General features: G+C 46.7%; 58 protein-coding genes and 1 pseudogene (2 of these 59 cut by a window edge). 52 read left to right on the forward strand and 7 right to left on the reverse strand.

Annotation, left to right across the window (positions count from 1 at the left end):
- The 4 genes and pseudogenes from DXA57_RS17105 to DXA57_RS03050 form a co-directional block, all read right to left on the reverse strand.
- On the reverse strand, positions 1–125 hold the 5' portion of the coding sequence (locus DXA57_RS17105; RefSeq protein WP_147345649.1) for a hypothetical protein. The gene continues 76 nt to the left of window position 1, outside the view; only the first 125 of its 201 coding nucleotides appear in the window; its start codon is at positions 123–125; its stop codon lies beyond the left edge, outside the window.
- Between the two features lie 43 nt (positions 126–168).
- Positions 169–1,109: pseudogene (gene mobV, locus DXA57_RS03035) on the reverse strand (MobV family relaxase).
- 185 nt (positions 1,110–1,294) lie between these two features.
- Complete coding sequence (locus tag DXA57_RS03045; RefSeq protein ID WP_117548275.1) at positions 1,295–1,690, reverse strand: replication initiator protein A; 396 nt, start codon at positions 1,688–1,690, stop codon at positions 1,295–1,297.
- Between the two features lie 111 nt (positions 1,691–1,801).
- Entirely contained in the window at positions 1,802–2,215 is a 414-nt protein-coding gene (locus tag DXA57_RS03050; protein ID WP_117764493.1) for a cysteine-rich VLP domain-containing protein, read from the reverse strand.
- 295 nt (positions 2,216–2,510) lie between these two features.
- Here DXA57_RS03050 and DXA57_RS03055 point away from each other — a divergent pair, with 295 nt between their 5' ends.
- The 11 genes from DXA57_RS03055 to DXA57_RS03100 all read left to right on the forward strand — a co-directional run bounded on the left by DXA57_RS03055 (position 2,511) and on the right by DXA57_RS03100 (position 15,279).
- Complete coding sequence (locus DXA57_RS03055) at positions 2,511–3,326, forward strand: helix-turn-helix domain-containing protein (protein ID WP_117764495.1); 816 nt, start codon at positions 2,511–2,513, stop codon at positions 3,324–3,326.
- A gap of 1 nt (position 3,327) precedes the next feature.
- Complete coding sequence (locus tag DXA57_RS03060) at positions 3,328–6,354, forward strand: metallophosphoesterase (protein WP_117764497.1); 3,027 nt, start codon at positions 3,328–3,330, stop codon at positions 6,352–6,354.
- Positions 6,355–6,853: 499 nt separating this feature from the next.
- Entirely contained in the window at positions 6,854–7,210 is a 357-nt protein-coding gene (locus DXA57_RS03065) for a helix-turn-helix domain-containing protein (protein ID WP_117548279.1), read from the forward strand.
- The gene (locus tag DXA57_RS03070; protein WP_330423182.1) at positions 7,207–8,283 is read left to right on the forward strand and encodes a recombinase family protein; all 1,077 of its coding nucleotides are present in this window, start codon (positions 7,207–7,209) and stop codon (positions 8,281–8,283) included. Before DXA57_RS03065 ends, DXA57_RS03070 begins: the two co-directional genes overlap by 4 nt.
- The gene (locus DXA57_RS17690) at positions 8,280–8,765 is read left to right on the forward strand and encodes a hypothetical protein (RefSeq protein ID WP_330423183.1); all 486 of its coding nucleotides are present in this window, start codon (positions 8,280–8,282) and stop codon (positions 8,763–8,765) included. Before DXA57_RS03070 ends, DXA57_RS17690 begins: the two co-directional genes overlap by 4 nt.
- Positions 8,766–8,859: 94 nt before the next feature.
- Complete coding sequence (locus tag DXA57_RS03075; protein WP_117764499.1) at positions 8,860–9,378, forward strand: anti-sigma factor family protein; 519 nt, start codon at positions 8,860–8,862, stop codon at positions 9,376–9,378.
- Between the two features lie 28 nt (positions 9,379–9,406).
- Positions 9,407–12,055, forward strand: a complete 2,649-nt coding sequence (polA, locus tag DXA57_RS03080) for a DNA polymerase I (protein WP_117764501.1) — start codon at positions 9,407–9,409, stop codon at positions 12,053–12,055.
- A gap of 12 nt (positions 12,056–12,067) precedes the next feature.
- Positions 12,068–12,673 carry a dephospho-CoA kinase gene (gene coaE, locus DXA57_RS03085; RefSeq protein WP_117764503.1) on the forward strand — a complete coding sequence of 202 codons (606 nt, stop codon included), beginning with the start codon at positions 12,068–12,070 and terminating at the stop codon, positions 12,671–12,673.
- Positions 12,660–13,457, forward strand: coding sequence for an MBL fold metallo-hydrolase (locus DXA57_RS03090; protein ID WP_117764505.1), 798 nt, complete (start codon positions 12,660–12,662; stop codon positions 13,455–13,457). The genes coaE and DXA57_RS03090 overlap by 14 nt, the downstream gene beginning before the upstream one ends.
- 158 nt (positions 13,458–13,615) lie before the next feature.
- Complete coding sequence (locus DXA57_RS03095) at positions 13,616–13,888, forward strand: ACT domain-containing protein (protein WP_117764507.1); 273 nt, start codon at positions 13,616–13,618, stop codon at positions 13,886–13,888.
- 26 nt (positions 13,889–13,914) lie between these two features.
- Positions 13,915–15,279, forward strand: a complete 1,365-nt coding sequence (locus tag DXA57_RS03100) for a PFL family protein (protein WP_117764509.1) — start codon at positions 13,915–13,917, stop codon at positions 15,277–15,279.
- Here DXA57_RS03100 and DXA57_RS03105 read toward each other — a convergent pair.
- Complete coding sequence (locus DXA57_RS03105; protein WP_117764511.1) at positions 15,276–16,514, reverse strand: nucleotidyltransferase; 1,239 nt, start codon at positions 16,512–16,514, stop codon at positions 15,276–15,278. The two genes, DXA57_RS03100 and DXA57_RS03105, sit on opposite strands and share 4 nt — an antisense overlap.
- 218 nt (positions 16,515–16,732) lie before the next feature.
- Here DXA57_RS03105 and pta point away from each other — a divergent pair, with 218 nt between their 5' ends.
- From pta to DXA57_RS03165, 12 genes are all read left to right on the forward strand, one after another.
- On the forward strand, positions 16,733–17,728 hold the full coding sequence (gene pta, locus DXA57_RS03110; protein ID WP_117764513.1) for a phosphate acetyltransferase: 996 nt from the start codon (positions 16,733–16,735) through the stop codon (positions 17,726–17,728).
- Positions 17,729–17,845: 117 nt separating this feature from the next.
- Complete coding sequence (locus tag DXA57_RS03115; protein WP_117764515.1) at positions 17,846–19,039, forward strand: acetate/propionate family kinase; 1,194 nt, start codon at positions 17,846–17,848, stop codon at positions 19,037–19,039.
- An 85-nt stretch (positions 19,040–19,124) separates the two neighbouring features.
- Entirely contained in the window at positions 19,125–19,652 is a 528-nt protein-coding gene (locus tag DXA57_RS03120) for a YceD family protein (protein WP_117764517.1), read from the forward strand.
- A gap of 3 nt (positions 19,653–19,655) precedes the next feature.
- Positions 19,656–19,838, forward strand: coding sequence for a 50S ribosomal protein L32 (gene rpmF / locus DXA57_RS03125; protein ID WP_117764519.1), 183 nt, complete (start codon positions 19,656–19,658; stop codon positions 19,836–19,838).
- Positions 19,839–20,007: 169 nt separating this feature from the next.
- Complete coding sequence (locus tag DXA57_RS03130; protein WP_243005702.1) at positions 20,008–20,910, forward strand: D-alanyl-D-alanine carboxypeptidase family protein; 903 nt, start codon at positions 20,008–20,010, stop codon at positions 20,908–20,910.
- Between the two features lie 21 nt (positions 20,911–20,931).
- Positions 20,932–21,543: a glycerol-3-phosphate acyltransferase gene (locus DXA57_RS03135; protein WP_117764521.1), complete on the forward strand. Its 612-nt coding sequence runs from the start codon at positions 20,932–20,934 to the stop codon at positions 21,541–21,543.
- Between the two features lie 5 nt (positions 21,544–21,548).
- Positions 21,549–22,670, forward strand: coding sequence for an MGDG synthase family glycosyltransferase (locus DXA57_RS03140; protein WP_117764523.1), 1,122 nt, complete (start codon positions 21,549–21,551; stop codon positions 22,668–22,670).
- A gap of 10 nt (positions 22,671–22,680) precedes the next feature.
- The gene (locus DXA57_RS03145) at positions 22,681–24,345 is read left to right on the forward strand and encodes an SEL1-like repeat protein (RefSeq protein WP_117764525.1); all 1,665 of its coding nucleotides are present in this window, start codon (positions 22,681–22,683) and stop codon (positions 24,343–24,345) included.
- A complete protein-coding gene (locus tag DXA57_RS03150) occupies positions 24,314–25,411 on the forward strand; it encodes a M24 family metallopeptidase (RefSeq protein WP_117764527.1) in 1,098 nt (365 codons plus the stop codon). The genes DXA57_RS03145 and DXA57_RS03150 overlap by 32 nt, the downstream gene beginning before the upstream one ends.
- A gap of 102 nt (positions 25,412–25,513) precedes the next feature.
- On the forward strand, positions 25,514–27,187 hold the full coding sequence (locus DXA57_RS03155; protein ID WP_117764529.1) for a M3 family oligoendopeptidase: 1,674 nt from the start codon (positions 25,514–25,516) through the stop codon (positions 27,185–27,187).
- A gap of 39 nt (positions 27,188–27,226) precedes the next feature.
- Positions 27,227–29,236 (forward strand): M28 family peptidase, encoded by a 2,010-nt coding sequence (locus DXA57_RS03160; protein WP_117764531.1) that lies wholly within the window; start codon positions 27,227–27,229, stop codon positions 29,234–29,236.
- Positions 29,237–29,244: 8 nt separating this feature from the next.
- On the forward strand, positions 29,245–29,877 hold the full coding sequence (locus DXA57_RS03165; RefSeq protein WP_117764533.1) for a GNAT family N-acetyltransferase: 633 nt from the start codon (positions 29,245–29,247) through the stop codon (positions 29,875–29,877).
- A 142-nt stretch (positions 29,878–30,019) separates the two neighbouring features.
- On the opposite strand, the gene DXA57_RS03170 is transcribed toward DXA57_RS03165, so the two are convergent.
- Positions 30,020–30,259, reverse strand: coding sequence for a hypothetical protein (locus DXA57_RS03170; RefSeq protein ID WP_117764535.1), 240 nt, complete (start codon positions 30,257–30,259; stop codon positions 30,020–30,022).
- 154 nt (positions 30,260–30,413) lie between these two features.
- Here DXA57_RS03170 and plsX point away from each other — a divergent pair, with 154 nt between their 5' ends.
- The 25 genes from plsX (at position 30,414) to pgeF (ending at position 52,175) form a co-directional block, all read left to right on the forward strand.
- Positions 30,414–31,439, forward strand: a complete 1,026-nt coding sequence (plsX, locus tag DXA57_RS03175; protein ID WP_117764537.1) for a phosphate acyltransferase PlsX — start codon at positions 30,414–30,416, stop codon at positions 31,437–31,439.
- Between the two features lie 5 nt (positions 31,440–31,444).
- Complete coding sequence (gene acpP, locus DXA57_RS03180; protein ID WP_117764539.1) at positions 31,445–31,675, forward strand: acyl carrier protein; 231 nt, start codon at positions 31,445–31,447, stop codon at positions 31,673–31,675.
- 136 nt (positions 31,676–31,811) lie between these two features.
- Entirely contained in the window at positions 31,812–32,510 is a 699-nt protein-coding gene (rnc, locus tag DXA57_RS03185) for a ribonuclease III (RefSeq protein WP_117764541.1), read from the forward strand.
- Between the two features lie 4 nt (positions 32,511–32,514).
- Positions 32,515–36,075, forward strand: a complete 3,561-nt coding sequence (gene smc, locus DXA57_RS03190; protein ID WP_117764543.1) for a chromosome segregation protein SMC — start codon at positions 32,515–32,517, stop codon at positions 36,073–36,075.
- Positions 36,076–36,090: 15 nt separating this feature from the next.
- The gene (gene ftsY / locus DXA57_RS03195; protein ID WP_117764952.1) at positions 36,091–37,029 is read left to right on the forward strand and encodes a signal recognition particle-docking protein FtsY; all 939 of its coding nucleotides are present in this window, start codon (positions 36,091–36,093) and stop codon (positions 37,027–37,029) included.
- 77 nt (positions 37,030–37,106) lie between these two features.
- Positions 37,107–38,324, forward strand: a complete 1,218-nt coding sequence (ilvA, locus tag DXA57_RS03200) for a threonine ammonia-lyase (RefSeq protein ID WP_117764545.1) — start codon at positions 37,107–37,109, stop codon at positions 38,322–38,324.
- A complete protein-coding gene (locus tag DXA57_RS03205; protein WP_199612672.1) occupies positions 38,311–38,997 on the forward strand; it encodes a phosphatase PAP2 family protein in 687 nt (228 codons plus the stop codon). Before ilvA ends, DXA57_RS03205 begins: the two co-directional genes overlap by 14 nt.
- A 42-nt stretch (positions 38,998–39,039) precedes the next feature.
- Positions 39,040–40,101, forward strand: coding sequence for a lysylphosphatidylglycerol synthase transmembrane domain-containing protein (locus tag DXA57_RS03210; protein ID WP_330423184.1), 1,062 nt, complete (start codon positions 39,040–39,042; stop codon positions 40,099–40,101).
- A 19-nt stretch (positions 40,102–40,120) separates the two neighbouring features.
- Positions 40,121–40,744 carry a CDP-alcohol phosphatidyltransferase family protein gene (locus DXA57_RS03215; RefSeq protein ID WP_117764549.1) on the forward strand — a complete coding sequence of 208 codons (624 nt, stop codon included), beginning with the start codon at positions 40,121–40,123 and terminating at the stop codon, positions 40,742–40,744.
- Positions 40,745–40,754: 10 nt separating this feature from the next.
- Positions 40,755–41,681: a phosphatidylserine decarboxylase gene (locus DXA57_RS03220; protein ID WP_243005703.1), complete on the forward strand. Its 927-nt coding sequence runs from the start codon at positions 40,755–40,757 to the stop codon at positions 41,679–41,681.
- 74 nt (positions 41,682–41,755) lie between these two features.
- On the forward strand, positions 41,756–42,073 hold the full coding sequence (gene ylxM, locus DXA57_RS03225; RefSeq protein ID WP_117764551.1) for a YlxM family DNA-binding protein: 318 nt from the start codon (positions 41,756–41,758) through the stop codon (positions 42,071–42,073).
- Entirely contained in the window at positions 42,073–43,422 is a 1,350-nt protein-coding gene (gene ffh, locus DXA57_RS03230; protein ID WP_117764553.1) for a signal recognition particle protein, read from the forward strand. Before ylxM ends, ffh begins: the two co-directional genes overlap by 1 nt.
- Positions 43,423–43,457: 35 nt before the next feature.
- Entirely contained in the window at positions 43,458–43,703 is a 246-nt protein-coding gene (gene rpsP, locus DXA57_RS03235; protein ID WP_117764555.1) for a 30S ribosomal protein S16, read from the forward strand.
- 23 nt (positions 43,704–43,726) lie between these two features.
- Positions 43,727–43,957, forward strand: a complete 231-nt coding sequence (locus DXA57_RS03240) for a KH domain-containing protein (RefSeq protein WP_117764958.1) — start codon at positions 43,727–43,729, stop codon at positions 43,955–43,957.
- A gap of 113 nt (positions 43,958–44,070) precedes the next feature.
- Entirely contained in the window at positions 44,071–44,883 is an 813-nt protein-coding gene (locus DXA57_RS03245) for a C40 family peptidase (RefSeq protein ID WP_117764556.1), read from the forward strand.
- Positions 44,884–44,898: 15 nt separating this feature from the next.
- Positions 44,899–45,411 carry a ribosome maturation factor RimM gene (gene rimM / locus DXA57_RS03250; protein WP_117764558.1) on the forward strand — a complete coding sequence of 171 codons (513 nt, stop codon included), beginning with the start codon at positions 44,899–44,901 and terminating at the stop codon, positions 45,409–45,411.
- Positions 45,408–46,142 (forward strand): tRNA (guanosine(37)-N1)-methyltransferase TrmD, encoded by a 735-nt coding sequence (gene trmD, locus DXA57_RS03255; protein WP_117764560.1) that lies wholly within the window; start codon positions 45,408–45,410, stop codon positions 46,140–46,142. The genes rimM and trmD overlap by 4 nt, the downstream gene beginning before the upstream one ends.
- Positions 46,143–46,145: 3 nt before the next feature.
- Positions 46,146–47,606 carry a hypothetical protein gene (locus tag DXA57_RS03260; protein ID WP_117764562.1) on the forward strand — a complete coding sequence of 487 codons (1,461 nt, stop codon included), beginning with the start codon at positions 46,146–46,148 and terminating at the stop codon, positions 47,604–47,606.
- Positions 47,607–47,748: 142 nt separating this feature from the next.
- Positions 47,749–48,096, forward strand: a complete 348-nt coding sequence (rplS, locus tag DXA57_RS03265) for a 50S ribosomal protein L19 (protein ID WP_117764564.1) — start codon at positions 47,749–47,751, stop codon at positions 48,094–48,096.
- Between the two features lie 60 nt (positions 48,097–48,156).
- Positions 48,157–48,702, forward strand: coding sequence for a signal peptidase I (gene lepB / locus DXA57_RS03270; RefSeq protein ID WP_117764566.1), 546 nt, complete (start codon positions 48,157–48,159; stop codon positions 48,700–48,702).
- Positions 48,703–48,725: 23 nt separating this feature from the next.
- Positions 48,726–49,565 carry a ribosome biogenesis GTPase YlqF gene (ylqF, locus tag DXA57_RS03275; RefSeq protein WP_117764568.1) on the forward strand — a complete coding sequence of 280 codons (840 nt, stop codon included), beginning with the start codon at positions 48,726–48,728 and terminating at the stop codon, positions 49,563–49,565.
- A 39-nt stretch (positions 49,566–49,604) separates the two neighbouring features.
- Positions 49,605–50,147 (forward strand): signal peptidase I, encoded by a 543-nt coding sequence (lepB, locus tag DXA57_RS03280; protein WP_117764570.1) that lies wholly within the window; start codon positions 49,605–49,607, stop codon positions 50,145–50,147.
- An 11-nt stretch (positions 50,148–50,158) separates the two neighbouring features.
- Entirely contained in the window at positions 50,159–50,920 is a 762-nt protein-coding gene (locus DXA57_RS03285; RefSeq protein WP_117764572.1) for a ribonuclease HII, read from the forward strand.
- Between the two features lie 37 nt (positions 50,921–50,957).
- Complete coding sequence (locus tag DXA57_RS03290; RefSeq protein WP_117764960.1) at positions 50,958–51,311, forward strand: YraN family protein; 354 nt, start codon at positions 50,958–50,960, stop codon at positions 51,309–51,311.
- 12 nt (positions 51,312–51,323) lie between these two features.
- Positions 51,324–52,175 (forward strand): peptidoglycan editing factor PgeF, encoded by an 852-nt coding sequence (pgeF, locus tag DXA57_RS03295; RefSeq protein ID WP_117764574.1) that lies wholly within the window; start codon positions 51,324–51,326, stop codon positions 52,173–52,175.
- Between the two features lie 74 nt (positions 52,176–52,249).
- On the opposite strand, the gene DXA57_RS03300 is transcribed toward pgeF, so the two are convergent.
- Complete coding sequence (locus DXA57_RS03300) at positions 52,250–53,425, reverse strand: ribose-phosphate pyrophosphokinase (protein ID WP_117764576.1); 1,176 nt, start codon at positions 53,423–53,425, stop codon at positions 52,250–52,252.
- 152 nt (positions 53,426–53,577) lie between these two features.
- Here DXA57_RS03300 and DXA57_RS03305 point away from each other — a divergent pair, with 152 nt between their 5' ends.
- The 4 genes in view from DXA57_RS03305 to DXA57_RS03320 are tightly spaced (at most 30 nt apart) and all read left to right on the forward strand, a layout consistent with a single transcriptional unit that may run on beyond the window.
- Positions 53,578–54,948 carry a DUF512 domain-containing protein gene (locus tag DXA57_RS03305; protein ID WP_117764578.1) on the forward strand — a complete coding sequence of 457 codons (1,371 nt, stop codon included), beginning with the start codon at positions 53,578–53,580 and terminating at the stop codon, positions 54,946–54,948.
- Positions 54,941–56,269 carry a ribosome biogenesis GTPase Der gene (gene der, locus DXA57_RS03310; protein ID WP_117764580.1) on the forward strand — a complete coding sequence of 443 codons (1,329 nt, stop codon included), beginning with the start codon at positions 54,941–54,943 and terminating at the stop codon, positions 56,267–56,269. Before DXA57_RS03305 ends, der begins: the two co-directional genes overlap by 8 nt.
- A 2-nt stretch (positions 56,270–56,271) precedes the next feature.
- Entirely contained in the window at positions 56,272–56,925 is a 654-nt protein-coding gene (gene plsY / locus DXA57_RS03315; protein WP_117764582.1) for a glycerol-3-phosphate 1-O-acyltransferase PlsY, read from the forward strand.
- A 30-nt stretch (positions 56,926–56,955) separates the two neighbouring features.
- Positions 56,956–57,230: the start of an NAD(P)H-dependent glycerol-3-phosphate dehydrogenase gene (locus tag DXA57_RS03320; RefSeq protein WP_117764584.1), read on the forward strand. The gene runs 739 nt beyond the window's last position; 275 of the gene's 1,014 nt are visible here — the first part of the coding sequence; it begins with the start codon at positions 56,956–56,958; the stop codon falls past the right edge of the window.

Raw genomic sequence — 57,230 nt, forward strand, 5'->3', positions numbered from 1 at the left:
CTTTCAAAAAAATTTTGGATTTCGGGAAGTAAGCACCGGGCAAGGGCTTCTATCTCATGCTGGGGGATATTTGTGTCCGGTTGCTTTTTTGCCATATATCGCCTTTCTCTGTATTTAGTTTTCAAGGTACACTGCCGCTGTGCGGCGTGAAATGTTTTCTGTCATCAATCACCGTTCCCTTGTGTGCCGCTGCTGCCGTTTCAGTTCCGCCAGTATATCCGGCGGGATACGGTCAACCAGCCGCTGTAAATCGTCCAGTTCACTTTTCAGCTTTGCCTGTTCCATCGTATCTTTCATCTTGCCTTTTTCGCTGGCCTTTGCCCTTGCTTCCAGCTTTTCATTTGCCGCCAACAGGTCATTGATTGTGACCTTGTACTTTTTCAGTTGCCGGAGAAATTCTCCATCTGCGGAAACCACTTTTTCAGCATGGAGAGGGCTTCCTCTTTCTTCTTTCCGGCATTGAACGGGGTAATACCGTCCAGCGTGGCTTCAATGGCTCTTGCCTGTTTTGAGAGATTGACCGCCTGCTTGAACAGACGTGTGGGGATATGCTTCCTGCCTGTCTTGCTGGGACTTTCCCCACGCTCCAAGTTGGGATATTTCTCCACCATATAGGCGTGAAAATCGTCCTGCCATTTTGTGAGGTTGGCTCTGTTCCCAATAATATCCTTTGCACACAAGCGGTTGTCCTCTGTCAGAGGGACAAAGACCAAATGCAGGTGGGGCGTTTTCTCGTCCATGTGTACCACCGCCGACACGATATTTTCTGTCCCTACCCGCCCGATTAAGAAATCAGCCGCCCTCTGGAAAAATTCCTGTATCTCCTTTGGGGACTTCTTCTTGAAAAACTCCGGGCTGGCGGTAATCAGCGTATCTACAAACCGGGTGCTGGCCCTGCGAGTGCGACAGTCAGCCTGTTCAATACGGTTCTGTATAAAGTGGTAGTACCTGCCCTCCGGCTTAACAATGTGGAAATTGTACTTGCTTCGGCTGGTGTCAATGTCGGGATTGCTGGCGTACTGTTCCTTTTGCCGTTCGTGATGGGCTTCCAGCGGTCTTGCCGGATTTCCCTTGTGCTTTTCAAATCGCAAAATTGCGTGTTGTGCCATGAAACTCCTTTCCCCATTCCGTTCCTTTCCGGGACTTTTCCACAGGAAAATCCCGCAGAAAATATCTCGGATAGGATAGGAATGGATAAGATATAAATAAAATCGTTTTAATCTTTGTATTTCTATATACCGTCCGGTTTTCGTACTTCAAGAGGATTGATTATCGTACTCTATGAGTGCGGTTTTCAGTCCTCCGGCGTTCCATAATTGGATTTCTTGAAGTCGGTGTTTGGAACCGCTTCGTAGGATTTTGGATAAATACGGTTGGGTTTTCCACAGCCCTGTTTCTGGATTTCTACCAGTCCGGCATATTGCAACTCCCGCAGGGTGTTGACCGCTTTCTGCCGCCCGCAGTGGAGCAGCTCCACTACCTCGTTAATGGGATAGTAGAGGTAAATCCGCCCGTATTCGTCCGCCCACCCGTTTTTTCGGGATAGGTCTGTCCGGCGCAGGATAAAGGCGTACAGTACCTTTGCTTCGTTGGACAGCGGCGTGAATGTGGGGGCTTCAAAAAGGAAATTGGGAAGCCGGGTAAAGCTGACTGCCTTTTCCGGCTGATGGATATAAATGGTGTTTGTCATATCGTGTTTTGTGGATGGTTAGAAGCCCGTTTTCGTGGACAGACGGTAGTTTCTATTGCCTGCCCCTGTTCTGTGCTTGCAAAGTCTTGTAAATCAAGGACTTTTCAGCTCCTAACTGTCCACACAAGACCTCCTTTTCCGTTCACTTTCTGTTTTCTGCCGCCTGTGAACTCTGGCGGCACAGTTGGGACAGTATTTCGCCCGGTTGGACTTTGGGGCGAACACTCTGCCGCAGACCGCACAGCGTTTTAGCTCCTTATCCCGGAAAATCTCTGCTTCCAGCGTTCCGATTTGCGGCAAGACCGACCAGCGGAACCACTTACAGCAGACCGAGAAAGAAATGGTCTGGGGGCAGATGTGGGTGTCCCCATCGTCGAGGAGCATACAGTTCCCGTTCTCATAACAGCAGCACTCCCGTCGTATCAGGGCGTTTGCCTGTTTCCTCTGTGCCGGTGTTATGCGGTTAAGGGAACCGTCCGGCTTGCACTCTATGGGCGGTAGTTGTTTATATGGGTTCTTTCTCATGTGTTCCCTCCATTTTTACTTCGCCGTTCTCTCCGAAAAGGCTTCCTGCCCCATTCCTGCGGCGTGTTTCTCCTTTGGTACGCAAATGCGCTACTTCTCCGGGAGAGGTATTCCTTTTCGGACGGTCATTCTGTTTTCAAGGTGCAGCTAATCAATGAACTACCCTAAGTCTACACGAAAAAAATGCAATTCCCGGAATCTTGCGAGAATTGCATTTTAGGAAAATATTCAATCTCAAAATTGCATTTCTGCAATTCTCCTGTATAATGGAAGTATGTAGAGGAGGTGCGTATCTATGGCTTTACCCGGAACACCCGGACAGCGGATTTCCGATTTATGCAACGGAAACCACATTACACAAAAGCAGCTTGCAAAGAAGATAGGCGTATCTGCTTCCCAGTTAAGCCGCATTGTCAGTGGAGAAACAAAGACGGTCAGCAGAGATATCCTCATAGGCGTGGCAAAGGAATTTAAGGTGTCCACCGACCACATACTGGGGTTATCCAATATCAGCGTCCGCAAAAGCTATGATATATCTGAATTGGGCTTGTCTGAGGGGGCAATCAAAGGGCTTGTGACGGGTACTGTGGATGTGCAAATCCTCAACCGGCTGTTGGAACACAAGAATTTCCAGAAACTGATGGACTTGATACGGATTTACTTTCAAGACACCGTAGCAAAGGGTATCATGGCACGAAACCGACTAATCGAGTTGGCAACGGTTTCCCTGTCTGATCTGATGAAAGAACACCCGGAGCATCGAGCAGAAGCAAAACAGGATTTACAATTTTTGAACGCCCAGAAGATGGGAGAACATGAAGCGGAGATTGAGAAAATCAAGAATGTATTCCTTGCTATCCTGCGGGATATTAAGAAAGATATGGACAATGGAGAACAGCCAGGAGAAGCTGTGACCGCCGCTATGTTCCAAACTATGCAGGACGCATTAGTTGAGCAGAAGCAAACGCCGCTTACCATAGACAATGTAACAAAAATGGTTGCTGGACAGACTGGACAGCTTGTCCCGATGGACGAGGAAACAAGCAACCAATTCCGGCAGTTGATGAAGAAAATCATGGAGCAGACAGATAAAGAGATTGAGGTAAAATAATATGGCACAGTCGGAAGTCAAGAAAATAATCAGGCAATTAAAGAAATATGAAATTAGAGTTCTTGATGTTCCAGAAGAATACGAGAACGATATTCAGATTGTAACCTTTGAACGAAAAGCCGGGTTGCGTATAACTGGTAAAAGAGGATTCGATATTATCTCAAATTCCTTTTTTGTTAAAGAAGATTTAATTCATATAGATGTAGATGGTGAGGAACGAAAAAAAAGTGTTTTCTTATCATTTGATAAATTTGATTCATATTTTGATTTTCTAAATGGTGACATTTATGATAATGCGTGTTATGCATTTTGCCCTTTTTCGAGAATATCTATTTCTAAAAAAATTGACCCAAAAAATTTAATGGCAAGAAAAGCGTTTGTCGAAGATACAATAGATGATTATTCATTGTCATTATCAAATGAAGAAAAAGAGAATTATGAGGAAGGAAGGAATATCAATAAATATTGTAAACAGTGGAGCAAAAAATTTAATAATTGTAGTAGCTATGATGAATTGGCAAAAGTCGTGGGAAATTATAAAAAATCTAAGATTGCTTCCATGGTTGATGTTAGCTTTTTCTTTTTTCAATACATTTTCGCAGATGTCAAGGATAAACAACGATTCTCTATTATTATGGAATATATGTCCTCCGGCGCTTATCCTGAATACAAAATAATAAACGCATTATGTTCAATATATAACCCTGATGATGTTATGCAATCATTTAACTACTCACTGGGAGTAAAGGGGACAATATATAAGCATAAGAAGAAATTGAAAGAGTACATCTGTCGTTTGAAAAATGGAAAAATTGAATTTTATTCAAAAGCATTTTTTGATAAGAAAACACATTACTACTGTGAAGAAACTCAAGGGTATCGAGAGGATAATAAACATTTCCCAATTACAACAATTTATAGATATTTTGAAACGTTTGATGAGTTTATTAGTTATCGAAACGGAGATTTAACATATTGTGATTTATCAGGGGCGCTTGAATGTGATGCGGATTTTTCTAATTACATTATTGATGAAACAACAAAATTGCCAGTTTGTACAAATACAGTGGCTACTTATTCGATAAAAAAATACTATCACAACAGAAAATTCTATGTGACGCAACAGTGGTGTAATACATCTGGTAGTGTGATAAAAGAATACAGACATTCCTTTGATTATTTTTTCGACTTTGTTGCTTTTTTAAAAGGGGATTTGTCTGAAGCCAATCTACTTTTTTGCGATGGTTTGATGTTTTTGGAAAAGTGGAATAGCATTGACTTTACGAATTGTAAAATGAAAAGCTCCCTATGTGAAAAGTTTGGGTTGAAATATGCTACACAAGAAATCAATAGAGATTTGATAAAATCCTTTGATTGTATAGAACAGAATGAAAACGAAACTGCTTTAGTTCTCCAAACGTCGAGAAACTTAAAGGAAGAAGCTGCGAGAAAAGATTTATCAACTTTTGATATGTCATTTGATTACAAATGCCAAAGGGTTTATTATGTTTCAGATATTCATCTTATGCACCGAATAAAAAATGCAGGCTGTCGTTCAAAAGAAGATGTTATATATGTGATTCAAAAAATAGTCGATACTATTGCCAATGATGCAGGAGGCTTATTATTGATTGACGGTGATGTAGCATCAGATATTGGAATATTTCAGTTATTTGTAAAGAGGCTTTCCCAAACATTACGTCGGAACACACAGGTTGTGTTTACGCTTGGAAATCATGAGTTATGGAGTTTTCCGGGTTTTCAAATAGAACAGATTGTTTCAAAGTATCGAACTATTTTAGAAGAATATGGTATGTATTTACTTCATAACGATCTTCTTTACAAAGAAGATTGCGGTTTGCTTGCTGATCCGAACACAGGAACACACCTGATTAAATATCACGATTTGTGCCAAATGAATGAAACGCAAATTGCTGACCGCTTGCGAAGTGCAAGATATGTGATTCTCGGCGGATTGGGATTTTCGGGATATAATATGGAATTTAATGCCGATAACGGCATTTATCGAATGACTGTGGATAGAGATACTGAAATAAAAGAATCTAAAATTTTTGAAGATTTGTATAATCGTTTACGTCCTATTCTTGCCAATAAGAACACGATTATTTTAACGCATACACCTAAAAAAGATTGGTGTAGAGAAGCAGATCCTAATAAAAATTATGTTTATGTAAGTGGACATACACATAGGAATTTTTTCCATGATGACGGTGAGTATAGAGTTTATTCAGACAATCAAGTTGGATACCATAGCGAGAACCCTCATTTGAAAACTTTTTTGCTTGATAACGATTATGATTGTTTTTCTGATTATGAGGATGGTATATTTGAGGTTACGGGTGAACAGTACAATGACTTCTACCGTGGGAAAAATATATCAATGACTTTCCAGCGAGAAGTAAATGTACTCTATATGTTAAAAAAGAATGGGTATTACTGTTTTATCCACAAATCAAGAAGCGGCAGTCTTACTATCCTTAATGGTGGTGCTATGAAAAAATTGGAAATTCAAGATGTTCAGTATTATTATGATAATATGGACGCTATGATTTCTACAATAAAAACGCCGCTTGACAAGTTTACTTCATTCCAAAAACGTGTTGCAGATATGGTGAAAAGAATTGGTGGAGTTGGTACGATTCATGGGAGCATAATTGATATTGATTTTTATAATCATATATATGTGAACCCACTTGACTTATCAATGACAGGATATTGGGCATCCGATATAATTAACAAAATTGTATATCCGTCAATTCCGGCGTTATTGGAGAAGAACTGTCCTACAATATTTGGCGAATATGTTAAACTTCTTAAGGGTAATGGCGAAAATCCGTTAGCACCAAAACAACAAACGAATGTTGCAATATTACCACAGACGTATCTTGATACGGATATTTACAAGGCTTCAAGAGAAATAAAGAAAATGCAGAAACTTCATTCAAATATATTAAGCTCTTGGTATGAAGATACTCTACATAAAAATACTCAAATTGAACTCACATAAAATTGGAAGTCCTATTTATTTTGACTTTTGAAAAATAGTGATTGAGAATTAGGGAGATAGGGTAAACAGAGTTTGCATATACGCCCTGTCTGCTGATGAAACCAGTCCTGCGTTTGCGGCTCTACGCAACACAATCACAGCGCTGCTTTCCTGCCGTAAAAATGCCCTTGCCTTCTCTGGCGGCAACGGCATTTTTACGGCAACGCCGACAGAGCGTATAACACACTACACTTTGCAAGCAAAGTCGTGTGCCAAAGGGGTACCCTTTGGAAACCCTATTTTGTCGGAGTGTGTAGCCACACTTCCTCCAAAATGCAAAATAAGCGGTCACAATCTGCTGTAAAACCACAGCTGGATTGACCGCTTATTTTGTTGTAACCCTCTCCGTTTTCTTTATCCGCTTTACGAGTATATTCCATAAAAATATGCTTAATACGGGTTGGAAAGAAAACGCAAAAGTGATATACTAAGCATAGAGGAAACAAGGAGGTTACAGCCCATGAAAGAATTAGGAGAACGCCTGCGGAGGTTGCGGGAAAGTGTGAAGCTGTCGCAGGTAAAGATGGCGGAACTTTTGGGAGTGAAGCAGTCCAGTATCAATCGTTATGAGCAGGGGCAGTCGGCTCCCTCTTTGGAAACGCTTGTAAGGTATGCGGATTATTTTGATGTATCATTAGATTACCTGCTTGCCCGGACAGACAATCCGCAAGGCAAGCTATATGAACACCGTCCGAAGATTGCACCGGGGAGTGAGGAAATGAAACAGTTTATTGAAATGTGTTTTGACCCGCAATCTCCGTTAAATGAAAAATTAAAACAGACGCTTCTTGAAATGATGGAGGTGGAAAGAAAATGAAAGGTGTGATTTACGCCCGTTATTCTTCTGATAACCAACGGGAAGAAAGTATTGAGGGACAGTTGCGGGAATGTAAGGAGTATGCAGAGCGCAACGATATTACAATTTTAGGGACTTATATTGACAGGGCATTGTCAGCAAAAACAGATAACCGCCCCGAATTTCAGCACATGATTAGAGACAGCGCAAAGGGCTTGTTTGATGTTGTTCTTGTGTGGAAATCAGACCGCTTTGCCCGGAACCGTTACGACAGCGCACGATATAAAAACCTTTTGAAAAAGAACAGTGTGAAAGTCATTTCCGCAAGGGAAAATATCTCCGAGGGTAGCGAGGGAATTATTCTGGAAGCCATGTTGGAGGGATATGCGGAATACTATTCTGCGGAGCTTTCTGAAAAGGTTATCCGGGGACTGACCGACAATGCGCTGAGATGTAAATATAATGGCGGTACTGTTCCGATGGGATATTATATTGACGAACAGCAGTATTATCAAATCGACCTTAAGACTGCCCCGGTGGTGCTGGAAATGTTTACGAAGTACAGCGAGGGCACAACAATGCAGGAACTTGTTAATCTATTAAATGACAGGGGTATGCGTTCCATTCGTGGCGGGAAAATTACGTTGAATATTATGAACCACCTTTTGAAGAACCGCCGCTATATGGGCGAGTACAGTTATCGTGATGTAGTCAAGGAGGACGGTATTCCGGCGATTGTCCCGAAAGAATTATTTGAACGGGTACAGGAACGGCTGGCGAAGAATAAAAAGGCTCCCGCCCGTCACAAAGCTGAGGACGATTACCTCTTGACAACGAAGCTGTACTGTGGGAAATGCGGCTCCTTTATGGTGGGAGAAAGCGGCACAAGCCATACAATGAAAGTCCATCGCTATTACCGTTGTGTGAATACTAAGAAAAAGAAGCTCTGCGACAAGAAAGCGGTCAAGAAAGATTGGATTGAAGATTTGGTTGTCAACTATACCATGAAAGCAATTATGAATGATGAAGTCATGGAACGACTGATTGATACGCTGATGGAGTTGCAGAAGAAAGCACCGATTTGCCTCTTTTGAAAAAGCAGCTTGCAGAAACGGAAAAAGGTATTAACAATATGCTCAACGCCATTCAAGCAGGGATTTTTACTCCGTCCACCAAGCAAAAACTGGACGAGTTGGAGGAAACCAAAAGCCAGCTTGAAGTCAGCATTTTGCAGGAGGAAATGCACAAGCCCCTGCTTACAAGAGAACAGATAGCATTTTTCATTTACCGCTTCCGTAAATTTGATGTGACAAAGCGGGAACAGCGGCAAAGACTGATTGACAGTTTTGTAAATGCGGTGTATCTTTATGAGGACAAGATAATCCTTACTTTCAACTATAAGGACGGTTCTAAGACCATCACACTGGCGGAGGTTGAGGGTTCGGATTTATCCGTACTCGGTGCAGTAAATGAATTAGTAAGAGAAACGAGCATCCATTCATGGGTGCTCATTTTTTTGCGGAAAAAGGATTTTGGCGGGAGGCTTGTAATTTTGTCTTGCCCAAACAGTTCATGACGGGTATACTAATACCGTAAGCAACAATTTGTGGTTTTGTTGTTTCTGAAACAGAAAGGGATAACAGACTGCAGGTTTGCCAAAGGAGAAAAACATGGATTGTAAAACAGCACAGAGTCTGGTCATTCCTTATATCAACGGTCAGTTGAACGATGAAGAGACGGAAGAGTTTCTGGAGCATATAGAAAACTGCAAAGAGTGCTATGAAGAACTGGAGATTCATTTTACCGTTCATTATGCCCTGCAAAAGCTGGATGAGGATGACAGGGTTTCTTTTAATATTCCCAAAATGCTGAAGGAAAATCTGAAGGACGCCAGAAACCGGATCCGCAGAAGAAAGATCTTTCGTGCAGTGACCGGCTGTGTTGTGGCAGTGGCAGAGGTTTTTCTTCTCCTGACGGTCATGACGCAGCTGGAGATGTTTCCGGAGAAGAATATCGGAGAGACCAGGCTGTATCGTTTCTTTTATCCGGATGGAGAAGAAACGGAAGTGACGGAAGGAGATACAGAGACGGATCCGGAGTCAGAAACGGAAGTGATAACACCGGATGCACGGCTTGAAGCACCGCCGGATCTCTGGTTGGCTTCCGGTCACGAGGACTGGATTCCTTGATCTATAGCAAACATAACGGAGGTTTCACATGAGTGGAAAAATGGTTTTGATAGATGGACATAGTATTTTAAACCGCGCTTTTTACGGGATTCCGGAGCTGACCAATGCCGAAGGCCTGCATACGAACGCGGTTTATGGTTTTTTAAATATTCTGTTTAAGATCCTGGATGAGGAAAAGGCGCAGTATCTGGCAGTCGCTTTTGATCTGAAAGCACCTACGTTCCGGCATAAAATGTATCCGGATTACAAAGGGACAAGAAAAGCCATGCCGGATGAGCTGCGGGAACAGGTTCCTGTGATGAAAGAGGTGCTCACAGCTATGGGTGTGCCTCTTCTTATGAAAGAGGGTTATGAAGCAGATGACCTTCTGGGAACAGTTGCAGGTCAGGCAGAGCGGGCAGGACTTGCAGTTTCGATCGTTTCCGGAGACAGGGATCTGCTTCAGCTGGCTACAGAGAAGGTGCAGATCCGTATCCCCAAGACCAAACGGACAGGAACGGAGATCGAAAATTACTATGCGGCGGATGTGAAAGAGAAGTATCTGGTAACGCCGACGGAGTTTGTGGATGTGAAAGCACTTATGGGAGATACTTCTGATAATATACCTGGTATCCCGGGTGTGGGGGAGAAGACTGCCACGAAGATCATTGCGGAGTTTGGCTCTATCGAAAATGCTTATGATCATCTGGAAGAGATCAAGCCAAACAAGGCAAAGCTTTCCCTGGAAGAACATTACGATCTGGCAGTTCTTTCCAAAACACTGGCAAAGATCAATACGGAAAGTCCGGTCGTACTGGATCTCGAGGCTGCAAAACTGACCGATCTTTATACACCGGAAGCTTTTACCTGGATGAAAAAGCTGGAATTTAAAAACCTTCTGAGCCGTTTTCATGTGGAAGCACCAAAGGACCAGGCAAGCGATCATTTCCTTTTGATCGGAACAAGAGAAGAAGCGGAACAATTCTTTTCCGCAGCAGCAGAAAGAGAGTCTTTTGGCTTCTCCTGGATTATGGAAAAAGAAAAAATCTATGGTCTGGCACTTTCTCTGGGAGAGGAAGGTACGGCTTTCCTGCCGACAGATGGAACCTGCGAGGAGGAAGGACTGGAACTTTCTTTTCTGAGAGATCATCTGGAAGAACTGCTGGTCTATGGAAAAACAGCTGCAGTGCTGGATCTGAAAGCCCAGCTGGATCTCTTTACCGTCCCGGATCGGGAAAAGGTTTTTGATCTTTCCATTGGTGCATATCTGATCAACCCGTTGAAAGACCGTTATCCTTATGAGGATATTGCAAAAGAATATCTTTCCCGGCTGCTTCCGGGAAGAGAGGAGCTTTTCGGTAAAGCTTCTCTGGAAAAAGCAAAGGAGGATAAAGGGGCTTTCAGAAACTGGGCCTGCTATCAGGCTTATGTAGCAGCAACGGGACTGGAACCCATTCTGGATAAGCTGAAAGAGACGGGGATGGATTCCCTTTTCCGAAAAATCGAAATGCCTCTCGTTTATGCCCTCCGGGATATGGAACGGGCAGGGATTGCGGTAGAAGCCGAGGCATTGAAAACATACGGAGATCAGCTGGCCGGGCGGATCCGTGAGCTGGAGACTTCTATTTATGAACAGGCGGGAGAGACGTTTAACATCAACTCACCAAAACAGCTGGGTGTAATCCTGTTTGAAAAAATGCAGCTTCCGGGCGGTAAAAAGACAAAGACCGGTTATTCCACAGCAGCAGATGTGTTGGAGAAACTGGCACCGGAGCATCCGGTCGTGGCTTCTGTCCTGGAATACAGGACACTGGCAAAACTGAAATCTACATATGCAGATGGTCTGGCTGCCTTCATTGCTCCTGACGGCAGGATCCACAGCACATTCAATCAGACGATCACGGCGACAGGAAGGATCAGCAGCACGGAACCGAATCTTCAGAATATCCCGGTCCGTATGGAACTGGGGCGGATGATCCGGAAGGTCTTTGTGCCGAAACCGGGCTGTGTGTTTGTGGATGCGGATTATTCTCAGATCGAGCTTCGGGTGCTGGCACATCTGTCCGGAGATGAACGGCTGATCCAGGCATACCGGGATGCAGAGGATATTCATCGGATCACGGCTTCCCAGGTATTCCATATTCCTTTTGACGAGGTAACGCCGCTTCAGAGAAGAAATGCCAAGGCAGTTAATTTTGGCATCGTTTACGGCATCAGTTCTTTTGGACTGAGTCAGGATCTCAGCATCAGCCGGAAAGAGGCTTCGGAATACATTGAAAAATACTTTGAAACCTATCCGGGGATCAAGAACTTTCTGGATGGTCTGGTGGAGCATGCGAAGGAAAACGGCTATGTGACGACTCTGTACGGGAGACGTCGTCCCATGCCGGAGCTGAAATCATCGAACTTTATGCAGCGCTCCTTTGGGGAACGGGTAGCTATGAATGCACCGATCCAGGGTACAGCCGCCGACATTATCAAGATCGCCATGATCCGTGTCAGCGAGCGCCTGAAAAGGGAACAGCTGAAATCACGTCTGATCCTTCAGATCCACGATGAGCTTCTTATCGAGGCAGAGAAAGAGGAAGTGGAGCAGGTAAAAACGATCCTTCGGGAGGAGATGCAGGGAGCGGCAGAGCTGTCTGTCCGCCTGGAGGTCGATATGCATACGGGAAATAACTGGTATGAAGCCAAATAGGAGGAATGTCTGATGAAAGTACTGGGGATTACCGGTGGCGTGGGAGCCGGAAAAAGCACGCTCCTGGATTATCTCAACCGGAGATATCATGCCCGGATCATTGAGGCAGACAAGGTGGGGCATTTTCTTATGGAACCTGGTCAGAAGGTTTATTACCGGATCGTGGAAACGTTTGGAAGCGGGATTTTAAAAGGAGATCAGACCATCGACCGGCAAAAACTGGGCAGGCTGGTTTTTGAAGATCAGGAAAAATTGATGAAACTCAACAGTCTGGTCCATCCGGCCGTGAAAGAATACATTGCATCGGAAATCGAAAGAGAGCGGAAAGAAGGAAAGGTTCCCTTTACCGCAGTGGAAGCAGCTCTTCTCATTGAAGATCATTACGATACGATCTGCGATGAACTCTGGTATATTTATGCGGACGAAGATGTGCGCCGCAGACGCCTGGCAGCCTCCAGAGGCTACAGCAGTGAAAAATCAGATTCCATTATGAAAAATCAGCTTCCGGATGAGATTTTCCGCGAATCCTGTCAATTTGTGATTGACAACAGCAGTGAAATTGTGCAGAATACATTTGAACAAATAGATAGAGGATTGAAAGAACATGGAATTTTGTAGTATTGCCAGCGGAAGTACTGGTAACTGTATATACATAGGCAGCAGCTCCAGCGCGGTTCTTGTGGATGCCGGGATCAGTGGTAAAAAAGTGGAGGAAGGACTGAATAGTTTTGCTCATACGGCGAAAGATCTGAACGGGATCCTTGTGACGCATGAGCATTCCGATCATATCAAAGGACTTGGGGTTCTGGCAAGAAAACATCACCTTCCCATCTATGCCACGCCTGGGACCATGGAGGCTATCCGAAACTGCAGTTCTCTTGGAAAGCTGGATCCGTCCCTTCTTCATGAGATCCACGCAGATGAGCATTTTCAGATCGGAGACCTGGATATCCTTCCCTTCAGGATCTCACATGACGCGGCAGAGCCTGTGGCTTACCGGGTTGCCCATGAGGAGCATACAGCGGCAGTATGTACGGATCTGGGTTATTATGACGATTATATCATTGAACATCTGAAAGGACTGCAGGCAGTCCTTCTGGAATCCAATCATGATATCAACATGCTTCAGGTGGGGAGCTATCCCTATTACCTGAAACAGCGGATTTTGGGAAACAGAGGTCATCTTTCCAACGAAAATGCGGGAAAGCTTCTTTCGGAGATTCTGAATGATGATATGAATACAGTCATGCTGGGCCATCTGAGTAAAGAAAACAATTACGAAGAACTGGCTTATGAGACGGTCTGTGCCGAGATCACGATGGGAGAAAGTCCCTATCGTGCTTCGGATTTTCCGATCTGTGTGGCAAAAAGGGAGCTTCCGTCAGCTGCAGTGAGACTGTAGAAGTGATACAACAAGGGATATTGCAGCGGACGTTTTTTGTCCGGCTGATATCAAGGCAGCCGTCCGGTTGTTCAGAAAGCAGGTTAGAGACCTGCCGGATGCCGGGCTGTTGTTATAGACAGGCAACATCATTATATCTAAAAAGGAGAGTATCAGCTATGAAAAAAACAATCATTACAGTAGTAGGAAAAGACACCGTCGGTATCATCGCAAAGGTTTGTACTTATCTCGCAGAGAATAATGTCAACATTCTTGATATTTCCCAGACGATCGTTCAGGGCTTTTTTAATATGATGATGGTAACTGATGCCAATAACAGTCAGAAAAGCATCGCAGAGCTGGCAGAGGGCCTGGAGAAACTGGGTGCTTCCATTGGTGTCAGCATCCGCTGCCAGCATGAGGATATTTTCAACAAAATGCACAGAATCTAAGACAACGGATAAAGGGGAAAACGATTATGATTAACATGTTTGAAGTAAACGAGACAAATAAGATGATCACCCAGGAGAATCTGGATGTCCGTACGATCACCATGGGAATCAGTCTTCTGGACTGTATATCCGATGATCTGGAGCAGCTGAACCAGAATATTTACGATAAGATCCTCCGCCTAGCGCATGATCTGGTGCCTACCGGTGAAGCGATCGAACGGGAATATGGCATTCCCATCGTAAATAAGAGAATCTCCGTGACACCCGTTGCCCTGGTAGGCGGAAATGCCTGCAAGACTCCGGAAGATTTCGTGACGATCGCAAAAACACTGGACAAAGCAGCACATGAGGTTGGAGTCAATTTTATCGGCGGTTATTCTGCACTGGTATCCAAGGGAATGACAAAAAATGATGAAAATCTGATCCGTTCGATCCCGGAAGCACTGGCAGTTACGGAGAGGATCTGCAGTTCTGTCAATGTTGGCTCTACCAAATGCGGTATCAACATGGATGCCGTCCGTCTCATGGGCGATATCGTCAAGGAGACGGCAGAACGGACAAAAGACAGGGATTCTCTGGGCTGCGCAAAACTGGTGGTTCTCTGTAATGCTCCGGATGACAATCCCTTCATGGCAGGTGCTTTTCATGGTGTGACAGAGGCGGATGCCATCATCAATGTCGGTGTCAGCGGTCCTGGTGTTGTAAAACAGGCACTTTCTGAGGTTCGTGGAAAGAATTTTGAAATCCTCTGTGAAACCATCAAGAAGACGGCTTTCAAGGTGACCCGTGTGGGTCAGCTGGTTGCGCAGGAAGCCAGCCGCCGTCTGGGTATCCCGTTTGGCATCATCGATCTTTCCCTGGCTCCCACACCGGCTGTTGGTGACAGCGTTGCAGAGATCCTCTGTGAGATCGGTGTAGAGTATCCGGGCGCACCGGGAACCACAGCGGCTCTGGCACTTCTCAATGATCAGGTGAAAAAGGGCGGTGTTATGGCTTCTTCTTATGTGGGAGGTCTGAGCGGCGCATTCATTCCGGTCAGTGAGGATCAGGGAATGATCGATGCAGTGACAGCAGGTGCCCTTACGATTGAAAAACTGGAAGCGATGACCTGCGTCTGCTCGGTAGGTCTTGATATGATCGCTGTTCCGGGAGATACCTCAGCTGCATCGATCGCAGGCGTGATCGCGGACGAGATGGCGATCGGTATGATAAATCAGAAAACAACAGCCGTCCGTCTGATCCCGGTGGTCGGGAAAAAGGTGGGAGACAATGTGGAATTTGGCGGTCTTCTCGGTTATGCCCCGGTTATGCCTGTAAACCGCTTCAAATGTGAGAATTTTGTGGACAGAGGAGGAAGGATCCCCGCTCCGATCCACAGCTTCAAGAACTAAAGAATGACAAGAGGTCTGGAAAGCTCGTTATAGGAGTTTCCGAGATGATAAAGAGAAGAGATCCGGATTTCTTCCGAAAGTTCCGGATGGCCGGCTGCCTTGGTGATAAGAGGCAGCCGGCTTTTTTTCTTGATCTCCGAGAGAAGGTCAGAGGCTTCCCGGCGAAAACCGAGAACCCTGAGGTGTGTGGGCGGAAGCACTTCTTCCTGACGGATATCCAGAAGAATGTGAAGGAGAGCTCTGGAAACGCGGCTTCTGGTGTATTGTCTGGTACGGACCAGATCCAGAAAAGCATTCAAGCCTGTAAATTCCTGACGGAGGGAATAGATCCGCCGGGAAAGCTCTTCTGAAACATCCAGATAAACGGAGAATTCCAGAGGCTCCTTTGCCTGCATGAGTCGGTAATGGAGAGGAAGAGAAAAATCCTCTGCCTGTACCAAACGATCTGCCAGCAGGACATCTTTTAAAAGTCCGAAAGAGGAAGGTGGAAGTTCTTTTGCCAGAGCTGTCATAAGAGAACCGAAAGCGGGCTGTTCGCATGACGTTACGATCTGTTTTTCCAGAGTATGGAGCTGGCATCGGATTGTGCTGGCAGAGGCGAAGCTCTCTGGAAGGTTTCCGGAAACCGTATGCGGAGCGCCAGCCGGCTGTCCATCTTCTCCGTGGTAACTTCCAAGTCTTTGGATCGTCAGCGGACGGATGGAACTTTTTCTTCGCTTCAGGGCTTTTATATATTCGATGGCGAGGATATTGTTCGGAGAGGCAAGGAGGCTTTGCTCCGGCAGAAAAGCAGAAAGAGCCGTTTCCCGGGCTTCCGGAAAGGTTTTTCCCTTTTTTAGTTCCGCCCGCAGGAGCTCCTGATAATCCTCCGGTTCTTCCAGAAGAAGTTCCGCCGCTTTTTCAAGAGGTTCCAATTCTCCAAGTTCACTTCCGAAGCAGAGTTCATTCACTACACCTGAGGCGTCCAGAAGCTCCACGGCACCTTCGGCAAAATACTCTGCACTGCCCGTTGCAGAGGCGGCCGGAAGTTCCAGAACGAGATCCGCCCCGTTTCTGAGCGCCATCTCTGTCCTGGTGTATTTATCTATGATAGCAGGTTCTCCTCGCTGCATGAAATTCCCGCCCATAACAACCAGGATCCGGTCCGCTCCTGTCAGTTCTCTGGCTCTGGAAAGATGGTAAGCGTGTCCCTGATGAAAGGGGTTATATTCGGCGATGATGCCGGTGACTTTCATGATTGATTCCTCCTGATCTAATATTCACTGTATCAGTATAACCTGTCAGGAAAAATCTGTATATGGGAAAATTACAGGAAAAAGAAAATTCTTCTGACAAATGTATACAAAAATATACATATTTACGGTTGAAAATAGGGGAATGTAGCGATATAATAAAAAATGATATGTGGCTGGAAAAGTAGGCCTTTTATTATCTACGAAAGGAGTCAAGAATCATGGGATTTATTGACGTAATCAAAGAAAGAGCAAAAGCAAATAAGAAAACGATCGTTCTGCCGGAGACCGAAGACCGCAGAACCTATGAAGCTGCTGCACAGATCCTGAAAGAGGGAATCGCAAACATCGTTTTGGTCGGCAGCGAGGAAGCAGTAAAGAAAGGCAGCGAAGGACTGGATATCAGCGGCGCAGTTGTCGTTGACCCGGCTACCTCTGAGAAGACTCAGAAATATATTGACAAGCTCGTTGAGCTGAGACAGAAAAAAGGAATGACTCCGGAGCAGGCAAAAGAGATCCTTCTCAATCAGTACCTGTACTACGGTGTTATGATGGTTAAAATGGGAGACGCTGACGGAATGGTTTCCGGTGCCTGCCATTCTACCGCAGATACCTTACGTCCCTGCCTGCAGATCCTGAAGACCAAACCGGGAACCAAACTGGTATCCGCTTTCTTCCTGATGGTTGTTCCGAATTGCGAGTACGGTGCAAACGGAACCTTCATCTTCGCAGATTCCGGTCTGAACCAGAATCCGAATCCGGAAGAGCTGGCAGCGATCGCAGGTTCTTCTGCCGAGTCCTTCAAACTCCTCGTACAGGAGGAGCCGGTTGTGGCAATGCTGAGCCATTCTACCAAGGGCTCTGCAAAACATGCAGATGTAGACAAAGTCGTAGAGGCTACCAAGATCGCAAAAGAGTCCTATCCGGATCTCAAACTGGACGGAGAGTTCCAGCTTGATGCTGCGATCGTTCCGAGCGTAGGCGCAAGCAAAGCTCCGGGCAGTTCTGTAGCAGGTCAGGCCAACGTTCTGATCTTCCCGGATCTGGATGCCGGAAACATCGGCTACAAGCTGACTCAGAGACTGGCAAAGGCTGAAGCATACGGACCTGTTACCCAGGGTATTGCAAAACCGGTCAACGATCTGTCCCGCGGATGCTCTGCTGAGGACATCGTAGGCGTTGTTGCGATCACCGCTGTACAGTGCCAGGCTGAGTAAGTCAGACGTTTTGTGAGAGACAGCAGCTGCCCGGGGGAGGGATATCTGCTGTCAGTATAGGAGAGAGTGCGTCAGGTAAATGGCGCACTCCCTTGTGTTCATATGGAGGATAAAAAGATGAATGTATTAGTAATTAACTGCGGAAGTTCTTCCCTGAAATATCAGCTGATCAATTCTGATACAGAGGATGTTCTGGCAAAAGGTCTTTGTGAGCGTATCGGTATCGACGGCCGTCTGGTATACCAGAAAGCCGGCTGTGACAAAGAGATCACAGAAGCTCCCATGCCTACTCACAAAGAGGCGATCCAGATGGTCCTGGATGCCCTGACCAATGAGAAGACCGGTGCGATCGCTTCCCTGAAAGAGGTAAATGCAGTTGGTCATCGTGTAGTACACGGCGGAGAGAAATTCGCTTCTTCCTGCATCATCACAGATGAAGTGATCAAAGCAGTAGAAGAGTGCAACGATCTGGCACCGCTTCATAACCCGGCAAACCTCATTGGTATCAATGTCTGCTCCGAGCTGATGCCCGGTGTTCCGCAGGTAGCTGTATTTGATACCGCTTTCCATCAGACAATGCCGCCGAAAGCATACCTCTATGGTCTGCCTCTGGACTACTACAAAAATTACAAAGTAAGAAGATATGGTTTCCACGGAACCTCTCACAGCTTTGTTTCCAAACGTGCTGTTGAGTTCCTGGGACTTGACAAGGACAACTCTAAAGTGATCGTCTGCCATCTGGGTAACGGTTCTTCCATCAGTGCTGTTGTAAACGGCAAATGTGTAGATACCACCATGGGTCTTACTCCGCTGGAAGGCGTGGTAATGGGAACCCGTTCCGGTAACATCGATCCGGCTATCATGGAGTTCATCGCCAAGAAAGAAAACCTCGATATCGCAGGTGTTATGAACGTTCTGAATAAGAAATCCGGTCTGTACGGTCTGTCCGGAAATCTTTCCAGTGATTTCCGTGACCTGAATGAGGCTGCTGAGAATGGAAACCAGGATGCAGTCAATGCTCTGGAGGTTCTCTGCTACGGAATCGCTAAATTTGTAGGCGGTTATGTGGCGGCTATGAACGGCGTAGATGCGATCGTATTTACCGCTGGTATCGGTGAGAATGCGATCCCGGTTCGTGAGAAGGTTGTAAGCTATCTTGGTTACCTTGGTGTGGAGCTGGATAAAGAGGAGAACAGTCACAGAGGAGAAGAGAGAGTGATCTCTACCGCTGATTCCAAAGTAAAAGTAGCTGTTATCCCCACCAACGAAGAGCTGGCTATCTGCCGCGATACCGTTGCACTTGTAAAGTAAAAAAACTTGACAAAAAATTGGGAAATCCTGTTGACAAACCGGGACGGTATATGTATAATGGGAAAAGTGTGAATAGGAGATAGAGATGCGAATAGACCTGAACCCTGTGTTAAAGAAAGAAAAGAAAACTTTTACTACAGAAGCAGATCTGGAGATGAACGAGTTTTCATCGAAGCTTGGAACATTTCCTATTGTGAGCAAGACGCCGGTACTCTTGAGTTTGACAAACGAGGGAGAGCGCAAGCTGAACATCAATGGCAAGGTGACATTGGAGATTGTGATACCATGCAGCCGTTGCCTGGAGGATGTGACGGAGGAGTTTGATCTGGATTTCGAAAGGAATGTGGATATGACTCTTTCAGAGTCTGAACGGATGACGGCGCTTGACGAACACAATTATATCGATGGATATGACCTTGATGTGGATAAGCTTGTCTATGGTGAGATTCTGATGAATTGGCCGATGCAGGTATTGTGTAAAGAGGACTGCAAAGGACTCTGCCCCTCCTGTGGCGCAAATCTGAACCTGACGACTTGCGACTGTGATAGCACAGATTTAGATCCAAGAATGGCGAAAATCCGTGATGTCTTTAGCAAATTTAAGGAGGTGTAACACATGTCAATCTGCCCGAAGAATAAATCTTCCAAAGGAAGAAGAGATAAAAGAAGAGCAAACTGGAAAATGGCTGCTCCGAATCTCGTAAAATGCAGCAAATGCGGCGAGCTTATGATGCCTCACCGTGTATGCAAAAACTGCGGTACTTACAATAAGAAAGAGATCATCCCGCAGGAGGACTAATCTGAGTCTGAATCCCTCGGTTCTGTGAAAATGGAACCGGGGGGTTTTTTGCATAAAGAAAACATTTCTTACGGATGTGAGAAAGAAAAGCAGACGTGTAAACTTGACAAAAGCCCGGTGCTGGGATAAGCTGTATAAACAAGAACGTACATACGAGGAGAAGAGAAACTTGAAGAAAAAGAAACGTAAGAAGAAACATGGAAGACCATTTTATACTTTTTCTGTTTTACTGATTGTGCTTCTGTTTGTAGGACTGGCACTGGCAGAGAATATGATCCTGAATCCCAGAATAAAGGTGGATTTAAGTGGCATTGACAGTGAATATGCGATCCTGGTGGATGCAGGAACCGGTTTCAAACTGGCTGGAAAAGCAGAAACAGAAAAAATGTATCCGGCCTCCATGACAAAGATCCTGACGGCGATCCTTGCACTGGAAAAATGTCCGGATCTGGATGAAAGGATGACGGTTCCTTCTGATATTTTTGATTCGATCTATGCAGAACAGGCTTCCACGGCCGGCTTTGAGGCGGGCGAAGAGGTTACGGTGAGGGATCTTTTATATGGTGTCATGCTTCCTTCAGGAGCAGAGTGCTGTCTGACTCTGGCACGCGGTATAGCCGGTTCTGAAGAAGCCTATGCGGAACTGATGAACCAGAAAGCACAGAAGATCGGTATGCGCTCCAGCCATTTTGTAAACTGTACCGGTCTTCACGATGATGAACACTATTCCACGGCGAAGGACATTGCAAAGCTGCTCCGCTATGCGCTGAAAAACGTGGATTTCCGGGCGATTTTTACCAGTCAGAACCATACCATGTCTCCAACAAATGTCCATCCGGATGGGTTTACGGTATATAGTACGATGTTCCGTTCCCTGGGGGACCGGGGGTTTACCGGCGGAATGCTTCTGGGTGGAAAGACGGGAAATACATCCCGTGCGGGTCTTTGCCTGGCAAGTCTTGCTGAGGTAAAAGGAAAAGAATACATTCTGGTAACGGCCAAAGCAGAAGATGCCGGGGATGCCCATGTGACAGATGCCCTGAAGGTATACGGCCAGATCGGAGAACAGTAAAGGAAGGAAGTGCGTCAGAAAATGAAGTATGTGGTATTCAGCCTGTTGGGTTATCTCTCGGGTAGCCTTACTTTTGGGTATCTGATTCCAAGGCTTCTCAAAGGAATCGATGTGCGCACCCTGAGCAGTGACGGAAATCCGGGAACAGCCAATGCCTTTCTTTATGGAGGAGTGCTCTGTGGAATTCTGGTACTTCTGGCAGATCTTGGAAAAGGAGCCTTTCCGGTCTGGCTGGCTGCACGTTATCTGGATCCGGAGGAAAATCTGTTTGGACTGGTGATGGCAGCTCCGGTGATCGGACATGCCTATCCTCTGATCGACCGTTTTGGAAAAGGAGGAAAAGCCATTGCCGTTTCTTTTGGTGTTCTTTTAGGGCTTTATCCGATTTTTTTTCCGGTTGTATTACTGGCTGCTGTTTATCTGTTTTTCACTGGGATCCTTGTGATAAATCCACACAGCCTCCGGACGGGCGTTACATTTCTGGTCTGGTCTGTTCCGGGTGTGCATTTTGCACCGTTTTCTTCTATAAAATATGGTATCATGCTGATCGCGTTTGTGGTGATCCGAAAGCACCTTCCAGAAATCAAAAGGATCCCCAGAGGACAGGCGTGTATTGCATGGAAGAAAGGATAGTTATTATGAAAGCATTGATTTTATCCTGTAATACCGGCGGAGGACATAATGCAGCCGGAGCTGCCCTGAAGGAAATGCTTGAGGAGAGAGGTCACGAGGCAATTCTTCTGGATTATCTGACCCTGGCAGGAAAATGGACTTCTTCTCTGGTGGGGGATCTTTATATTGACGTGGTAAAAAAGGCACCAAGAGTTTTTGGCGCTGCATACAAGCTGGGAATGTTTGTGAGCCGGATGGCAAAAAAATCACCGGTTTATTATGTAAATACTCTTATGGCAAAATATCTGAACCGCTATTTAAAGGAACATCCGGTAGATGTGATCTTTATGCCTCATCTGTATCCGTCGGAGACCATTTCTTATATGAAAAAGAAAGGAATGCCTTTGCCTCTGACTGTGGCAGTCATGACAGATTATACCTGTATTCCCTTCTGGGAGGAAACCTGTTGTGACTATTATATCGTTCCGCATCCGGAACTGATTGAAGAATGTGCCAGAAGAGGGATTCCAAAGGAAAAAATGATCCCCTTCGGGATTCCGGTGCGCAAATGTTTCCGGAATCTGATGGATCAGGAGGAGGCTAAAGAAAAGCTGGGCTTTTCACCGGAAAAGAAGCTTCATCTTCTGATCGGAGGCAGTATGGGAGCCGGCAATCTGGAAAAACTCACCCGGGAGGTCCGTAAGAGAAACGGAGAGGACAGTGTACTGGCTGTGATCTGCGGAAACAATGAAAAAGTCCGTGAACAGTTGGAAAAACGTTTTGAAGGAGATAGTTCTGTTTCAATCATCGGGTATACGGATCAGATGCCTCTTTATATGGCGGTGGCAGATCTTGTTTATACGAAACCGGGAGGACTTACTTCCACGGAAACGGCAGTGGCAGGAAAACCGCTGATCCATACCTTTCCGATCCCGGGCTGTGAGACGGAAAACAGAAAGTTTTTTGCTTCTCATGGCATGTGCATGTATGCCCATTCTCCGTCAGCTCTGGCAAAAACAGGAGTAAAACTTCTGCAGGCACCAGATATTCAGGAGAAAATGAAGAAAGCCCAGCATCGTCATATCAGGGGAGAGGCGGCAGAGGATATCATCCGTTTCGCGGAGCGTCATATCCGCCCCTGGAAGTAAGGAGGAAGAAATGATTTTTGCGTGTACAGATCCTGCCTGCCGTTTTATGGCAGAAGGAGAAAGCGGAGAATTTCCGGTGTGCCCCCGGTGCGGCAGCCTGATGCTGACGGTTCCTGAGGAAAATCTGACCGGAGAACAGTGGGCAGATCTGGGAGTATTCTGGAGCCGTCGGGAGGACGAGGAGACGGGAGACAGAGGTCTTTTCTGCTTTCAGAAAGCTGCAGAGGCCGGCAATGCCTGCGGCATGACGAATCTGGCGATCTATCGGGAGAATGGTTGGGGCGTGCCAAAGGATCTCCGTACGGCAGCCTGGCTTTATGAACAGGCTGCCGAACAGGGATATGTGCCTGCCTTCTATCAGCTTGGCCGTTGTTTTCAGTACGGTCTTGGACGGGAGCGGGATCCGGAGCAGGCTTTTCACTGTTATCTGACGGCGGCAGAGGTCGGTTTTGAACGGGCACAGATGAAAGCAGGTTTTTGTTTTGAAACAGGTTTTGGTACGAAAAAAGATGAGCAGCAGGAATTTTTCTGGTATCAGGCTGCAGCTCTTCAGCATTTTGCTCCGGGAGAGACAGAGCTTGGACGCTGTTATGAATTCGGAAAAGGCGTAGAAGCAGATCCGCAGGTGGCCGTCAGCTGGTACCGGAAGGCTGCCGAACAGGGATATGCGGATGCAGAATGCTGCTATGGTGTCTGCCTGGAACAGGGAAACGGTGTGGAAAAGGATGCAAAGGAGGCCGTTTCCTGGTATCAGAAAGCGGCACTTCATGGTCATGCCACAGGAATGAACAATCTGGGTGTCTGCTATGAACGGGGAGACGGCGTGGAAAAAGATGAGAAAGCGGCTCTGATGTGGTATGAACGGGCGGCAGACCGCGGAAGCAGTTATGGCTGCCGTAATGCAGCCAGATTTTATCAGGATGGGAAGTGTGTTTCTCCGGATGAAAAAAAGACGGCAGAATATCTGGAAAGATGCGCAAGGCTGGGAGACAGTGATGCCATGGTCCGTATCGGCCGGCTTTATGAGCTTGGCAAAGGAGTGGAGAAGGATCCTGAAAAGGCGCTGGACTTTTATCAGGCCGCGGCAGGAAAAGGCAATCCGCTTGGCATGCGCGTCATGGGTGTAGCATTCCGGGATGGCCTGGGTGTCCGGAAAAATGTGGCAAAAGCCCGGTACTGGTTTGAAAAAGCAGCAGAAAAAGGAGATGTTTTTTCTGATATTACAGTGGCTTTCTGCTGCCTTACCGGTATTGCAGGGAAGCCGGATCCAAAGCTGGCGGTCTCCATTTTGAAAAACCGGGCCCGCAGTAAATATGTAGGAAAAGATGGTGAATATGCCATGTATCTTCTGGGCTATTGCTATGAGAAGGGCCTTGCGGTGGAAAAAGACCAGAAACAGGCATTAAAGCTCTATCGAAAGGGAGCAGAGAATCGGAGTGAAGAAGCTCTTTACCGGCTGGCACTCTACTATTCGGAGGAAGCAGAAGAGAAAGACGACGAAAAGGCGGCAGAATACTGCCGGCGTGTCTGTCCGGATCTGAGTTTAAGCCCTTCGGTGCAGTTTCCGGAAAAAGAACTTTCCGAACGGGTGGAGAGTCTGCTGGATAAAATAAAACAAACCATGAAAGAGGAGGATGTTTCAAATGAATTGGAAAAGATACCAAAGAGTCATTGACTCGATGAAGGACGAAGGAATCGGTCAGCTGATCGTTACAGATTCTGTTTCTGTTTATTATCTGACAGGAAAGCTGATCAACTGCATGGAGCGCATGATGGCTCTGTATCTGGATGTGGAAAAAGAAAAACCGCTTCTGGTCATTGGAAAACTGTTTCCGCAGGATGAGGCGGCTCTTGGCTTCCCGGTTGTGTATTTTGATGATACGGATGATGCGGTGGGTGTCCTGGCTTCTCATATGAGAAAAGGCGGCATCATTGGCATCGACAAGACCTGGCCGGCACGCTTTCTTTTGCGTCTGATGGAGCTTGAGATGGGAGATAAATATATCAATGCTTCCTATATCATCGATCATATCCGCCAGGTGAAAACACCGGAAGAGCAGGAAAAAATGCGGGCAGCTTCCCTGGTGAATGATCTGAGCATGGAGGAGCTGATTCCTCTTGTTGCTTCCGGTATGAATGAGGTGGAACTTGGAGAAGAACTTCGAAAGATCTATGTGAAAAACGGAGCAGCAGGTCATTCCTTTGAGCCGATCGTGGGCTTTGGTGACAACGGCGCAGATCCTCATCATGAGTCCGATGAGTCCACCGGAAAATATGGTGACTGCGTGGTTCTGGATATCGGCTGTCTTTTGAATGGTTATTGCTCTGACATGACGAGAACCGTTTTTCTTGGCAAGGCTTCCGATGAAGCGAGAAAGATTTATGAGATCGTAAAAGAAGCAAACCGGAGAGGGATTGAGGCGGTTCGTCCGGGAGCCCGTTTTTCTGATGTGGATCAGGCAGCAAGAAAGTACATTACAGAGATGGGCTATGGCGATGCGTTTACACATCGTACCGGCCATTGCATCGGCATTGAGGTCCATGAGTCTGGTGATGTTTCCTCATCCAATGATGAGATCCTGAAACCGGGTATGACGTTTTCGGTAGAGCCGGGAATTTATGTACCGGGCATTGCCGGTGTCCGCATTGAGGATCTGGTCCTGGTGACAGAGGAAGGTCATGAGGTGCTGAACCATTTTACCAAAGATCTGATCGAGGTTCCTTTTGAAAAAAAGGACTGAAAAGTTCCCTTTTTTGACAGAATTGTGATATGATAAGACAGGGTTTGCGGATCCGGCAGACGGAAAACCCAAAAGAATAAAAAACAGGGGGATTTATGCAACATGAAATATGAAGAGATGCCGTACAGCCGCATTGATTTTGCGGAGGAGACCAAAGCATTAAAAGAACTGATGGAGGAATTTCAGACAGCAAAAAGTGCCGAAGAACAGTTCCGTGTCCATCAGAAGTATTATGAAAGAACGAGACATATCCAGACGGAGATGGCGCTGGCCTCTACAAGAAACAGCCTGGATACCTCAGATACGTTCTATGATCAGGAAAAGGAGTATTACGATCGGGAATATCCGGCTTACAGCAACCTTGCCGTGGAATATGCCAAACTGCTTTTAAAATCGCCGTTTCGCAGGGAACTGGAAGAAAAAATCGGCAGTCCTGCTTTCCGTAATATGGAGCTGGCGGAAAAATCCACCAGCGAGGCCATTATTCCATTAAAGCAGGAAGAGAATGCTCTCGTTACCCGTTATGAGAAAATGATGGCTTCCGCAAAGATCGAGTGGGAAGGCGAGATTTATAATATTTCGCAGATGACCCCCTTCCAGCATTCCAAAGATCGGAAGATCAGGCAGGAAGCAGGAAAAAAAGTGGATGCTTTCTATGCCAGCAAGGAGAAAGAACTGGATGAGATCTATGATGCTTTGGTGAAAAACCGTACGGCTCAGGCAAAAGCCCTGGGATATGAGAATTTTACCGAGCTGGGTTATAACCGGATGATCCGGAACAGTTACCGTCGTCCGGAAGTGGAAAAATTCCGTGACCAGATCAAGAAAGACTGGGTTCCTCTGGCAGAGGAGCTCTGGGAGAACCGCCGGGTACGCCTAGGACTTGACAAATTGTATTTCTGTGATGAAGGCGTCAGCTTCCCGCAGGGAAGTCCGAAACCCGTCGGAAGTTACGAGGACACCCTTCTGGCAGGTCAGAAAATGTACCGGGAGCTTTCTGAGCAGACCGGAGAATTTTTCGATTTTATGCTGGATAACCATCTTCTGCAGGTGCTTCCAGGAGCCAATAAAAAAGTGGGCGGCTATATGACTTATATGCCGGATTTCCATGCTCCCTTCGTATTTGCCAATTTCAATGGAACCAGCGGAGATGTGGATGTTATCACGCATGAGTGCGGTCATGCTTTCCAGGGTTATCTGACAGCAGACGACCCGATCCTGGAGCATGCGGATATCACCATGGAAACAGCAGAGACACATTCTATGTCAATGGAATTTTTCACCAATCCCTGGATGGCTCTGTTCTTCGGAGACCGGGCAGATGATTTCAAGAGATCTCAGGTGGAGGATGCCGTTGCCTTTATCCCATATGGCTGTATGGTGGATGAATTCCAGCATATCGTATACGATCATCCGGAAATGACACCACAAGAGCGGAAAGCGGCATGGAAAGAGCTGGAAAAGGTTTACAAACCGCATCTGGATTTCGGAGAGGAATATCCTTTCTTCGGAAGCGGAAGCTACTGGCAGAGACAGAATCATATTTATGCCGGTCCCTTCTACTATATCGATTACTGTATTGCCCAGACCAGTGCATTCCAGTACCGGATCTGGATGGAAAAAGACTATAAGGCAGCTTTTGAAAGCTACCTGAAATTCAGCAGGGAGTCCGGCTGCGGCTTTTATGCAGAAATGCTGGAGGAAAACGGTCTGAAGAGTCCCTTCAAGGAAGGCACCATTCAGGAGATCGTAAAAGGCATTCGGGAACTGCTGTAAAAAATACGGACTCGAAAGCAGCCCGGGAGGAGATAAAAAATGGCGTGGAAAGAACAGTATATGGAAGCTTTGGATGTGGCGGCTTCCTGCCGCCTTGCCAAGGAGATGGAAGAATACCGCAGCAATCCAAAGCTGGGCTACCGCCCGGCCGGCTCACGGGCTGAATTTGAGACCGGTGAACGACTGAAAAGAGAAATGGAAGCGATGGGGCTTTCCAATGTCCGGAAGGATGAGATCCTGGTGGACGGCTGGGAGTTTGAAAAGGCAGAACTTACATACAAGGATCGGGCGGGGAAAACCTGCCGGGTGATCCTTGGCGCTTATCAGACGGATTTTGTGACGAATGATGAGGAGAGCTTTGATCTTGTTTTCCTGGGAAAAGGGACTGCCAGAGATTACGAAGGAAAAGAAGTACGCGGAAAGTTGGTGGTAGTCGAGATCAACCAGAGAAATGAGTGGTGGATCAACTTTCCGGTCTATCAGGCATATGAAAAGGGGGCAAAAGCGCTCATTGCCGTTCAGACAGGAGGCTATGGCCAGATCGACAAGCAGGCATTAAATGCGCAGGATATTGCAGGCCCCGCAGAAGCACCGGCCTTTTCCATGTCTCAGGAAGACTGGGAGAGGATTCGTGAGTGTCTGGATGAAAAAGGTGAGATCCGGGTAGGCCTGGATGCCCGTTCCGTGGTCATGAAGGATGTGCCCACCTATAATATCGTGGGTGAGATACCGGGAAAACGCCCGGAACGGATGATCCTTCTTTCCGCCCATTATGATTCTTATTTCAGCGGTTTCCAGGATGACAATACGGCCATTGCCATGATGCTCGGAATCGCCAGAGCCTTTCTGAAGATCGGCTATCAGCCGGAAAATACCTGGGTTTTCTGTGCCATGGCAGCGGAAGAGTGGGGGAAGTGTGATACCAAGTATGACTGGTCTACCGGTGCTTACCAGGAGATCTTCAAAGTGCATCCGGACTGGGCGGGTAAAGTCATCGGAAATTTTAATTTTGAGCTTCCAGCTCTTTCCAACGGAAATCTGGACGGTATCCGCAGTACGTATGAGTACCGTGATTTTCTGGAAGAGTGTGTGAAAAAACTTCCTGCTCTGACGCCGGCTTATCTGGAAGGCGTTCGGGTGTCCGCGCCCATTGAGACCTGGTCGGATGACTTTTCTGTAGCCATCGGAGGCATTCCCTCCATGGTCAACGAATTCAGTGCAGGTCCTTTTATGGAGACGCATTATCATTCGCAGTTTGACAGTGACGAGTTCTACGATGAGGCGGTCTATCGTTTTCATCATGAGCTTTACGGGCTGCTTTTGCTGGAACTGGATTCCCAGGCGGTTGTGCCTTTGAACTTTGCGGAAGTTTTTGAAGAAGCAGCCAAGAGCCTGGATGTGATCTACTGCCAGAAAGCCGGAGCCAGGGTAACCACTCTTCTGGAACTTCTGGAAAAAGCCCAGGAGCTTTCAGACGAGATCTATGACCGAATCTGGGATGTGAACGAAGCCTATCTGGCAGGTGAAAAAATGGATCTTGAGAAGATCAGGGAAGCGGAAAAGAAACTTCTCTCTGTATTTAAGATGGAACAGGATCGTTTTGTACGTCTGAACTGGTCAGATGAGGTGCTTTTCCCGGAGGAGGCTGCCCAGAATAATCTTTATTATATCCGTAAAGCTATTCGTTCCCTGAAACGGAAAAATCCGGAAACGGCACTGGAAGCACTCTACGAGATCGACAACAATGCCTATGCATTCCAGTTCAGCCGGAGTGTCTACCAGCATTTTACGGATTATGTTTTCCATCAGGAAGCGGAACGGCTGCAGTGGGGCGCCGGCCGTATCGTCCATCATGAAAACCTGTATGATCTGGTGGAAGGGCTTCTGAAAAAGTACCGTACTGGTAGAACAGATGTCAGGGATGAGATCCTCCGGCTGGAGGCTGTGGAGAAGAGGCAGCAGTCTTATCTGAAGGAGGATGTGGATTACATGATCAAATCCACGGAAAAAATGCTCCTGACCCTTCAGGAAGCAAAACAACTGTTATAGGAGGAATCATGGAAACTGATCGATTATATCGGGTACAGAAGGAGGATCTGCCGGAGCTGGAGAAGCTTCTGACAGCATGCTTCCGGGAAGATCCGCTTTATCAGAAGCTGATACCGGATGATGAAATCCGGGAAAGACTTATGCCGGAGCTTTTTAAATGTGACCTGACAGAGTTTTATGAAACCTGTGAGATCTATGCAGACAGCAAGGAACTGAACAGCCTTCTGGTGGTTTCGGATGAAGCAGAACCATACAATCTGTTTAAATATTATTTTACAGAGATTGAAGCAGTGCTTCGGACAGAGGGCTATCTTCTGAAGGAAGATGCCAGTATGAAAACGTTCTGGAATTTTGTTCTGGGAAGAGATTATCTGAATTCCAACTGGACCGATCAGCTGCATCAGGACAACCGGCTGCATGTGATCTATCTGGCCGTCAGACCCAGTATGCAGCATCACGGACTGGCAGCTTTACTCATGAACGAAGTACTGCACTATGCGGATAAACATCAAATGATGGTGTCACTGGAAACGCACAATCCGAATAATGTGGAATTCTACCAACACCTTGGGTTCAAATTGTATGGTGTGCTGAATAAACACTTTGATCTCAAACAGTATTGTATGATAAGAGAAGTGTAGGTGCCGGTGTCGGTATTACAAAAGCCTGTCAGAAAATAAGAGGAGGAAAACCGGAGCATAAAGCTTCGGTTTTCCTCCTTTTGTTTTCCTGTCCGTGTAAATAAACACTTGCCTGGCGTATGCCATCTCTATACTGGAAAGCTTATGGATTCTGACTGAGAACCTCCGTCAACTTCTGCAAGAGTTCCAGATCAGAACTTTGTACCTTCAGGTTTGTAGAGATCGGCTCTCCGTCCGGCGGAGTAACAGTGATCTCAAGGATGCTTCCCTCCATCAGAGCCTTTTTTCTGGCAGCCCGGATAAACGGAAAGAATTTCGGGTGATTTTTTTCAAAGCGGTTTTTTAAATTTCTCAGTTCGAGAAACTGGGATACGTTAAACATCGTGTTCTCCTTTCGGCTTCATTTGTGCGTTTCTTCCCTCAGAGTCTTTGATTATAGCACAGCCCGCGCTTCATGGCTATGAACTTCTCAAAATTTACTGTTGATTTTTAGAATGATGTCTAGTATATTAGTCATAGTACAAGGAGGATGAATCATGCAGGAACTTGTAAGAGTCGTTGTAGACGCCATGGGCGGAGACAACGCACCGCAGGAAACAGTAAAAGGGGCTGTGGATGCGGTAAACCTCAGGAATGACATCAAGGTGATCCTGACAGGCTGCCAGGAACTGGTAGAAGGAGAGTTATCGAAGTATACCTATCCGAAAGACCGTATTGAAGTGGTAAATGCTTCAGAGGTCATCGAGATGGCAGAGCCGCCGGTGAACGCCATTCGCAAAAAGAAGGATTCTTCTATTGTGGTCGGAATGAATCTTGTGAAAAAGGGCGAGGCAGATGCTTTTGTATCTGCAGGCAGTACCGGAGCCGTTCTGGTAGGCGGACAGGTGATCGTAGGCAGGATCAAAGGCGTGGAGCGTCCGCCCCTTGCACCGCTGATCCCTACAAAGGACGGGGTGGCACTGCTGATCGACTGCGGAGCCAATGTGGATGCCAGACCTTCTCATCTGGTGCAGTTTGCAAAGATGGGGTCGATCTATATGGAGAATGTAGTCGGAGTGAAAAAACCGAGAGTGGGAATCGTTAATATCGGTGCAGAAGAAGAAAAAGGAAATGCACTGGTAAAAGAGACCTTCCCTCTTCTGAAAGCATGTCAGGACATCAATTTTATCGGCAGCGTGGAGGCACGGGATATTCCGGCCGGTGTCTGTGACGTCATTGTCTGTGAGGCTTTTGTCGGCAATGTGATCCTGAAGCTTTATGAAGGTGTCGGAGCTGCTCTGATCAGTAAAGTAAAAACCGGTATGATGCAGAATCTTCGGAGCAAGATCGGGGCACTTCTGGTGAAACCCGCTCTGAAGGCTACACTGAAATCGTTCGATGCCAGTGAGTATGGCGGTGCACCTCTTCTTGGACTGAAGGGGCTTGTGGTGAAGACACACGGAAGTTCCAAAGCCGTGGAGATCACCCATTCTATTATTCAGTGTGTGCAGTTCAAACAGCAGAACATCAATGAAAAAATCAAAGAGCACATATCGGTAAAAGAAGAATTAAGAGAGGATTGAATGTTATGGAATTCGAAAAGTTGAAGAATATTATCGCGGAAGTTTTAAATGTGGATGCAGATGAGATCACGATGGATACCACTTTTGTAGATGACCTGGGTGCAGATTCTCTGGATGTATTCCAGATCATCATGGGAATCGAGGAAGAGTTTGATATCGAGATTCCGTCTGAGGAAGCCGAGAAGATCGTTACTGTAGGCGATGCTGTAGAACAGATCAAAAACGCCGTAAACTAAATTCGGATTACCGCAAAGAGGGGATGTTTCAGACATCCCTTTTTTCTATTGAACGCAAAGCGGCTGCGTTCATGAAAAAGCTGCGAAAGTGGATTGAGAACATCTGTTTTATAACAGTGGAAAAGGAGAAAAAACAATGGAAAATCATCAGTTTGAGCTACTGGAGAAAAAGAGCGGGTATCATTTTCAAAATCCCCTTCTCTTGAAGCAGGCTATGACCCACAGCTCTTACGCAAATGAACATAAGGCAAAAGGCTACCATGACAATGAAAGACTGGAATTTCTGGGAGATGCCGTTCTTGAGGTGGTCAGCAGTGAATTTCTGTTCCGCAATTATCCGGCTCTTCCGGAAGGAGATCTGACAAAGCTGCGTGCCAGTATTGTCTGTGAACCCACGCTGGCTCTTTGTGCAAGGGCACTGGATCTGGGAGATTTTCTTCTCCTTGGCAAAGGCGAGGAGCATACCGGGGGAAGAAAAAGAGATTCTATCGTATCAGATGCAATGGAAGCCCTGATCGGTGCGATTTATCTGGACGGTGGTTTTGCTAGTGCAAAAGAGTTTGTACATCGCTTTATTATGACGGATATTGAGCATAAAAAGCTCTTTTATGATAGCAAGACTATTTTACAGGAACAGGTACAGAAAAACTGGCATGACGGAGAAATAGCCTATGTGCTCACCGGTGAAGAAGGTCCGGATCATGACAAGACCTTTCTGGTGGATCTCTACGTGGCAGGAGAAAAGAAGAGCAGCGGAAAAGGCCGGACCAAAAAAGCGGCTGAGCAGGATGCTGCTTACCGCTGTCTGATCAACTGGAAAGAAAAACAGGAGTAACTGCATGTATCTGAAGAGCATTGAAGTACAGGGCTTTAAATCCTTTGCGAATAAGATCCTGTTCGAGTTCCACAACGGAATTACCGGTATCGTGGGACCAAACGGCAGCGGAAAGAGCAATGTAGGGGATGCGGTACGCTGGGTTCTTGGAGAACAGAGTGCCAAATCTCTCCGTGGTGCCAGCATGCAGGATGTTATCTTTTCCGGAACAGAAAACCGGAAACCCATGGGCTTTGCTTCTGTCTCTATCACAATGGATAATTCAGACCATAAGCTTCCCATTGAATTCGATGAAGTGACGGTCACGAGGCGTGTCTACCGGTCAGGAGAAAGTGAATACCGCATCAACGGTTCTGCCTGCCGTCTGAAAGATATCAATGAGCTGTTTTACGATACCGGTATCGGTAAGGAAGGCTATTCCATCATCGGACAGGGGCAGATCGACAAGATCCTGAGTGGAAAACCGGAAGAACGGCGGGAGCTTTTTGATGAAGCCGTTGGCATTGTCAAATTCAAACGGCGAAAAGCGGCTGCCCAGAAAAAACTGGAGGATGAACGCCAGAATCTGGTCCGCGTCAATGATATCCTTTCGGAACTTACCAGACAGCTGGGACCGTTGGAAAAACAGTCCGAGACAGCAAAGATCTATCTGAAAAAAAGAGATGAACTGAAAGTTCTGGATGTCAACATGTTTCTTCTGGAAATGGAAGAGAGCAGGACAGAGCTGGAGGCACTTGAGGAAAAACTGGCAATTTCCGAAAGAGATCTGAAAGAAAACAACCAGAAGTATGAAAAAATCCGTACGGAGTATGACCGTCTGGAAGAAAAAATTACCCATCTGGACGGCCAGATCGAAGGGGAGCGGGCAAGAAACAGCGAGAACCAGCTGAAACGCCAGCAGCTGGCCGGACAGATGGATGTCCTGCGGGAACAGATCCGTTCCGTGGAGACTTCCCGGAAAAACCAGCTGGAACGTCTGGAGATCATTGAAAAAGAACTGGAAGAGCGAAAAAAAGAGCTGGAAAGCAGCCGCCAGGAATTCACAGATCTGAAGGAAGAGAGAAAGAAGGCACAGGAAGAGGAAGAAGATACTTCCGTGGAAAATGATGCCATTGAAGCATCCATTTCTCATCTGAACCGGGAAATAGAAGGGGATAAAAATGAGATCATCCGGATCCTGAACCAGCGTGCTTCGACCAAGGGAAAGATCCAGCGGTATGACACGATGATGGAGCAGAATCAGATCCGTCGGGCGGAAGTGAGCCAGAAGCTCTTAAGACTTCGAAGTGAAGAAAACGAACAGGAAGATTCCCTGAAAGAATTACAGGAAAAATACGAAACGGTTTCTGACCGGATCGAAGAACTGACAGAAGAAAGCCGTACGTATGAAGATGCGGTGGAAAAGCTTCGTCAGGAACTGATGACGCAGAATCAGCAGGCGGAGCAGGGACAGACGGCTTTTCACCGTGAGGCCTCCCGTCTGGAATCCCTGAAAAACATCACAGAACGATATGACGGATATGGAAACAGCATCCGCCGCTGTATGGAGCAGAAAGCACGGGAGCCCGGTCTTCTCGGTGTGGTAGCTGACCTGATCAAAGTGGAAAAAGCCTATGAGGTGGCTATAGAGACAGCTCTTGGCGGCAGTATTCAGAACATCGTTACCGCAGATGAAGAGACTGCCAAGCGGATGATCGATTTTCTGAAGAAAAATAAATTTGGTCGGGCAACGTTTCTGCCCCTGACCAGTGTGGGCCTAAGAGGCGGTTTTACGGATAATGGAGCCTTAAAAGAACCGGGAGTCATCGGTCTTGCCAGTACGCTTGTCCGGGCAGATCAGGAATACGAAGGTCTGGTCCGTTACCTTCTTGGCAGGGTAGTAGTAGTGGATACCATCGATCATGCGGTGGCTCTGGCCAGAAAATACCGGTATTCTCTGCGGATCGTTACGCTGGAGGGAGAACTATTAAGTCCCGGCGGTTCCATGACGGGTGGTTCCTTCAAGAATTCCAGCAATCTTCTGGGCCGGCGTCGTGAGATCGAGGAGCTGGAAGAGAGCGTAAAACTTCTGAGGAAGGATCTGGATGCGCTGAATCAGTCTATCGATAAAAACCGGAGCAGGCGGAATGCGTTGAGAGATAAGATCGCAGCGCTGGCAGAAAAACTCCAGAAGGAATATCTGGTCCAGAATACGGCAAAAATGGAGATCAGCCAGATGGAAGCCAGACGGGATGAAACAGCCTCCGGTTATCATCATTTGAAGGATGAGGCTGTGGAGATCGAAACGCAGATGGCAGAGATCAAAGAGGAAAAACTCCGGATTCAGGAAGAACTGGATGCTTCTGTGAAACAGGAACAGGAACTCAATGAGCGGATCGATAGGAACCAGAAAGCCCTGGAAGAGGAACGGGCCAATCTGACGGAACAAAAGCAGCGTTTTGAAAATGTGCATCTTCGTCTGGCAGGCTTTCTCCAGAAGGAAGATTTCCTGAAACAGAACACCAGCCGTATGGAACGGGAAGTCCGAAGCCTGAATGAGGAAAAGCTTTCTGTTCAGAAAAAACTGGAAGACGGAGAGACAGAAACACTTCAGAAAGAAGAAAATCTGAAAAAAATCCAGGAAAGCATCGATTCCGGAGCAGGCATCCAGAAGGAAACGGAAGAAAAGATCAAAGCTCTGACGGAAGAAAAAAATACTTGCATGGTGACTCAGAAAGGGTTTTTCAGTGAGCGGGAAGCTTTGACGGAGCAGAAGAGTCTTCTGGACAAGGAAAATTTCCGGTTGAGTGCCCGTCAGGAAAAACTGGCGGAAATCAGGGACAGCAGGATTAATGATATCTGGGAACAGTACGAGCTGACCCCGGGCAGTGCGAAAGAACTGAAACGGGAAGAATATCAGGAGATGAATCCGCTTCGGAAAGCAGTCGCAGACCTGAAAAATGAGATCCGGTCTCTTGGAAGCGTTAATGTCAATGCGATCGAGGAATACAAAGAACTTTTTGACCGTCATGGCTTTCTGAAGGAACAGCATGATGATCTGGTGGAGAGTGAAAAAGTGCTTCTCGGTGTCATCGATGAGCTGGATGCGGGTATGCGCCGGCAGTTTGAAGAAAATTTTGTCCGGATCCAGACAGAGTTCGATAAGGTTTTTCGCCAGCTTTTCGGCGGCGGCCATGGCAAACTGGAGCTTGTGGAGGGCGAAGATATCCTTGAGGCGGGTGTCCGCATCATTGCACAGCCGCCCGGAAAGAAGCTTCAGAATATGATCCTGCTTTCGGGCGGTGAGAAGGCACTCACAGCGATCGCCCTGCTTTTTGCGATCCAGAATCTGAAACCGTCTCCGTTCTGTCTGCTGGATGAGATCGAGGCGGCACTGGATGAATCCAACGTTGCCAGGTATGCAAATTATCTTCATAAGTTGACAAAAAATACACAGTTTATTATTATAACACATAGACGGGGCACGATGGCGGCTGCCGACCGCCTGTACGGCATCACCATGCAGGAAAAAGGAGTGTCCGCCCTTGTCTCGGTAAATCTCATTGAGGATGACCTGGATGAGTGATAAATGGAGTGGAATATGGAAGAAAAGAAAGGTTTTTTTAAACGTCTGGTAGAAGGGCTGACCAAGACCAGAAACAATATCGTATCGGGGATCGATTCGATCTTCAGCGGATTTTCAAGCATTGATGACGATTTCTATGACGAGATCGAAGAGATCCTCATTATGGGAGATCTCGGGATCAACGCCACGACGTCCATCATTGAAGACCTGAAGAGAAAGGTGAAGGAGCAGCACATCAAAAATCCGTCCGAATGCAAAGAGCTTCTCATTGAAAGCATCAAGGATGAAATGAATGTGGGAGAGACGGCCTATGAGTTTGAAAACCGCACATCGGTGGTGCTGGTCATCGGTGTCAACGGTGTGGGAAAAACCACAAGCATCGGTAAACTGGCCGGTAAACTCAAGGATCAGGGCAAAAAAGTAGTTCTGGCGGCAGCGGATACCTTCCGTGCGGCAGCCGGAGAGCAGCTGGTAAGCTGGGCAAACAGGGCCGGTGTGGAGATCATCAGCGGTCAGGAAGGCTCGGATCCCGGAGCGGTAGTCTATGATGCCATTCAGGCAGCCAAGGCAAGACGTGCGGACGTTCTTCTGGTGGATACCGCCGGAAGACTTCACAACAAAAAGAATCTCATGGCGGAGCTCGGAAAACTCAACCGGATCATTGAAAAAGAATATCCGGAGGCTTACCGGGAGACGCTGGTCGTACTGGATGGCACCACCGGGCAGAATGCACTGGCACAGGCGAAGGAGTTCAAAGAGGTGGCAGATATCACCGGTATCATCCTGACAAAGCTGGACGGAACCGCCAAAGGCGGTATCGCAGTAGCGATCCATTCCGAACTGGGTATTCCGGTGAAATACATCGGCGTGGGAGAGAGCATTGATGATCTTCAGAAGTTCGATGCGAACCAGTTTGTAAATGCACTTTTTGACGTAAACCAGGACAAGCAGTAAAACATTCAACGATTCAGAACGTTTCGTTCAACCGGTCACAGAACATCATAAAATCATACAGAAAGAAGGAAAACATCATGGAGCAGTTGACCATTGAAAAATTTGAAGAGGCATATAACATCGTAAGAGAGGCTGCCACAGAGACGAAGCTGGTATACAGTGATTATTTCTCAGAGCAGACAGGCAACAAGGTCTATCTGAAGCCGGAAAATATGCAGGTGACAGGTGCGTATAAGATCCGTGGAGCCTATTATAAGATCAGTACCCTTACGGATGAGGAAAGAAACAAAGGTCTGGTTACCGCTTCCGCAGGAAACCATGCGCAGGGTGTGGCTTATGCAGCAAAGAAGTTCGGTGTGCGTGCAGTGATCGTGATGCCGAGCACCACTCCGCTGATCAAAGTGAACCGTACAAAGAGCTACGGCGCTGAAGTGGTATTAAAAGGGGACGTTTACGATGATGCCTGCGAGTATGCAAAAGAACTGGAAGCAAAAGAAGGTCTGACCTTTATCCATCCCTTCAATGATCTGACTGTTGCAACCGGTCAGGGAAGCATTGCCATGGAGATCGTAAAAGAGCTTCCTCTGGTGGATTACATTCTGGTTCCCATCGGCGGCGGCGGACTGGCTACCGGTGTTTCTGCTCTGGCAAAGCTTTTGAATCCGAAGATCAAGGTGATCGGTGTGGAGCCGGAAGGAGCTGCCTGCATGAAGGCTTCTCTCAAAGAAGGCCATGTAGTGACTCTGCCGACAGTCAATACCATCGCTGACGGTACAGCCGTGAAGACACCGGGAGACAAGCTTTTCCCGTATCTTCAGAAGAATCTGGATGATATCATCACCATTTCTGATGCCGAGATCATCGGTTCCTTCCTGGATATGGTAGAGAACCATAAGATGATCGTGGAGAACTCCGGTCTTCTGACAGTAGCAGCCCTGAAACATCTCAAACCGGAAGGAAAGAAAGTGGTTTCCATCCTGAGCGGCGGTAATATGGATGTGATCACCATGTCTTCTGTGATCCAGCACGGACTGATCCTGCGTGACCGTATCTTTACCGTATCTGTCCTGCTTCCTGACCGTGCCGGTGAGCTGGCAAGAGTGGCAGCTGTTGTGGCAGAAGAGCAGGGTAATGTGATCAAACTGGATCATAACCAGTTCTTCAGCACCAATCGTAATGCGGCTGTGGAACTGAAGATCACGGTAGAGGCATTCGGAACAGAGCATAAAGAAAAGATCGTCAAAGCTCTGAAGGACAATGGGTACAAACCCAAACTCACACATGCAAATCTGTAAAAGATTATTCGGAAAATACGGTTATGCAGTGATTCCGCTTCTCAGTACCTTTCTTTTAAACGATCTGGTGTACTGGGGCGGAATGGCTATTGCAGGAAACCGCTACCATTTTGATCTTACCCTTGACCTGGACCGGAGGCTTCCCTTCGTTCCAGGCTTTGTGTATATTTATCTGATCTGCTATCTTTTCTGGGTCGTAAATTATCTTCTTGCAGCAGGAAACGGAAAAGATTACTTTTACCGTTATCTGACCGCAGATCTGACTGCCCGCGTTGTCTGTTTTCTGTTTTTTGTGTTTTTCCCTACTACGAATCTCCGCCCGGAGCTGGTCGGAGATTCTCTCAGCATTACGCTTCTCCGGTGGCTTTATCAAATGGATAAACCGGAAAACCTGCTTCCGTCCATTCATTGTATGAACAGCTGGTTCTGTTATATTGCCGTGCGCGGGAGAAAGGACATTCCCTGCTGGTACCGGATTTTTTCCTTTGTATTTGCCTGGCTCATTGCCTTGTCTACTGTTTTGATCCGTCAGCACGTGGTAGTGGACATTGCAGCTGGCTTCCTTTTGGCAGAAGCGATGTGGCAATTTTATGGAAAAATGAAATATTACAAAAACGTAAGACAATTTTATGAAAAAATCAATGGTATAATTCGTCGAAAATTGCTAAAATAGAAACAAGCGTTACAGACAGGGACGGAAAAAGGGGGACCGGATATGGAATTTATCAGGAAAAACAAAAAGAGCATTCTGGAGATTCTGTTTCTGGTGCTTCTGGTGGCATTTACTTTTTATGCGCTTCTGAAAGATCAGGAGCTGGAAGAGATCGGGCGTGTTATGGAGACAGCAGATCCCGGCTGGCTCATCGCGGCACTTGCCCTTGTCATCGTTTTTGTGTGCAGTGAATCGGTGATCATTCACTATATGATGACATCTTTGGGAAAAAAGACGAAGCTGCATCAGTGTATCCGCTACAGCTTTATCGGTTTCTTTTACAGCTGTATCACACCATCTGCTTCCGGCGGCCAGCCGGCACAGATCTATTATATGGGCAAAGACGGACTGGATGTTTCTGTGTCAACGCTGGTGCTGATGATCGTGACCATTACCTATAAGGCAGTGCTGGTACTGGTTGGATTTGTGGTTTTGCTTTTCATGGGGCCTGTGATCCTGGCTTATATGGGGAGTTCACGCTACCTGCTTTATCTGGGAATGGGACTCAATGTGATCGCCGTGACCAGCATGATGATCCTGGTCTTTGTGCCTGGATGGACCAAACGGATCCTGTATTATGGGCTTCGCTTTCTGGAAAAACTTCATCTTCTGAAATACAAAAGGGCACGGACAAGAAAGCTTTTGCTTTCCATGAATAAATACCGGGAAGCCAGTGTCTATTTCAGAACGCATAAAAAAGTAGTGTTTTATGTGATGCTGATCACGATTTTTCAACGTTTCAGCCTGTTCTTTGTGACCTGGCTGGTGTACCGTTCCTTTGGACTTGCCGGAACACCACTGTATCTGGTAGTGATCCTTCAGGCAGTGATCTCTGTGGCGGTGGACATGCTGCCGCTGCCGGGAGGAGTGGGAGTCAGCGAGGGGTTGTTTATGACCATGTTTGAACCGGTCTTTGGTGAGAAGCTTCTGCCCGGTATGCTGTTGAGCCGAGGCATCAGTTATTACGCGTTACTGCTCATCAGTGCAGCGATCACCTTTTATGCACACCTGAAGCTGACGCGGGCTTCTCTGAAAAAAAACAGGAAAATACAGAAGAAAATGTAGAGAGGGAGAAAGAGTAAAAATGTTTATAGGATTTTACAACTATACGGTAGTACTCACTTATATGAGCCTTCTGAGCTCTGTTGTGGGAATGACGGAAGCGCTGGATGGCCGTTTCGGCAATGCGATCGCCTGTCTGGTGGCATCCGGTATCTGTGATATGCTGGATGGAAAAGTGGCAAGGACAAAGAAAGACCGGACGGAGGACGAAAAGAATTTTGGAATCCAGATCGACTCGCTGTGTGATCTTTTCTGCTTTGGAGCGTTTCCGGCATTCCTGACCTACGCTTTGGGCGTGAGAGGTCTGGTTGGAACGGTTTCCATGTGTGTGTATGTACTGGCTGCAGTGATCCGTCTGGGTTATTTCAATGTCAAAGAGATGAGACGGCAGCAGGAAACAGAAGAGCGGAGAAAGAGTTATGAGGGACTTCCGGTCACTTCGATCTCCATTATTTTCCCTCTGATCTACCTTTTAAGACCCTACTGTGGTCACACGGCTTATCTTCGGATTCTTATTGCAGTGATGTTTGTGGTGGCGTTCCTTTTCGTGAGCAAGATCCGTGTCCTGAAACCGGGAAACAAGCTGATGTGCTTTTTTATTGTAGCAGGTCTGGTGATCCTTGGAAAACTGTTACATATCTATTAAGGAAGGAAACATGAAAAAAACAAAAACAGCAATTCCTTCTTCTGTTCATCGCTGTATGGGCAGAGATGGAGTGATACGGGAAGAAAACTCCGGTCAGGACCGGCTTCTCGAAAAGCTTTATACTTCTTTTTACGGCAGAATACTTCTGAAGGTCCTGACACAGCCGGGACTTTCAAGAGCAGCCGGGATTTTTCTTGACCGGAAAGCTTCCTGCTTTCTGATCCGCCCCTTTATTGAAAAGAATCAGATGGATATGAGGCCTTATGTCAAAAGGCCTTATCGTTCGTTTAATGACTTTTTCACCAGAGAGATCCTTCCCACCGAGCGGATGATCGATTGTGATCCATCTCATCTGGTCAGTCCTTCGGATGGAAAGCTTTCTGTTTATCCGTTGGATGAGACAGCAGAATTCACCATAAAGGGAAGCGTTTATACGTTGGAGCGGATTTTGAAGAATCCTGCGCTGGCAAAAAGATACGAGGGAGGCTATGCCTGTGTCTTTCGTCTCTGTGTCGATGATTACCACCGGTATTCTTATCCGGCTGACGGAGAAAAATCAGAGAATATCAGGATTCCAGGCATTCTTCATACCGTAAATCCTGTTGCTGTGGAGTCTGTACCCGTGTATCACGAGAATACCAGAGAATACTGTCTGATCCGGACAGAAAATTTCGGTACGCTCCTTCAGATGGAAGTGGGCGCTATGATGGTTGGACGGATCAAAAATTATCATGGACCAAAACAGGTGAAGAAGGGCAGTGAAAAAGGCAGGTTTGAGTTTGGCGGTTCTACCATTCTCCTTCTGGTCCAGAAGGACCGTGTGGATTTCCGGGAGGAATTTCTGAAACATACGGAACAGGGGATTGAAACGCAGGTGGAAATGGGTGAATGGATCGGAACAGCCGTCTGTGGAACCGGATATTCCGGAGAAGGATAAAAAAATGAAACTTGTCAAGAAAAAATACTTGACAAAAGGGAACTCATCAGTTATGATAGCAAAGGTGACTCGAGATGGAAAAATTTGTAGAACGAACTCTGCTCTATGATTTCTATGGTGAGCTTCTCACAGAGCATCAGCAGAGCATTTATGAGGACGTGGTTCTCAATGATTACTCCTGTACGGAGGTGGCAGCGGAGCGCGGCATCAGCCGCCAGGGTGTTCACGATATGATCCGGCGCTGTGACAAGATCCTTTCCGACTATGAAGAGAAGCTTCATCTGGTGGAACGGTTCCTTGAGATCCGTACGAAGGTTCAGGAGATCCGGAGTTCAACGGATTGTCCGGACAACATCAAGCGCATCGCAGATGAGATTCTGGAGGAGTTATAATGGCATTTGAAAGCTTATCAGAAAAACTTCAAAATGTATTCAAAAACCTGCGCAGCAAGGGTCGCCTGACAGAGGCCGATGTAAAGACCGCTCTGAAAGAAGTCAAGCTTGCACTTCTGGAAGCGGATGTCAGCTTCAAGGTGGTAAAACAGTTTGTCAAAAATGTCCAGGAACGCGCCGTCGGACAGGACGTGATGAACGGTCTGAATCCGGGACAGATGGTGATCAAGATCGTAAACGAAGAACTTGTGAACCTGATGGGCTCTGAGACAACAGAAATCGCGCTAAAGCCCGCAAGTGAGATCACTGTCATTATGATGGCAGGTCTTCAGGGTGCAGGTAAGACCACCACTACAGCAAAGATTGCAGCAAAGCTCAAGAGCAAAGGACGGAAGCCCTTGCTTGCAGCCTGTGACGTTTACCGTCCTGCAGCGATCCGTCAGCTGGAGATCAACGGAGAAAAAGTCGGTGTCGAAGTTTTCTCCATGGGAGACAGACAGAATCCCGTAGATATTGCAAAAGCAGCCGTAGAGCATGCCAGAAATCATGGTCATAATGTTGTGATCCTTGATACGGCAGGCCGTCTTCATGTGGATGAATCCATGATGGAAGAGCTTGAAAAGATCAAGGCAGCTGTGGATGTATATCAGACCATACTGGTTGTGGATGCCATGACCGGACAGGATGCCGTAAATGTATCCGATACCTTCAATCAGAAGGTTGGTATTGACGGAGTCATCCTGACAAAGCTTGATGGCGATACCCGAGGCGGTGCAGCCCTTTCCATTAAGGCAACCTGCGGAAAACCGATCCTCTATGTAGGTATGGGCGAAAAGCTTTCCGATCTGGAGCAGTTTTATCCTGACCGAATGGCTTCACGTATCCTTGGAATGGGAGATGTGATGAGTCTCATTGAGAAGGCACAGGCCAACATCGATGAGGAAAAAGCCAGAAGTATGGAGCAGAAGCTCAAAAAAGCCCAGTTTGGCTTCGATGATTATCTGGAAAGTATGGAACAGATGAAAAATATGGGCGGTATGAGAAAACTGCTGGAAATGCTTCCGGGCATGGGTGGCAGTCAGCTCAAGCAGATCGAAGATGCCATGGACGAAAAGAAAATGGCACAGATCGAGGCTATGATCCTCTCCATGACACCGAAGGAGAGAGCGAATCCCGACCTTCTGAATCCTTCCCGGAAGAAGCGTATCGCTGCCGGAGCGGGAGTAGACATCAGTGAGGTGAACAAGCTGGTCAAACAGTTTGATCAGTCCCGCAAGATGATGAAACAGATGGGCGGAATGATGAACAGTAAAAGTGCTAAAAGAGGCAAGTTTCGGCTTCCCTTTTAAATAATCAATGGAAACCTTAAGGAGGTGAATCAAAGATGGCAGTAAAAATCAGACTGAGAAGAATGGGTCAGAAAAAGAACCCTATCTATAGAATCATTGTTGCTGATTCCAGATCCCCGAGAAACGGTAGATTTATCGAGGAGATCGGAACCTACAACCCGAACACAAATCCCAGCGAGTTCAAAATCGACGAGGAGCTGGCAAAGAAATGGCTGACAAACGGCGCACAGCCGACCGATGTTGTTGCTAAACTTCTTAAAGTAGCCGGAATCGAGAAATAATTAACAAAGAGAGGTGCATGTATATGAAAGAACTCGTAGAAGTTATTGCGAAATCTCTTGTTGAGTTTCCCGAGGAAGTCGTTGTTACTGAAAAACAGAGTGGAAAGACCACAGTTCTTGAACTGAAGGTTGCCCCTTCTGATATGGGAAAGGTTATTGGAAAGCAGGGCCGTATTGCGAAAGCGATCCGTGCTGTGGTGAAAGCCGCTGCTTCCAAGGAAGACCAGAAAGTCGTTGTAGATATCCTGCAGTGACAGTTAAAAACCTCGTGAAAACGGGGTTTTTTCTGTATATAAGGAATTTGCACCAGCTGCGAAGCAGCGGGCAGTTCTACAAAAAACATATTTTATAATGGGAGGGCTGTTTTATGAAAGGAAAGAAAAAGGGAGTTCTGTTGTTACTGATGTTGCTGAGCGTTTTTATGCTGCTTCCGATGGGAGTCAGTGCAGCGAAGCTGAATATGACCACACCGCTGAAGTATTCTGCAAGAGGCTACAAGGTCATTGCCTGGAACAAATCCAGCACCAGCCGTGCTTATGTTTATCAGCAGGCAAGCTTTAAAAAAGGAACGTACGGTTCTCTGGAAAAAGGTGGCGGAATCGTTGTCAACATGTCTAAGGTCAAATATCTGACCAGAAAGATGAAAAAGAAACAGCTGACCTGGATCCCGGTTTATCTGCATAACCGTAAAAAAGCCAATGGTGTTCCGGTAACAGGCTATGTAAATGCAAAAAATATTGCTCTTACAGCTGTTAATATCAATAACATTTCTTCTAACCGTACGGTTCGGACGGCGATCAGCTATGGTTATAAATATCTTGGAACCCGCTTCATTCTTGGCGGAAATTCCATTACCGGCGGAATCGACTGCGCAACCTTTACAAAGCAGATCTACGAGGCGGCAGGAAAGGGTATGCCCTATCCCCACACAGACTATCTGCAGGGTGTATCCAGACAGGTTTCCTACAGAGATCTGAAACCGGGTGATCTGGTATTTTATCTGAAATATGATACCAGCGGCCCCATTGACCATGTGGGTGTTTATATCGGCAACAATCTGATGATCAATGCTTCCGGCCATTATGGAAGCAATTATCCGGAAGGCGGTATCACGATCAAACGGATCGTTTACGGAAACCGCAGACCGGCTCTTTATAAACGTCTTTACGGAATCGACTGAGACTGAGGTGAATGAATGGAAGATTTTTTACAGGTGGGTGTGATCACAGCCACTCATGGAATCCGGGGAGAGGTAAAAGTTTTCCCGACAACGGATGATCCGGAACGTTTTCTGGATCTGAAGACCATATATCTGGATACAGGCAGGGAAAAAATGCTCCTGCACATATCCGGGGTGAAGTTTTTTAAGCAGTTTGTGATCTTGAAGTTTAAAGAATTTGATAACATCAACGAAGTGGAGCCTTTCCGCAAAAAAAGCCTTCTTGTAACAAGAGAGCAGGCAGTTCCTCTCGAAGAGGATGAGTATTTTATCGCAGATCTCATCGGTCTTCAGGTAGTTACGGATGAAGGAGAGCTTCTCGGAGAGCTTACGGATGTTCTTGAGACAGGGGCCAATGATGTCTATCAGGTTACGGATAAAAATGGAAAGGAGCTTCTCCTTCCTGCAATCAAAGACTGTATTCTTTCTGTCGATCTTGAAAAAGGTGAGATGGAGGTACATGTACTGGAAGGGCTGTTGGATTTATGAACTATCATGTACTGACTTTGTTTCCGGAGATGATCCTGCAGGGGCTGAACACCAGCATCATTGGCCGGGCCATTGAAAAGGGCATTCTGAGTCTGGAAGCTGTCAATATCCGGGACTATGCAGGAAACCGCTACGGAAAAGTGGACGATTATCCTTACGGCGGTGGTGCCGGAATGGTCATGCAGGCGGAGCCTGTCTATGCAGCAGTGAAAGATCTGGAAGAACGGATGGGACACAAGCCCAGGGTGATCTATCTGACTCCCCAGGGAAGTGTTTTTCGTCAGGAAATGGCTGTGGATTTTGCAAAAGAAGAAGATCTGGTCTTTCTCTGCGGTCACTATGAAGGCATTGATGAGAGAGTGCTGGAGGAAGTGGTAACGGATTATGTTTCCATTGGAGATTATGTCCTCACAGGCGGAGAACTTCCGGCCATGGTCATGATCGATGCGATCTCCCGAATGGTTCCGGGGGTCTTGAGCAATGGAGAATCCGGAACGATCGAATCCTTTCATGACAATCTTCTGGAATATCCTCAGTATAGCCGGCCGGAGGTATGGCGGGATAAAGCGGTACCGCCCGTACTCCTTTCCGGCCATCATGCCAATGTGGAGAAATGGCGGCGTGAGGAGTCCATCAGGCGGACGCTGGAACGGCGCCCGGACCTTCTGGAGGATGCAAATCTGACGGAAAAGGAGAAACAGTTTCTGGCTTTACTGAAAAAGAGGGAATAAAAAATGATGAAAAAGAAGAGAATCTTTGGTGTCCTCGTCCTGTTTTTGACCTTGTGTGTTTTCTTTGCACCAAGAGTTCAGGCGGCTTATCCGGCAGCTATGTCGGCGGCTCATCCACTGGTCGGCTATCCACTGTCCCGTGCCCGGAAGACGATCGTTTATACGGATGCGGAGAGGAAAAACAAACTCACTTCTCTGAGTTATCGTGAGTTTAGCATTACAAAATATGACAAGGACAGTCAGTCTCTGTATGTGATCTGCAAAGAGGGAAAAAAGACAGTCAAGGGCTGGGTAAAAAGAAATACCTTTTTCTTTACACAGAAATTTCAGGCGGTACAGTCCTTTGCCAATCAGAGCCTGACACTTTATCGCGGAAAATCCAGGAATATGTATTATCAGACGGTGCCTCTTTATGCGGGAGGTTCTACTGTAGGTGAGAGTGGAGCCTGGTATCAGATGACCTTTTATCTGAACGGCCGTTATTATCTTGGCTGGATCCCTAAGGCAGAGTATGGAAAGGTCCGTCTATCCATGGATACCACGGAGCAGCTGCTGGCAGACGGTGTCTACAGCATCCGTGCCCGCCAGAGAAACAGTTTTTCTCTGACGGCAGATACAGAAAAGGAAACTGCCCTTCTCCGAAAGACCACCGGAAAAGAGAATCAGCTTTATACGCTGAAGCATGAGGACAATAACCGGTATACGATCTCTCCCTATGGCAGCGATCGTTACCTGGGACTGAAGGATGGAAAGCTTTCCGTAGTTTCCGAAAAAACACGCTGGATCTTTACCAGATACGGCCGTTATTTTGCTCTCCGTGAAGAGAAGAGCAAAAAGGGCATTGCTTTTGTTTCGGGAAAAGGGATCCGGGAATGGAAATATGCCCGTACCAGTGCCGCACAGAACTGGGTCTTTACCAAAACGACGGTAAAAGAAGAAGAGACAAAGAATACGGTCTTTTCCCAGTATGATCCCAAATGGGGCGGAAATATCTACTGTAACGGCAATCCCGTGCGCACGATCTCTACGTCGGGCTGCGGTGTGGTTTCCTTTGTGAATGCCATCTATGCGCTGAACGGTGAGTATATCGATCCTACCATGCTGGCACAGTATTCGAATTCCCATGGTCATTATTTCTACATGCAGGGAACGGCAGATACTCTTTATGAAGATTTTGCCAGGGCAAAGGGAAAGTTCTATCATTTTAAGTGGGATGGAAAGATCTATGATATGACCTCGTTAAAAAGACATCTGCAAAACGGCGGTACAGCAGTGGCGTTGGTGCCGGGTCATTATATTGCGATCGTTGATTACCGGGAGACAGACAACAGCTTTCTTGTCCTGGATTCTGCCATTTACGGCAAGCGGCCTACCACTATTCATGGCGACTGGATCAACGAAGGAACCCTGAGAAGCGGTACGATGTACTGCTCCTATTTCCATCTGTTCAGCCGTGTGAAATAACCTCTTTGCAGGTTTGAGGTCGTTAGAAAAACTTCTTGCATTTTTCCGGAAGATATGGTAGAGTATTAAATGTTGTGAGTAAGAGATGGTCCTCTGTTACAAGAATTGTATTAAGAACATCCGAATAATAAGGAGGAACACAATGAACGATATTATCAAAAACATCGAAGCTGCTCAGCTCCGTGAAGACGCACCGCAGTTCAACGTAGGAGACACCGTTAAAGTATACGCTAAGATCAAAGAGGGAAACCGCGAGCGTATCCAGGTATTCGAAGGTACTGTTCTGAAGAAACAGGGCGGAAGTGTAAGAGCTACTTTCACCGTTCGTAAGAATTCCAACGGCATCGGCGTTGAGAAGACCTGGCCTTTACATTCCCCGAACGTTGAGAAGGTTGAAGTTGTAAGACGCGGTCGTGTAAGACGTGCAAAACTGAATTATCTGAGACAGCGTGTCGGCAAGAGCGCAAAGGTAAAAGAATTAGTAAAATAAAAAATGGACCAGGGACAATTACGGTAGTAGTTGTCCCTGGTTTGTTATGAGGGAAACATTATGGCGAAGAAGAAACGAAATATTCCCCAGCAGATTTTTCTCTGGGTGTTCCAGATCGTCATCGTGGTGCTGTTCGCTTTTGTACTGGTTTACTTTTTCGGACAGACCAGGACCTGTATCGGTCAGTCCATGAGTGTGACCATCGAAGGCGGAGATACAGTACTTTTGGACGGATTATCTTATAAAATTGGAAATCCCAAGAGAAATGATGTGATCGCTTTTCAGCTGGGAGGAAACCGGGAAGGAGCTTCTTCTGTTAAGAGAATCCTTGGCCTTCCGGGAGAGACGATACAGATCAAAGACGGGATGATCTACATCAATGGAGAAGTTTACCTGGAGAAAAAAGACTACCCGGTGATGACAGATGCCGGTCTTGCGGAGGAACCGGTGACACTTGGTACCAATCAGTATTTTGTACTGGGCGATAACCGGAATAACAGTGAAGACAGCCGTTATGCAGATGTGGGAGTTGTCAGCAGTAAAAATATCGAGGGAAAGGTATGGTTTGTTCTTTCCCCCTCTGATCACATAGGACTTGTAAAGTAAGAACGAAAACGAGAGGATATTACATGAATTATCAGTGGTACCCAGGTCATATGACCAAGGCAAGACGAATGATGCAGGAGGACATCAAGCTCATTGATCTTGTGATCGAGCTGGTGGATGCCAGAGTACCGGCCAGCAGCCGGAATCCGGATATTGATGATCTGGCAAAAAATAAATCAAGACTGATCCTTCTGAATAAGAGTGATCTGGCAGATAAGAGCAAAAATGCCCGCTGGATCGAATATTTTCAGCAGAAGGGCTTCTATGTGCTGGAACTGAATGCGAAAACCGGTGCGGGAATGAAGGCCATTGACGGCGTTATCAAAGAAGCCTGCAGGGAAAAGATAGAGAGAGACCTGAAAAGAGGCATTAAAAACCGTCCGGTCCGGGCAATGGTAGTCGGGATCCCGAATGTGGGAAAATCCACTTTTATCAACAGCTATGCTGGAAAAGCCTGTGCAAAGACGGGAAACAAGCCCGGTGTCACCAAGGGAAAACAGTGGATCCGGCTGAACAAGACGACAGAACTTCTGGATACGCCGGGAATCCTCTGGCCTAAATTTGAGGATCAGTCCGTAGGTCTGAAGCTTGCGCTCATCGGTTCGATCCGGGATGAGATCCTGAATCTGGATGAGCTGGCAATTTCGCTGATCACGTTTCTTTCTACAGAATATAAGGGGATTCTGGCAGAACGTTATGGGATCGAAGAGGAGGGAACATCTCTTTCCATGTTGGAAGCCATTGCGGAGAAGAGGGGCTGCCTCTTGAAGGGAAAAGGACTGGATTACAGCAAAGCAGCCGGAATCCTGATTGAGGATTTCCGCAGCGGCCGTCTGGGAAGACTGACTCTGGAACTTCCGTAAGAAAAAGAAGCGTAAGTATTACAAAAATGGTGGGAGAGTATGAATAAACGTAGATTAAGGAGGCTTTTTTGGGCGTTTGTCTGCATCTGCCTGACTTTTTTTCTGACCTGGTCAGTTGCAGAATTTGTAGGGCAGCGTACGGAGGTGGAGGGTATGTCCATGTCCCCCACATTAAAAGATAAAGAAAATCTGATCCTGGATAAGATCAGTTATCGTTTCCGGGATCCCGAACGGTATGAGATCGTTGTCTTTCCGCCAAAATACAAGGAAAATACGTACTATATCAAGCGGGTGATCGGCCTTCCGGGAGAAACCGTGCAGATTCGAGACGGAGACGTTTATATCGACGGTATGCGGCTGGAGGAGGATGGAGCTTATGGAAAGATCAAAGATCCCGGGCTCGCGGCAGAACCGTTTCTTCTGGGGGAAGAAGAGTACTTCGTACTGGGAGATAATCGAAACGATTCCATAGACAGCCGGGAGCCGGAAGTCGGTGCCGTCCGGCGGGAGGATATTCTGGGAAGAGCTTTTTTCCGGCTCTGGCCGCTGTCAGAGTTTGGTTTTCTCTCCGGAAAAGCATAAGAGGATAAAAGATGGAAAAAAAGATAGCAGAGATCCGGCAGGAATTGGAAACCGCTGATCTTTCAGCCATTCCGGCGCTTCTGGAAGCGTATCGCGTGGATGGAAGAAGCGGAGTTCAAAGTCTGATCGGTAAATATGAAAAAAAACTAGCAGCTCTTGAGAAGGAAAGAGCCCGTCTGGAAGGCATGCGTCATTATGAGCATGCGTATGAAGGACAGTATGAACTGATCTGCGGAATCGATGAAGCGGGAAGAGGACCTCTGGCCGGTCCGGTGGTTGCCGGAGCTGTGATCCTTCCGAAGGATTGTGAAATCCTGGGGCTCAATGATTCCAAGAAACTTTCTGAGAAAAAAAGAGAAGAGCTTTACGATGAGATCATGGAGAAAGCGGTGGCAGCCGCTGTAGGGATCGTGGGACCGGGAAGAATCGATGAGATTAATATTCTTCAGGCAACCTACGAAGCCATGCGTCAGGCAGTCGGAAAGCTTTCCAAAACACCGGAACTTCTTCTCAACGATGCCGTACGGATTCCGGATATCACGCTTCCGCAGGTTCCCATTATCAAGGGAGATGCCAAGAGTGTATCTATTGCAGCAGCCAGTATTCTGGCGAAAGTGACCAGGGACCGGCTGATGTATGAGTATGATAAGATCATGCCGGAATATGGTTTTGCTTCCAATAAAGGTTACGGATCAAAGATGCACATTGAGGCGCTTCAGGAATACGGACCTTCTCCCATTCACAGAAAGACGTTTATTACACATTTCTGCTGATGCTGTCTGCGGGGACTGAGTGGGGAGCCGTATCAAACTGAACAGACGAAAAATCGGAGCGGTCTACGAAATGCAGGCCGCTGCTTATTTAAAAAGAAAAGGATATCAGATCCTGGAGCAGAATTTCCGCTGTCGCCAGGGGGAGATCGATCTCATTGCCCGTGATGGAGGTTATCTGGTGTTCATAGAGGTAAAATACCGCAGTTCTTTGAAAGATGGCGCTCCACTTGAGGCAGTAGACAAGCGGAAACAGAGAAAGATCATCCGGGTGGCAGAATATTATCTTTGTATGCATCCGGAGCAGGCGGCTCTGCCCTGCCGTTTTGACGTGATCGGGATGGAAGACTGCAGGATCCGGCTGCTTAGGAATGCTTTTGACTGCGGCAGATAAAAAGGAGAATATATGAATAAAATCCGAAGAAAATCAGAGAAAAATGTACTGAACTGGCATGGCGAAAAAGCAGTTCCCTATTTTACTTTTCCGGCTTTTGATGAACTGCCGGGGATCATCCATGGATTTTCCAGCCGTCTTGGCGGAGTGAGTGAGGGCTTCCTTTCTTCCATGAATCTGAGTTTCAGCCGGGGAGATGAGCCGGAACGCGTACGGGAGAATTTTCGCCGGATCGCAGAGAGTATCGGTTTTTCTGAAAAGGATCTGGTCTTTTCCATGCAGACTCATACCGCCAATGTTCGTCGGGTGGGAAGAGAAGACTGCGGCAGAGGGCTGGAACGGCCGGTAGGTTACTGTGATGTGGATGGTCTTGTGACCAATGAACCGGGAGTGGTACTGGCGACATTCTATGCGGATTGCGTACCGTTGTTTTTCGTGGATCCGGTACATCACTGTATCGGTCTTTCTCATTCCGGCTGGAGAGGCACTGTAGGCAAGATCGGAAAAGCAACGGTAGAGGCGATGGCAAAAGAATTTGGAAGTGAGCCGGGAGATCTTCTGGCTGCGGTTGGTCCTTCCATCTGTCAGGAGTGTTATGAGGTCAGTGAAGAGGTGATCGGGCTTTTCCGGGAGAACTTTGCAGAGGAACTCTGGCCAAAGCTTTTTTATAGAAAAGACAATGGTCATTATCAGCTCAACCTCTGGGAAGCAAACCGGCTGATCTTTCAGGAGGCCGGAATCCTTCCACAGCACATTACAGTGACTGATATCTGTACCGCCTGCAATCCGGAACTTCTGTTTTCTCACAGGGCTTCCGGAGGAAAAAGAGGAAATCTGGCAGGTTTTCTGGAAATAAAAGCATAAAAAGATCCGCTGTGCAGGAAAAAAATTTCCCGTCGCAGCGGATTTTTTATGTACTATGATAAAAACAGCAGGCTTTATTTTCCGGCGTGATAGCTGGCAAGAAGCTCGTGGATCTTTTCTGTAGGTGACTGTACATGGTTGATGGAGACGTCATGGTTCATGGAGTCAATGATACTTGCCAGGAACTTGCTCATATCAGCCTCTTCGTAATAGGGGCGTGTCAAAAGCTCCGGACGTCTGTAATGAAGGTTTGTGGTAACAACCTTGGAAATATAACCTTTTTCATAATACTCATCAAACTTGTCCAGACCGTCGGTAAAAAGACCAAAGGTAGTGCAGACAAAAACACGACCGGCTTTCCGATCCTTCAGCTGTTTTGCAACATCAAGCATGCTCTCACCGGATGAGATCATGTCATCGATGATGATCACGTCTTTGCCTTCGACAGAATCACCCAGGAACTCATGGGCAACAATGGGGTTCTTTCCGTTGACTACCGTGGAGTAGTCTCTTCTCTTATAGAACATACCCATATCAACACCGAGAATGTTGGCGAAATAAACGGCACGTCCCATAGCTCCTTCATCCGGGCTGATGATCATCAGATGCTCGTTATCGATCTGGAAGTTGGGAACGGATTTGGTCAGCGCCTTCAGGAACTGATAGGTAGGCATGAAGGTGTCAAAGCCCTGAAGGGGGATCGAGTTCTGTACCCGGGGATCATGAGCATCAAAGGTGATGATATTGGAAACACCCATTCTGGTCAGCTCCTGCAGGGCGAGAGCGCAGTCCAGAGATTCCCGTTTGGTACGCTTATGCTGACGTCCCTCATAAAGGAACGGCATGATCACGTTGATACGACGGGCTTTTCCGTTGGCAGCGGAAATGATACGCTTCAGATCCTGATAATGATTGTCCGGAGACATATGGTTTTCATAACCGCAGACCGTGTAAGTCAGGCTGTAGTTCAGCACATCGGCAAGGATAAAAAGATCCGTACCTCTTACGGACTGTTTCAGGATTCCTTTGGCTTCACCGGAACCGAAACGGGGGCAGCAGCAGTCAATGAGGTAGGAATCCTCCAGATACCCTCTGTAGGCGATGGAGTCTTTGGTGTGAGTGGGATTCTCGTGACGGTAATCGCTCAGGTGCTTGTCCACAAGATTTGCGAAATCAAGGCATCCCTCCAGAGAAGCCAGCTTTAAAGGTGCAATAGGAATGGAATTTTGAAGTGGTTCAAAGTTAGGCATGATAGTCCTCCGCAAAAAAATATAAAGATTTACAAAACCTTACATAATCTTAACATTGCAGCAAGAGTGCGTCAAGGGAAATATTTCATCAGCTAATCATTGCATTTTCCGGCATGATTTAGTATGATAATGAAAGCAAAGGAGAAAACAAGATGAAGAAAAAAGATCACCGCCACAGGGTAAGTGCGGTAGAAACGGGCAGTATTGCAGAAGAACTGGGAATTGAACCGGGAGATCTTCTTCTGGCTGTTAACGATCAGGAAATAGAGGATATTTTTGACTATCATTATCTGATCAATGAGGAATATCTGACGGTACTGATAGAAAAGCCGGATGGTGAACAGTGGGAACTGGAGATTGAAAAGGAATTTGAAGACGATCTTGGCATGGAGTTTGAGAGTGGCCTCATGGATGACTATCGTTCCTGCCATAATAAATGTATCTTCTGTTTTATTGACCAGATGCCTCCGGGCATGCGGGAAACCCTTTATTTTAAAGACGATGATTCCAGACTTTCCTTCCTGCAGGGAAACTATGTGACTCTGACAAATATGAGTGAGCATGATATTGACCGTATCATCCGCTATCACCTGGGACCTATCAATATTTCTTTTCAGGCGATGAATCCGGAACTGCGCTGCCGGATGCTCCACAATCGTTTTGCAGGAGAAGCACTGAAAAAAGTAGACCGGCTTTACGAAAACGGAATTGAAATGAACGGTCAGATCGTTCTTTGCAAGGGCGTCAATGACGGAGAAGAACTTCGTTACAGTATAGAGGCACTGGAAAAATATATGCCGGTGCTGCAGAGTGTTTCCATAGTTCCTGTAGGTCTGACAAAATTCCGGGATGGTCTTTATCCGTTGGAGCCTTTCAATAAGGAAGATGCAGGTAAAATTCTGGATATGATCGAACACTATCAGCGGATCTTCTATAAAAAATACGGCATTCACGGGATCCATGCAGGAGATGAGTGGTATCTTCTGGCGGAGAGAGAGCTTCCGGAGGAAGAACGGTATGATGGCTATATCCAATATGAAAACGGTGTCGGCATGCTTCGTTCTCTGATCGATGAAGTGAAAGAGGAGCTGGAACTTCGAAAACCGGATGAGGAAATTTCCCACACCGTATCCCTTGCTACCGGCAGGCTGGCTGCACCTGTTTTAAAAGAGCTGGCTGCTGAGGTAAGAGAGAAGTATCCGAATGTGAAAGCAGAAATTTATCCCATTACCAATGATTTCTTTGGTGAGCGCATCACCGTAGCAGGTCTTCTGACCTTCCAGGATCTGAAGAAACAGCTTCTCGGGAAAAATCTGGGGGAACGCCTTCTTCTTCCCTGTACCATTGTGAAGAGTGATGAGGACCTTTTCCTGGATGATTACCGCGTGAGTGATCTGGAAACTGCTTTACAAACGCCGGTGAATATTGTAAAATCAAGCGGTCGGGCTTTTGTGGAAGCCCTTTTAATGGAAGACGGCGGGGTCCGTCATTCCCAGATAGGTGAGGTGAATAAATATGAGTAAACCAGTAGTAGCAATCGTTGGAAGACCCAATGTGGGAAAATCCACCCTTTTTAATGCGCTGGCGGGAGAGCAGATCTCCATCGTAAAAGATACGCCCGGTGTGACCAGAGACCGTATTTATGCGGATGTGGAATGGCTGAATCATAAATTTACACTGATCGATACAGGAGGAATTGAGCCGGAGAGCAATGATATCATTCTTTCTCAGATGAGGGAACAGGCACAGATCGCCATTGACACGGCAGATGTGATCATTTTTATCACAGATGTACGTCAGGGACTTGTGGATTCTGATTCCAAAGTGGCAGATATGCTCCGCCGCTCCCGTAAACCGGTGCTTCTTGTCGTAAATAAAGTGGACAGCTTCAAAAAATTCATGCCGGATGTTTATGAGTTTTATAATCTCGGAATCGGTGATCCCATTCCGGTTTCCGCAGCATCTCAGCTGGGTATCGGCGATATGCTGGATGAGGTTGTCAAGCATTTTGATGAAAATCAGCTGGAGGATGTGGAGGATGAGCGTCCGCGTATCGCTGTGGTAGGAAAGCCAAACGTCGGAAAATCTTCTATTATAAATAAGCTGATCGGTGAAAACCGTGTGATCGTTTCCAATGTGGCAGGAACGACCCGTGATGCCATTGATACGGAGATCGTATGGAATAAGAAGCCTTATGTATTTATTGATACGGCAGGTCTTCGGCGGAAAAATAAGATCAAAGAAGAACTGGAACGTTACAGCATCATCCGTACAGTGACTGCAGTGGAGCGGGCAGATGTGGTGGTTGTTGTTATCGATGCTACGGAAGGTGTTACGGAGCAGGATGCAAAGATTGCCGGTATTGCTCATGAAAGAGGAAAGGGTATCATTATCGCAGTCAATAAATGGGATGCTGTCGAGAAGAATGATAAGACCATCTATAAATACACCAATGATATCCGGAATACTCTTTCCTTTATGCCTTATGCAGAGATCATGTTTATCTCCGCAGAGACCGGTCAGCGTCTGCCAAAGCTTTTTGAGAAGATTGATATGGTTCTGGAAAATCAGACGCTCCGTGTACAGACGGGTGTGCTCAACGAGATCATGATGGAGGCAGTAGCTCTTCAGCAGCCGCCTTCCGACAAAGGAAAACGTCTGAAACTCTTCTATATCACACAGGTAGCGGTGAAACCGCCGACATTTGTGATCTTTGTAAACGACAAAGAATTGATGCACTTTTCTTATGTCCGGTATCTGGAAAATAAGATCCGTGATACCTTTGGCTTTAAAGGAACCTCTCTGAAATTCATTATCCGGGAGAGACAGGAAAAGGAGAGATGAGTATGTGGGTTCGAATCGGATGCCTGGCCATCGGTTATCTTTTCGGCCTTTTTCAGACCAGTTACATTTATGGCAAGGCCCATGGCATTGATATCCGCAATTACGGCAGCGGAAATGCCGGTACGACCAATATGATGAGGACGCTGGGAACAAAAGCCGGTTTAATCACTTTTTTTGGAGACTGTGTAAAGTGTTTGCTGGCGGTAGGACTGGTATGTCTGATATTTGGAAAAGGTCACAGTGAAATGCTGCCGCTTCTTAAAATGTATGCAGCAGCAGGAACGATTCTGGGGCATAATTTTCCCTTTTATCTTCAGTTTCATGGCGGAAAAGGAATTGCAGCTACAGCCGGTCTGGTGCTGTCATTTGATCCGATCATGGCGGTATTAGGAATCATCACCTTTTTTGGTATTTTTCTCACGACTCATTATGTGTCTCTGGGGTCTCTGCTTGTCTATGCAGGCATCATGATCGAGGTACTGGTGCTCGGACAGACGGGGCATTTTGCCATGAGTCAGCCGCTTCTTTACGAACTATATGTTCTGACGGCAGTCCTGACAGCGATGGCTTACTGGAAACACAGAGGAAATATTGTCCGTCTTCTTCACAGAGAAGAACGGAAAACCTATCTTTCCAACAATAAGAACAAAAAATGATCAAGACCATTCATGAGAGGAGGTAGTGTAATGGCAAAAATTGGTGTGATCGGTGCGGGAAGCTGGGGAACTGCCCTGGCGCTTCTGTGTCATAAAAACGGACATGAGGTAACGATCTGGTCGATCATGAAGGATGAGGTGGAGATGCTCCGGACCAAACGGCAGCATGAAACAAAACTTCCCGGTGTGATCCTTCCGGAAAATATAGAGATCACCAATGATCTCAAAGAAGGTATGGCAGATAAGGATGTGCTGGTCCTGGCAGTTCCTTCTGCGTTTACCAGAAGCACCGCCCGGTCTATGAA

Source organism: Blautia sp. OF03-15BH (assembly GCF_003463065.1).
Taxonomy (GTDB): Bacteria; Bacillota; Clostridia; order Lachnospirales; family Lachnospiraceae; genus Limivivens.

Bases quoted from the DNA above. Each gene is read 5' to 3' on its own strand.
- DXA57_RS03170 (WP_117764535.1), bottom strand. From the start codon at position 30,259: ATGTTTAACGTATCCCAGTTTCTCGAACTGAGAAATTTAAAAAACCGC.
- DXA57_RS03285 (WP_117764572.1), top strand. From the start codon at position 50,159: ATGGAAAAAAAGATAGCAGAGATCCGGCAGGAATTGGAAACCGCTGAT.
- DXA57_RS03100 (WP_117764509.1), top strand. From the start codon at position 13,915: ATGATTAACATGTTTGAAGTAAACGAGACAAATAAGATGATCACCCAG.
- DXA57_RS03075 (WP_117764499.1), top strand. From the start codon at position 8,860: ATGGATTGTAAAACAGCACAGAGTCTGGTCATTCCTTATATCAACGGT.
- DXA57_RS03140 (WP_117764523.1), top strand. From the start codon at position 21,549: ATGAAAGCATTGATTTTATCCTGTAATACCGGCGGAGGACATAATGCA.
- rnc (WP_117764541.1), top strand. From the start codon at position 31,812: ATGGAAAATCATCAGTTTGAGCTACTGGAGAAAAAGAGCGGGTATCAT.
- DXA57_RS03095 (WP_117764507.1), top strand. From the start codon at position 13,616: ATGAAAAAAACAATCATTACAGTAGTAGGAAAAGACACCGTCGGTATC.
- DXA57_RS03260 (WP_117764562.1), top strand. From the start codon at position 46,146: ATGATGAAAAAGAAGAGAATCTTTGGTGTCCTCGTCCTGTTTTTGACC.
- DXA57_RS03060 (WP_117764497.1), top strand. From the start codon at position 3,328: ATGGCACAGTCGGAAGTCAAGAAAATAATCAGGCAATTAAAGAAATAT.
- acpP (WP_117764539.1), top strand. From the start codon at position 31,445: ATGGAATTCGAAAAGTTGAAGAATATTATCGCGGAAGTTTTAAATGTG.
- DXA57_RS03240 (WP_117764958.1), top strand. From the start codon at position 43,727: ATGAAAGAACTCGTAGAAGTTATTGCGAAATCTCTTGTTGAGTTTCCC.
- coaE (WP_117764503.1), top strand. From the start codon at position 12,068: ATGAAAGTACTGGGGATTACCGGTGGCGTGGGAGCCGGAAAAAGCACG.
- DXA57_RS03155 (WP_117764529.1), top strand. From the start codon at position 25,514: ATGAAATATGAAGAGATGCCGTACAGCCGCATTGATTTTGCGGAGGAG.
- rimM (WP_117764558.1), top strand. From the start codon at position 44,899: ATGGAAGATTTTTTACAGGTGGGTGTGATCACAGCCACTCATGGAATC.
- smc (WP_117764543.1), top strand. From the start codon at position 32,515: ATGTATCTGAAGAGCATTGAAGTACAGGGCTTTAAATCCTTTGCGAAT.
- DXA57_RS03055 (WP_117764495.1), top strand. From the start codon at position 2,511: ATGGCTTTACCCGGAACACCCGGACAGCGGATTTCCGATTTATGCAAC.
- DXA57_RS03220 (WP_243005703.1), top strand. From the start codon at position 40,755: ATGAAAAAAACAAAAACAGCAATTCCTTCTTCTGTTCATCGCTGTATG.
- DXA57_RS03300 (WP_117764576.1), bottom strand. From the start codon at position 53,425: ATGCCTAACTTTGAACCACTTCAAAATTCCATTCCTATTGCACCTTTA.
- DXA57_RS03045 (WP_117548275.1), bottom strand. From the start codon at position 1,690: ATGACAAACACCATTTATATCCATCAGCCGGAAAAGGCAGTCAGCTTT.
- DXA57_RS03210 (WP_330423184.1), top strand. From the start codon at position 39,040: ATGGAATTTATCAGGAAAAACAAAAAGAGCATTCTGGAGATTCTGTTT.
- DXA57_RS03205 (WP_199612672.1), top strand. From the start codon at position 38,311: ATGCAAATCTGTAAAAGATTATTCGGAAAATACGGTTATGCAGTGATT.
- DXA57_RS03245 (WP_117764556.1), top strand. From the start codon at position 44,071: ATGAAAGGAAAGAAAAAGGGAGTTCTGTTGTTACTGATGTTGCTGAGC.
- plsY (WP_117764582.1), top strand. From the start codon at position 56,272: ATGTGGGTTCGAATCGGATGCCTGGCCATCGGTTATCTTTTCGGCCTT.
- pta (WP_117764513.1), top strand. From the start codon at position 16,733: ATGGGATTTATTGACGTAATCAAAGAAAGAGCAAAAGCAAATAAGAAA.
- DXA57_RS03160 (WP_117764531.1), top strand. From the start codon at position 27,227: ATGGCGTGGAAAGAACAGTATATGGAAGCTTTGGATGTGGCGGCTTCC.
- rpmF (WP_117764519.1), top strand. From the start codon at position 19,656: ATGTCAATCTGCCCGAAGAATAAATCTTCCAAAGGAAGAAGAGATAAA.
- rpsP (WP_117764555.1), top strand. From the start codon at position 43,458: ATGGCAGTAAAAATCAGACTGAGAAGAATGGGTCAGAAAAAGAACCCT.
- der (WP_117764580.1), top strand. From the start codon at position 54,941: ATGAGTAAACCAGTAGTAGCAATCGTTGGAAGACCCAATGTGGGAAAA.
- ffh (WP_117764553.1), top strand. From the start codon at position 42,073: ATGGCATTTGAAAGCTTATCAGAAAAACTTCAAAATGTATTCAAAAAC.
- plsX (WP_117764537.1), top strand. From the start codon at position 30,414: ATGCAGGAACTTGTAAGAGTCGTTGTAGACGCCATGGGCGGAGACAAC.
- DXA57_RS03065 (WP_117548279.1), top strand. From the start codon at position 6,854: ATGAAAGAATTAGGAGAACGCCTGCGGAGGTTGCGGGAAAGTGTGAAG.
- DXA57_RS03215 (WP_117764549.1), top strand. From the start codon at position 40,121: ATGTTTATAGGATTTTACAACTATACGGTAGTACTCACTTATATGAGC.
- DXA57_RS03120 (WP_117764517.1), top strand. From the start codon at position 19,125: ATGCGAATAGACCTGAACCCTGTGTTAAAGAAAGAAAAGAAAACTTTT.
- lepB (WP_117764570.1), top strand. From the start codon at position 49,605: ATGAATAAACGTAGATTAAGGAGGCTTTTTTGGGCGTTTGTCTGCATC.
- pgeF (WP_117764574.1), top strand. From the start codon at position 51,324: ATGAATAAAATCCGAAGAAAATCAGAGAAAAATGTACTGAACTGGCAT.
- DXA57_RS03165 (WP_117764533.1), top strand. From the start codon at position 29,245: ATGGAAACTGATCGATTATATCGGGTACAGAAGGAGGATCTGCCGGAG.
- DXA57_RS03305 (WP_117764578.1), top strand. From the start codon at position 53,578: ATGAAGAAAAAAGATCACCGCCACAGGGTAAGTGCGGTAGAAACGGGC.
- trmD (WP_117764560.1), top strand. From the start codon at position 45,408: ATGAACTATCATGTACTGACTTTGTTTCCGGAGATGATCCTGCAGGGG.
- DXA57_RS03105 (WP_117764511.1), bottom strand. From the start codon at position 16,514: ATGAAAGTCACCGGCATCATCGCCGAATATAACCCCTTTCATCAGGGA.
- ylqF (WP_117764568.1), top strand. From the start codon at position 48,726: ATGAATTATCAGTGGTACCCAGGTCATATGACCAAGGCAAGACGAATG.
- DXA57_RS03150 (WP_117764527.1), top strand. From the start codon at position 24,314: ATGAATTGGAAAAGATACCAAAGAGTCATTGACTCGATGAAGGACGAA.
- DXA57_RS03070 (WP_330423182.1), top strand. From the start codon at position 7,207: ATGAAAGGTGTGATTTACGCCCGTTATTCTTCTGATAACCAACGGGAA.
- DXA57_RS03050 (WP_117764493.1), bottom strand. From the start codon at position 2,215: ATGAGAAAGAACCCATATAAACAACTACCGCCCATAGAGTGCAAGCCG.
- lepB (WP_117764566.1), top strand. From the start codon at position 48,157: ATGGCGAAGAAGAAACGAAATATTCCCCAGCAGATTTTTCTCTGGGTG.
- ilvA (WP_117764545.1), top strand. From the start codon at position 37,107: ATGGAGCAGTTGACCATTGAAAAATTTGAAGAGGCATATAACATCGTA.
- rplS (WP_117764564.1), top strand. From the start codon at position 47,749: ATGAACGATATTATCAAAAACATCGAAGCTGCTCAGCTCCGTGAAGAC.
- ylxM (WP_117764551.1), top strand. From the start codon at position 41,756: ATGGAAAAATTTGTAGAACGAACTCTGCTCTATGATTTCTATGGTGAG.
- DXA57_RS03090 (WP_117764505.1), top strand. From the start codon at position 12,660: ATGGAATTTTGTAGTATTGCCAGCGGAAGTACTGGTAACTGTATATAC.
- polA (WP_117764501.1), top strand. From the start codon at position 9,407: ATGAGTGGAAAAATGGTTTTGATAGATGGACATAGTATTTTAAACCGC.
- DXA57_RS03145 (WP_117764525.1), top strand. From the start codon at position 22,681: ATGATTTTTGCGTGTACAGATCCTGCCTGCCGTTTTATGGCAGAAGGA.
- ftsY (WP_117764952.1), top strand. From the start codon at position 36,091: ATGGAAGAAAAGAAAGGTTTTTTTAAACGTCTGGTAGAAGGGCTGACC.
- DXA57_RS03115 (WP_117764515.1), top strand. From the start codon at position 17,846: ATGAATGTATTAGTAATTAACTGCGGAAGTTCTTCCCTGAAATATCAG.
- DXA57_RS03135 (WP_117764521.1), top strand. From the start codon at position 20,932: ATGAAGTATGTGGTATTCAGCCTGTTGGGTTATCTCTCGGGTAGCCTT.